This is a genomic window from Paenibacillus sp. ALJ109b (assembly GCF_010747435.1).
Lineage (GTDB): Bacteria > Bacillota > Bacilli > Paenibacillales > Paenibacillaceae > Paenibacillus > Paenibacillus taichungensis.
Window position 1 is genome coordinate 115,343 of sequence record NZ_JAAIFP010000028.1, and the last position, 57,671, is coordinate 173,013.

Annotated in this window: 59 protein-coding genes (1 of these 59 cut by a window edge); all 59 read right to left on the bottom strand. The window is 45.2% G+C overall.

The features are described from left to right. Positions 1-51: 51 nt before the first annotated feature. Positions 52-2,154 carry a polyribonucleotide nucleotidyltransferase gene (gene pnp / locus G3352_RS24665; protein ID WP_163760895.1) on the bottom strand — a complete coding sequence of 701 codons (2,103 nt, stop codon included), beginning with the start codon at positions 2,152-2,154 and terminating at the stop codon, positions 52-54. A 252-nt stretch (positions 2,155-2,406) separates the two neighbouring features. Next, positions 2,407-2,676, bottom strand: a complete 270-nt coding sequence (rpsO, locus tag G3352_RS24670) for a 30S ribosomal protein S15 (protein WP_056700672.1) — start codon at positions 2,674-2,676, stop codon at positions 2,407-2,409. Positions 2,677-2,835: 159 nt separating this feature from the next. Then, positions 2,836-3,780 carry a bifunctional riboflavin kinase/FAD synthetase gene (locus G3352_RS24675; RefSeq protein ID WP_205525044.1) on the bottom strand — a complete coding sequence of 315 codons (945 nt, stop codon included), beginning with the start codon at positions 3,778-3,780 and terminating at the stop codon, positions 2,836-2,838. 60 nt (positions 3,781-3,840) lie between these two features. Next, positions 3,841-4,764: a tRNA pseudouridine(55) synthase TruB gene (gene truB / locus G3352_RS24680; protein WP_163760899.1), complete on the bottom strand. Its 924-nt coding sequence runs from the start codon at positions 4,762-4,764 to the stop codon at positions 3,841-3,843. Next, complete coding sequence (locus G3352_RS24685) at positions 4,758-5,735, bottom strand: DHH family phosphoesterase (protein WP_163760901.1); 978 nt, start codon at positions 5,733-5,735, stop codon at positions 4,758-4,760. The genes truB and G3352_RS24685 overlap by 7 nt, the downstream gene beginning before the upstream one ends. 19 nt (positions 5,736-5,754) lie before the next feature. Continuing rightward, entirely contained in the window at positions 5,755-6,114 is a 360-nt protein-coding gene (rbfA, locus tag G3352_RS24690; protein WP_062326091.1) for a 30S ribosome-binding factor RbfA, read from the bottom strand. 25 nt (positions 6,115-6,139) lie between these two features. Next, a complete protein-coding gene (gene infB, locus G3352_RS24695; RefSeq protein WP_109999848.1) occupies positions 6,140-8,722 on the bottom strand; it encodes a translation initiation factor IF-2 in 2,583 nt (860 codons plus the stop codon). Next, positions 8,715-9,044 carry a YlxQ family RNA-binding protein gene (locus tag G3352_RS24700; RefSeq protein WP_029880929.1) on the bottom strand — a complete coding sequence of 110 codons (330 nt, stop codon included), beginning with the start codon at positions 9,042-9,044 and terminating at the stop codon, positions 8,715-8,717. The genes infB and G3352_RS24700 overlap by 8 nt, the downstream gene beginning before the upstream one ends. Next, positions 9,034-9,342 carry an RNase P modulator RnpM gene (rnpM, locus tag G3352_RS24705; RefSeq protein ID WP_053783828.1) on the bottom strand — a complete coding sequence of 103 codons (309 nt, stop codon included), beginning with the start codon at positions 9,340-9,342 and terminating at the stop codon, positions 9,034-9,036. Before rnpM ends, G3352_RS24700 begins: the two co-directional genes overlap by 11 nt. A gap of 26 nt (positions 9,343-9,368) precedes the next feature. Continuing rightward, the gene (gene nusA, locus G3352_RS24710) at positions 9,369-10,466 is read right to left on the bottom strand and encodes a transcription termination factor NusA (RefSeq protein ID WP_062326087.1); all 1,098 of its coding nucleotides are present in this window, start codon (positions 10,464-10,466) and stop codon (positions 9,369-9,371) included. A 123-nt stretch (positions 10,467-10,589) separates the two neighbouring features. Continuing rightward, entirely contained in the window at positions 10,590-11,051 is a 462-nt protein-coding gene (gene rimP, locus G3352_RS24715; protein WP_062326086.1) for a ribosome maturation factor RimP, read from the bottom strand. Positions 11,052-11,310: 259 nt separating this feature from the next. Next, positions 11,311-15,630: a PolC-type DNA polymerase III gene (locus G3352_RS24720; RefSeq protein WP_163760903.1), complete on the bottom strand. Its 4,320-nt coding sequence runs from the start codon at positions 15,628-15,630 to the stop codon at positions 11,311-11,313. 152 nt (positions 15,631-15,782) lie between these two features. Continuing rightward, complete coding sequence (proS, locus tag G3352_RS24725) at positions 15,783-17,237, bottom strand: proline--tRNA ligase (RefSeq protein ID WP_090896017.1); 1,455 nt, start codon at positions 17,235-17,237, stop codon at positions 15,783-15,785. A gap of 62 nt (positions 17,238-17,299) precedes the next feature. Beyond that, positions 17,300-18,571 carry an RIP metalloprotease RseP gene (gene rseP, locus G3352_RS24730; RefSeq protein WP_163760906.1) on the bottom strand — a complete coding sequence of 424 codons (1,272 nt, stop codon included), beginning with the start codon at positions 18,569-18,571 and terminating at the stop codon, positions 17,300-17,302. Positions 18,572-18,684: 113 nt separating this feature from the next. Next, a complete protein-coding gene (locus tag G3352_RS24735) occupies positions 18,685-19,824 on the bottom strand; it encodes a 1-deoxy-D-xylulose-5-phosphate reductoisomerase (RefSeq protein ID WP_163760908.1) in 1,140 nt (379 codons plus the stop codon). 67 nt (positions 19,825-19,891) lie between these two features. After that, a complete protein-coding gene (locus G3352_RS24740) occupies positions 19,892-20,686 on the bottom strand; it encodes a phosphatidate cytidylyltransferase (RefSeq protein ID WP_163760910.1) in 795 nt (264 codons plus the stop codon). Between the two features lie 16 nt (positions 20,687-20,702). Then, a complete protein-coding gene (locus G3352_RS24745; RefSeq protein WP_063566384.1) occupies positions 20,703-21,470 on the bottom strand; it encodes an isoprenyl transferase in 768 nt (255 codons plus the stop codon). Between the two features lie 88 nt (positions 21,471-21,558). Further along, complete coding sequence (frr, locus tag G3352_RS24750) at positions 21,559-22,113, bottom strand: ribosome recycling factor (protein ID WP_024630246.1); 555 nt, start codon at positions 22,111-22,113, stop codon at positions 21,559-21,561. Continuing rightward, on the bottom strand, positions 22,113-22,841 hold the full coding sequence (gene pyrH / locus G3352_RS24755) for a UMP kinase (protein WP_024630245.1): 729 nt from the start codon (positions 22,839-22,841) through the stop codon (positions 22,113-22,115). The genes frr and pyrH overlap by 1 nt, the downstream gene beginning before the upstream one ends. Positions 22,842-23,070: 229 nt before the next feature. Beyond that, positions 23,071-23,721, bottom strand: a complete 651-nt coding sequence (tsf, locus tag G3352_RS24760) for a translation elongation factor Ts (protein ID WP_062326078.1) — start codon at positions 23,719-23,721, stop codon at positions 23,071-23,073. A gap of 116 nt (positions 23,722-23,837) precedes the next feature. Beyond that, complete coding sequence (gene rpsB, locus G3352_RS24765) at positions 23,838-24,536, bottom strand: 30S ribosomal protein S2 (RefSeq protein WP_024630243.1); 699 nt, start codon at positions 24,534-24,536, stop codon at positions 23,838-23,840. Between the two features lie 240 nt (positions 24,537-24,776). After that, entirely contained in the window at positions 24,777-25,409 is a 633-nt protein-coding gene (locus G3352_RS24770; RefSeq protein ID WP_163760913.1) for an endolytic transglycosylase MltG, read from the bottom strand. A gap of 3 nt (positions 25,410-25,412) precedes the next feature. Next, positions 25,413-25,985, bottom strand: a complete 573-nt coding sequence (locus G3352_RS24775; protein ID WP_163760915.1) for a DUF6115 domain-containing protein — start codon at positions 25,983-25,985, stop codon at positions 25,413-25,415. Positions 25,986-26,051: 66 nt separating this feature from the next. Continuing rightward, positions 26,052-26,366: a hypothetical protein gene (locus G3352_RS24780; RefSeq protein WP_163760917.1), complete on the bottom strand. Its 315-nt coding sequence runs from the start codon at positions 26,364-26,366 to the stop codon at positions 26,052-26,054. A gap of 52 nt (positions 26,367-26,418) precedes the next feature. Continuing rightward, positions 26,419-27,828 (bottom strand): DUF342 domain-containing protein, encoded by a 1,410-nt coding sequence (locus G3352_RS24785; protein ID WP_163760919.1) that lies wholly within the window; start codon positions 27,826-27,828, stop codon positions 26,419-26,421. A gap of 75 nt (positions 27,829-27,903) precedes the next feature. Continuing rightward, positions 27,904-28,692, bottom strand: a complete 789-nt coding sequence (locus tag G3352_RS24790) for a FliA/WhiG family RNA polymerase sigma factor (protein ID WP_163760921.1) — start codon at positions 28,690-28,692, stop codon at positions 27,904-27,906. Positions 28,693-28,707: 15 nt separating this feature from the next. Continuing rightward, positions 28,708-29,151 (bottom strand): hypothetical protein, encoded by a 444-nt coding sequence (locus tag G3352_RS24795; protein ID WP_163760923.1) that lies wholly within the window; start codon positions 29,149-29,151, stop codon positions 28,708-28,710. Positions 29,152-29,154: 3 nt separating this feature from the next. After that, positions 29,155-29,652, bottom strand: a complete 498-nt coding sequence (locus G3352_RS24800; protein ID WP_063566391.1) for a chemotaxis protein CheD — start codon at positions 29,650-29,652, stop codon at positions 29,155-29,157. Further along, positions 29,645-30,238 (bottom strand): chemotaxis protein CheC, encoded by a 594-nt coding sequence (locus G3352_RS24805; protein ID WP_090807429.1) that lies wholly within the window; start codon positions 30,236-30,238, stop codon positions 29,645-29,647. Before G3352_RS24805 ends, G3352_RS24800 begins: the two co-directional genes overlap by 8 nt. A gap of 37 nt (positions 30,239-30,275) precedes the next feature. Continuing rightward, a complete protein-coding gene (locus G3352_RS24810; RefSeq protein WP_063566392.1) occupies positions 30,276-30,737 on the bottom strand; it encodes a chemotaxis protein CheW in 462 nt (153 codons plus the stop codon). A gap of 42 nt (positions 30,738-30,779) precedes the next feature. Beyond that, complete coding sequence (locus G3352_RS24815; RefSeq protein ID WP_163760925.1) at positions 30,780-32,855, bottom strand: chemotaxis protein CheA; 2,076 nt, start codon at positions 32,853-32,855, stop codon at positions 30,780-30,782. Between the two features lie 32 nt (positions 32,856-32,887). Then, entirely contained in the window at positions 32,888-34,324 is a 1,437-nt protein-coding gene (locus G3352_RS24820; protein WP_163760926.1) for a protein-glutamate methylesterase/protein-glutamine glutaminase, read from the bottom strand. A 33-nt stretch (positions 34,325-34,357) separates the two neighbouring features. Next, positions 34,358-35,245, bottom strand: a complete 888-nt coding sequence (locus G3352_RS24825; protein ID WP_163760928.1) for a MinD/ParA family protein — start codon at positions 35,243-35,245, stop codon at positions 34,358-34,360. Beyond that, on the bottom strand, positions 35,242-36,597 hold the full coding sequence (flhF, locus tag G3352_RS24830; RefSeq protein ID WP_163760930.1) for a flagellar biosynthesis GTPase FlhF: 1,356 nt from the start codon (positions 36,595-36,597) through the stop codon (positions 35,242-35,244). Before flhF ends, G3352_RS24825 begins: the two co-directional genes overlap by 4 nt. After that, entirely contained in the window at positions 36,594-38,627 is a 2,034-nt protein-coding gene (gene flhA / locus G3352_RS24835; RefSeq protein ID WP_163760931.1) for a flagellar biosynthesis protein FlhA, read from the bottom strand. Before flhA ends, flhF begins: the two co-directional genes overlap by 4 nt. 25 nt (positions 38,628-38,652) lie before the next feature. Continuing rightward, positions 38,653-39,735 (bottom strand): flagellar biosynthesis protein FlhB, encoded by a 1,083-nt coding sequence (gene flhB / locus G3352_RS24840; protein WP_163760933.1) that lies wholly within the window; start codon positions 39,733-39,735, stop codon positions 38,653-38,655. Positions 39,736-39,758: 23 nt separating this feature from the next. Further along, positions 39,759-40,547 (bottom strand): flagellar biosynthetic protein FliR, encoded by a 789-nt coding sequence (gene fliR, locus G3352_RS24845; protein ID WP_063566399.1) that lies wholly within the window; start codon positions 40,545-40,547, stop codon positions 39,759-39,761. 10 nt (positions 40,548-40,557) lie between these two features. Further along, positions 40,558-40,827 carry a flagellar biosynthesis protein FliQ gene (fliQ, locus tag G3352_RS24850; protein ID WP_163760935.1) on the bottom strand — a complete coding sequence of 90 codons (270 nt, stop codon included), beginning with the start codon at positions 40,825-40,827 and terminating at the stop codon, positions 40,558-40,560. Between the two features lie 25 nt (positions 40,828-40,852). Next, the gene (gene fliP, locus G3352_RS24855) at positions 40,853-41,608 is read right to left on the bottom strand and encodes a flagellar type III secretion system pore protein FliP (RefSeq protein WP_063566400.1); all 756 of its coding nucleotides are present in this window, start codon (positions 41,606-41,608) and stop codon (positions 40,853-40,855) included. Further along, positions 41,605-42,144 (bottom strand): flagellar biosynthetic protein FliO, encoded by a 540-nt coding sequence (locus G3352_RS24860; RefSeq protein ID WP_371121409.1) that lies wholly within the window; start codon positions 42,142-42,144, stop codon positions 41,605-41,607. The genes fliP and G3352_RS24860 overlap by 4 nt, the downstream gene beginning before the upstream one ends. A gap of 8 nt (positions 42,145-42,152) precedes the next feature. Beyond that, the gene (locus tag G3352_RS24865; RefSeq protein WP_017689175.1) at positions 42,153-42,518 is read right to left on the bottom strand and encodes a response regulator; all 366 of its coding nucleotides are present in this window, start codon (positions 42,516-42,518) and stop codon (positions 42,153-42,155) included. Positions 42,519-42,546: 28 nt separating this feature from the next. Then, positions 42,547-43,809 carry a flagellar motor switch phosphatase FliY gene (gene fliY, locus G3352_RS24870; RefSeq protein WP_163760937.1) on the bottom strand — a complete coding sequence of 421 codons (1,263 nt, stop codon included), beginning with the start codon at positions 43,807-43,809 and terminating at the stop codon, positions 42,547-42,549. Further along, positions 43,799-44,797 (bottom strand): flagellar motor switch protein FliM, encoded by a 999-nt coding sequence (gene fliM, locus G3352_RS24875; protein ID WP_024630222.1) that lies wholly within the window; start codon positions 44,795-44,797, stop codon positions 43,799-43,801. Before fliM ends, fliY begins: the two co-directional genes overlap by 11 nt. Positions 44,798-44,836: 39 nt before the next feature. Then, complete coding sequence (locus G3352_RS24880; RefSeq protein WP_099853299.1) at positions 44,837-45,295, bottom strand: flagellar basal body-associated FliL family protein; 459 nt, start codon at positions 45,293-45,295, stop codon at positions 44,837-44,839. Next, positions 45,295-45,516 (bottom strand): flagellar FlbD family protein, encoded by a 222-nt coding sequence (locus G3352_RS24885; RefSeq protein ID WP_024630220.1) that lies wholly within the window; start codon positions 45,514-45,516, stop codon positions 45,295-45,297. The genes G3352_RS24880 and G3352_RS24885 overlap by 1 nt, the downstream gene beginning before the upstream one ends. Positions 45,517-45,582: 66 nt before the next feature. After that, positions 45,583-46,398, bottom strand: a complete 816-nt coding sequence (gene flgG, locus G3352_RS24890; RefSeq protein WP_076289510.1) for a flagellar basal body rod protein FlgG — start codon at positions 46,396-46,398, stop codon at positions 45,583-45,585. 82 nt (positions 46,399-46,480) lie between these two features. Next, entirely contained in the window at positions 46,481-46,864 is a 384-nt protein-coding gene (locus G3352_RS24895) for a TIGR02530 family flagellar biosynthesis protein (RefSeq protein ID WP_163760940.1), read from the bottom strand. Beyond that, on the bottom strand, positions 46,861-47,406 hold the full coding sequence (locus G3352_RS24900) for a flagellar hook capping FlgD N-terminal domain-containing protein (protein ID WP_090895972.1): 546 nt from the start codon (positions 47,404-47,406) through the stop codon (positions 46,861-46,863). The genes G3352_RS24895 and G3352_RS24900 overlap by 4 nt, the downstream gene beginning before the upstream one ends. A 19-nt stretch (positions 47,407-47,425) precedes the next feature. Beyond that, positions 47,426-48,799 (bottom strand): flagellar hook-length control protein FliK, encoded by a 1,374-nt coding sequence (locus G3352_RS24905; protein ID WP_163760942.1) that lies wholly within the window; start codon positions 48,797-48,799, stop codon positions 47,426-47,428. Between the two features lie 42 nt (positions 48,800-48,841). After that, positions 48,842-49,777, bottom strand: a complete 936-nt coding sequence (locus G3352_RS24910) for a MotE family protein (protein WP_163760944.1) — start codon at positions 49,775-49,777, stop codon at positions 48,842-48,844. A 42-nt stretch (positions 49,778-49,819) separates the two neighbouring features. Next, positions 49,820-50,272: a flagellar export protein FliJ gene (gene fliJ, locus G3352_RS24915; protein WP_163760945.1), complete on the bottom strand. Its 453-nt coding sequence runs from the start codon at positions 50,270-50,272 to the stop codon at positions 49,820-49,822. Positions 50,273-50,283: 11 nt separating this feature from the next. Next, positions 50,284-51,603, bottom strand: coding sequence for a flagellar protein export ATPase FliI (gene fliI / locus G3352_RS24920; protein WP_163760947.1), 1,320 nt, complete (start codon positions 51,601-51,603; stop codon positions 50,284-50,286). Beyond that, positions 51,590-52,450, bottom strand: coding sequence for a FliH/SctL family protein (locus G3352_RS24925; RefSeq protein WP_163760949.1), 861 nt, complete (start codon positions 52,448-52,450; stop codon positions 51,590-51,592). The genes fliI and G3352_RS24925 overlap by 14 nt, the downstream gene beginning before the upstream one ends. Next, entirely contained in the window at positions 52,443-53,468 is a 1,026-nt protein-coding gene (fliG, locus tag G3352_RS24930; protein ID WP_373560307.1) for a flagellar motor switch protein FliG, read from the bottom strand. The genes G3352_RS24925 and fliG overlap by 8 nt, the downstream gene beginning before the upstream one ends. Before the next feature lie 2 nt (positions 53,469-53,470). Then, the gene (gene fliF, locus G3352_RS24935) at positions 53,471-55,054 is read right to left on the bottom strand and encodes a flagellar basal-body MS-ring/collar protein FliF (RefSeq protein WP_163760951.1); all 1,584 of its coding nucleotides are present in this window, start codon (positions 55,052-55,054) and stop codon (positions 53,471-53,473) included. A 137-nt stretch (positions 55,055-55,191) separates the two neighbouring features. Further along, a complete protein-coding gene (fliE, locus tag G3352_RS24940) occupies positions 55,192-55,503 on the bottom strand; it encodes a flagellar hook-basal body complex protein FliE (protein WP_024630209.1) in 312 nt (103 codons plus the stop codon). Positions 55,504-55,567: 64 nt separating this feature from the next. Further along, positions 55,568-56,020: a flagellar basal body rod protein FlgC gene (gene flgC / locus G3352_RS24945; RefSeq protein ID WP_063566414.1), complete on the bottom strand. Its 453-nt coding sequence runs from the start codon at positions 56,018-56,020 to the stop codon at positions 55,568-55,570. Between the two features lie 5 nt (positions 56,021-56,025). Next, the gene (gene flgB / locus G3352_RS24950; RefSeq protein ID WP_053783790.1) at positions 56,026-56,433 is read right to left on the bottom strand and encodes a flagellar basal body rod protein FlgB; all 408 of its coding nucleotides are present in this window, start codon (positions 56,431-56,433) and stop codon (positions 56,026-56,028) included. 986 nt (positions 56,434-57,419) lie between these two features. After that, positions 57,420-57,671 carry the 3' end of an ATP-dependent protease ATPase subunit HslU gene (gene hslU, locus G3352_RS24955; protein WP_099853318.1) on the bottom strand. The gene runs 1,149 nt beyond the window's last position, so the window shows 252 of its 1,401 coding nt (coding positions 1,150-1,401); its start codon lies beyond the right edge, outside the window — the gene reads right to left on this strand; its stop codon occupies positions 57,420-57,422.

Here is a 57,671-nt window from a genome sequence, read left to right on the forward strand (position 1 = left end):
ATTCTGTCTCTTCATTCAATCTATCTTTTCAAAAAAACGATGGCACGCAACCTATGATTGAGCTGGAGCTTCGGCAGTCAATACGGCTTTGCGGGACAAGTTGATACGGCCTTGTGGGTCAATTTCCGTTACTTTTACCGTAATGGAATCACCGATAGCAACAACATCTTCCACTTTAGCGACACGCTCTGTGGACAATTGTGAGATGTGTACCAGACCTTCTTTGTTCGGCAGCACTTCAACGAATGCACCAAACTTCTCAACACGTTTTACTTTACCTACATAAATTTCACCGACCAGTACTTCACGTACGATGCCTTCGATGATCGATTTGGCTTTATCATTCATCTCTTGGTTGGAAGAAGCGATAAAGACACGTCCATCCTGTTCAATATCAATTTTAACACCGGTTTCCTCGATGATTTTATTGATAATTTTACCACCTGCACCGATAACATCACGGATTTTGTCCGGATTGATATGCATGGTTGTAATTTTAGGGGCATATTGTGACAACTGCTCACGTGGAGTTTTCATCACTTCGGTCATTTTGCTCAAGATGTGCATACGACCTTCTTTGGCTTGAGCCAATGCTTCAGACAAAATTTGACGATCAATTCCATCAATTTTGATGTCCATTTGAATAGCTGTTACACCATCAGGTGTTCCTGCTACTTTGAAGTCCATGTCACCGAGGTGATCTTCCATACCTTGAATATCACTCAGGATGGATACCTGATCTCCGTCTTTGATCAGACCCATAGCTACACCCGCAACCGGAGCTTTGATTGGTACACCTGCATCCATCATAGCCAATGTGCTGGCACAGATACTTGCCTGTGAAGTTGAACCATTAGATTCCAATACTTCGGATACCAGACGAATCGTGTATGGGAAGTCTGTTTCGGAAGGAATTACTTTAGAAAGAGCACGTTCCCCCAGAGCACCATGTCCGATTTCGCGACGGCCTGGAGCACGCAATGGACGAGCTTCACCTACACTGAACGGTGGGAAGTTATAGTGGTGCATGAAACGTTTCGTTTCTTCAAGACTGATTCCATCCAGAATTTGAACATCACCCAGTGCACCAAGTGTACAAATGCTGAGCGCCTGTGTTTGACCACGAGTGAACAAACCTGAACCATGAGTACGTGGCAGCAGGGAAGTATCACATTCAATTGGACGGATCTCAGCGAGTCCACGTCCATCCGGACGAACTTTATCATGTGTGATAAGGCGACGCACTTCTTCTTTAACGATATCGTGCAGCACTTCTTTCACATCTTTGAGCAGTTCTGGAGTCTCAATATACTTCTCTTCGAAGTGAGCAACGGTTTCGTCATTCACAAGATCGATTGCATCCTGACGTGCATGTTTTTCAGCAATTTTAACAGCTTCAACCAGACGAGCACTGGCGAACTCACGTACACTGCTGTTAACTTCAGCATTAACGGCATGCAATTTAACAGCCATTTTTTCTTTACCGGCCACTTGTACGAGTTGTTCGATGACTGCAACAATGTTCTTGATCTCGTCATGTCCGAACATGATTGCTTCTAGCATTACTTCTTCCGGAACTTCGTTCGCTTCCGCTTCAACCATCATGATGGCATCTTTGGTTCCTGCAACAACGAGTTCTATCTCACTTACCTCAAGCTGTGCAATCGTTGGGTTGATGATGAACTCACCATTAATACGTCCAACTTTTACGCCACCAATCGGTCCGTTAAATGGAACATCCGAAATGCTTAGTGCAGCCGATGTACCGATCATGGCAGCAATTTGCGGTTCGCAGTCCTGATCCACACTCATAACGATATTCAGAACTTGTACATCATTCCGGAAACCTTCCGGGAACAAAGGACGAATCGGACGGTCTGTCAAACGGCTCGAAAGAATCGCTTTCTCACTTGGTCTGCCTTCACGTTTAATAAATCCACCTGGGATTTTACCTACGGCATACAATCTTTCTTCATAGTTTACCGTTAATGGGAAAAAGTCCAGATCTTTAGGCTCACTTGATGCTGTCACGGTACACAATACAACGGTATCCCCGTATGTTACCTTAACGGCAGCATTAGCCTGCTTGGCCAAACGCCCTGTTTCAAGCGTAAGCGTTCTTCCACCAAGCTGCATTTCAACACGCTGTTCCATGAAATCCCTCCTTTTATTCGTTCCTAACACAATGGATTCTGCATTTTCACAGTATTTCCTGCTTGTCCTGCATTCATTAACTCCACAGCAACATGCTCACTTGCAAAACAAAAGCTCCTTGCGGAGCCATCAACTACAAATATATGGCAACATGTTCATCTACAAAACAACCCGGCTGTAAGCTCCGCTTGTCCTTTTAGACAAAGGAATGACGGATAACAGCCAGGTTGATTTTGAAAACATGTACGATAATTAACGACGCAATCCGAGTTTTTCGATCAGTGCGCTGTAACGTTTAACATCTTTGTTTTTCACGTAAGCCAAAAGCTTACGACGTTGACCTACCATTTTCAAAAGTCCACGACGTGAGTGGTGGTCTTTCTTGTGCGTACGCAAGTGGTCTGTCAAACTTCTGATGTTTTCCGTAAGGATAGCAACTTGCACCTCAGGTGATCCAGTATCGGACTCATGAGTTTTGTGCTCGTCGATCAGTTGTTGTTTACGTTCTTGAGTCAATGCCATCCTATTCACCTCCTTCATTATAATCGCCATTAGCCTCGTCACCGCCGGTGAGAGCAAGTAACCAAGCCAAGGTTATGTGTTGTTTCAAACGACAACGTAGTACATTATATCATAGTTGCCCAGACAAAGTAAATGTAAACATCTATTTTGTCCTGAACCTTAAAATAACAGGCGGGCGGCGGTTAATGCATCTTCACGAATCTGACTGATCAAGGCATCAATCGAGTCAAATTTTCGCTCTGCACGAATGTAGTGAACGAGATCAACCTTTAATTCCTGGTCATATATTTGCCCATCAAAATCAAGCAAGTGCACCTCAAACGTAGGTTTCATCCCGTTTTCGTGAAAGGTAGGTTTCACACCAAGGTTCATGACGCCGCGCAGTTCCTGCTCCCCATACTGCACACGAACAGCGTATACGCCTTTCGCCGGCGTAACATAATGATCCGTAAGTTCAAGGTTAGCGGTAGGAAAACCAATGGTCCGCCCACGTTTCTCTCCATGAATTACAATTCCCCTGATGCTATAAGGTCGTCCGAGCCATTGGCTGGCTTCGTCCATTTCTCCACGCTTCAACAGGCCACGAATGAGAGAACTGCTTACCTTCTCACCGTTTAACAGGAATGGAGGTACAGTTTCCACCGTCATTTCACCTTCTCCCAATGTGCGAAGAAGCTGCTCATCCCCTGCTCCCTTGTGACCGAAGCGGAAGTCAAAACCAACTACCGCTGTTCGAGTCTGAAGCGGAAGCAGCAGATCATGTGCAAATTGCTGCGGCGTCAATCTTGAGAACTCCTCATTGAATTCGACCACGTAGAGCACGTCTACACCCATCCCTGCCAGGATGTCTTCTTTATCTCTCAAGGGAGTTAGATAACCCTCGTAATCCCCTTTGCGCATAACTTCCTTCGGATGAGGATGAAAGGTCATCACCGCTGCCTGCATGCCCGTTTCGCGTGCAATGCGGACAGCTGACAAAATGACACTTGCATGTCCGAGATGCAGCCCGTCAAATTGACCGATCGCAAGCACTTGGGGATGTGTGCCCTGAACAGCCGATTGTAACGTCTGCGGATAGGTTAGCATTACGGTTTTCACAATCATTCACCTGCATTTCACTTGATAGGCCAGGCTTGAGTACCACCACTCAAACCAGGAACCTCTTTATTCCGGTAAAAAGACTTTAACAGCTCTCACCGTTGCTTTCAATTCATCCCGCTCAAATATCCCCAGAAACGTCCCATCCTGATCATATAACCGCAGTAGACCAGGTTGCTCTGCAGGCGGTTCGAGCAAACGCGCCGATAATTTCTGGCCCTGAAGGGCTCCCTTGGCCTGATCCGCACCCACCGTATGTGCCGGAATGGAAGAGATCGCTTCATCAACCGGAATCAACACCTCGGCTAACGTTCCATCGATCATGCGTTGTTCCACTTCTTCAAAATGAAGGCAATGATCAGCAGAGATTCCAGCCGATATCGTACGCTCCAGATGTAGCATGGTGGACGGATATCCCAATTTTTTGCCGATATCCACGCATAACGTTCGAATGTAGGTTCCTTTGGAGCATAAAGCACGGAACGATATATCCGTAGTGTCGCCTTGATTCTCAATTCCTGTCAATTCCAGTTCATAGATCGTAACTTCACGACTCTTACGCTCTACTGTTTTTCCTTCACGAGCAAGCTCGTAGAGACGCTTCCCATCCACTTTGACCGCAGAATACATAGGTGGAACCTGTGAGATGGTGCCCATGAATTGCTCCAGCACCTGCTGAACCTGCTCCTGTGTCACCTCAACAGCTGTCTCCGACTGCTCAATAACTTCACCTGTCATATCCTCCGTGTCAGTAGACAGACCCAGTCTTAGCGTTGCCAAGTATTCCTTGGGAAGCTCCTGCATGTACTCCACCACACGTGTTGCCCGTCCTAGGCAAAGCGGTAGTACGCCAGTAACTTGCGGGTCCAATGTGCCTGTATGACCAATACGTTTCATTTTGAGAATACGACGCATTTTAGCCACAACATCATGAGAAGTAAATCCCGCTGGTTTATACACTGGAAGTACACCTTCAAATGGTTTTACCATTGAGCATTCACCTGCTTCAGCACTAGTTCGACGATATCTTCCAACTTGCCCTCTACGCGACATCCAGCTGCAAGTACATGTCCGCCTCCACCAAAGTTCTGTGCAAGCGAGGCAACATCAACCTTACCAGCTGACCGAAGAGATACTTTCACCGCATTGTCATTGATTACTTTAAAAAAGATGCCCACTTCCACACCTTGAATGTTACGTGGGTAATTGACTACCCCTTCAAGATCTTCATTAGCCGCTCCACAAGCAATCATGTCTTCAGGCGTAATGACCACCCAGGCAATCTTGCCATCGTCAGTCATTTGCAGGCTTGAGAGTGCCTGATTCAATATACGGACTTGTGGGAGCGTAACCTGCTCAAGCAAAATCTGTGCAAGATAAGGTCCATCCACACCATGTTCAAGCAATTTGGATGCAGTGGTCATCACATTAGGACTCGTATTCGCATAGCGGAATCCACCTGTATCTGTTAGCAATCCTGTATAGACTGCTGTAGCCACATCTTTATTCCACTTCACTGGGAAAAGATTGAGGAAATCAAACAGAATTTCAGCCGTTGCTGCTGCGTCTGGCTTAATGATGTTTACTGTTCCATACGCGTCATTGGTTGGATGATGATCAATATTTAAAATGACAGCATCTTCTTCGAAATAATGACGAGTCAGGCCTACTCTGGAAAAGTCTGCACAATCCACACAGATAATCGCTTTATATTTCCGCGCCGGTGGTTGTTCGGTCATGTTCACGATCTTGCCAGCTTCCCACAGAAAATTCATGCGTTGTGGAATTTCACCTTCATTAATCATCGTGAATGTCTTGCCCAGACATGACAGCAGCCAGCCCACCGTTACCGTCGAGCTGACTGCGTCACCGTCCGGCTGTACATGCGACACGACCAGGTAATCATCATGCTCCAGCAGAAATTGCTTTCCGTCCTGAAGCGCCTGTTCATAAGTGTGCATTGCCGTCTCCTTTATTCTGTTACTCGGATTCGTTCTTGTCGGTACCGATATCACCAAGCAGCTTCTCAATTCGGCTGCCATATGCAATAGATTCGTCAATCTTGAATATCAACTCGGGAACGTGTCGAAAACGGATACGCTTGCCCAGTTCTGAACGCAAAAATCCATTTGCTTTTGCCAGCGCTTTAAGCGAGTTATCCTTTTGTTCCTGTTCACCGAAGACACTCAGATAAACTTTGGCTTGCGACAAGTCGCCTGTCACTTCGACTCCCGTTACGGTAATAAAGCCGATACGAGGATCTTTCAGTTCAGACTGGATGAGCAGACTTAATTCTTTCTTGATCTGCTCGCCCACTCTACCTGTACGAATCTTAGCCATTGTTGTTCACCTCATGCTTCCTTGCTTATCGTTGTACTGTCTCCATAATGAAGGCTTCGATAACGTCGCCTTCTTTGAGATCATTGTATTTATCCAGCGTGATACCACACTCGTAACCTTGGGCTACTTCTTTGGCATCATCTTTGTAACGTTTCAGGGAATCCAGCTTGCCTTCGTAAAGGACGATACCATCACGAATCAGGCGTGCTTCCGCGGAACGCGTAATTTTACCCGAGGTAACCATACATCCAGCAATGGTACCGACTTTACTGATGGAGAACGTGCTCCGAACTTCAGCATGACCGATTACTTTTTCTTTGTAAATCGGATCAAGCATACCTTTCATTGCTTGTTCAATTTCTTCGATAACGCTGTAGATAACGCGATGCAGACGAATGTCTACTTGCTCTTGATCTGCAGTCGCTTTCGCCTGATTATCAGGACGAACGTTGAAACCAATCACGATGGCATTGGATGCTGCAGCCAAAATGATGTCAGACTCTGTGATTGCACCAGCGCCGCTATGAATAATCTTCACGCGTACACCTTCAACTTCGATCTTCGCAAGGGAACCTTTCAATGCTTCAACCGAACCTTGTACGTCACCTTTGATGATTACGTTCAGGTCTTTGATTTCACCGTCTTTGATGTGTTGGAACAAATCATCCAATGTCACACGTGTGTTTGTACCCAGATCGGATTCACGTTGTGTAATGGCACGTTTGTCGGCGATAGAACGCGCTTTACGCTCATCTTCAAACACCATGAACGGATCTCCCGCACCTGGAACTTCAGTCAGACCCGTAATTTCTACAGGTGTTGAAGGTCCAGCTTCTTTTAAACGGCGACCTTTGTCATTCACCATCGCACGTACACGACCGAAGCAGTTACCTGCAACAAAAGCATCTCCGACTTTCAATGTACCGTGCTGTACGAGAATACGGGCAACTGGGCCACGTCCCTTATCCAGCTCGGCTTCGATCACTGTACCACGGGCACGTTTGTCCGGGTTTGCTTTGTACTCGTTCACTTCTGCAACGAGCAGGATCATTTCAAGCAGACCTTCTAGACCAATTCTTTGTTTCGCCGAAACGTTAACAAAGATGGTGTCGCCGCCCCACTCTTCCGGAACGAGTTCATAGTTGGTCAATTCTTGTTTTACTTTATCCGCATCTGCACCCGGCTTGTCAATTTTGTTGACAGCTACGATAATTGGCAGCCCCGCAGCTTTGGCATGGTTAATCGCCTCAACCGTTTGTGGCATAACACCGTCATCTGCAGCTACAACAATAATTGTAATATCCGTAACCTGTGCTCCACGTGCACGCATAGCAGTAAACGCTTCGTGACCTGGTGTATCCAGGAACGTGATTTTTTTGTTGTTAATTTCAACTTGATAAGCACCGATATGCTGCGTGATACCGCCTGCTTCTCCACCCGTTACATTCGTTGAACGAATCGCATCAAGCAATGTTGTTTTACCATGGTCAACGTGACCCATGATTGTAACTACCGGAGGACGGGACTGCAAGTCAGCAGGATCATCATTCTCTTCAAGTGTTTCGAAGCGGTCATCTTCAAGGACAATTTTCACTTCAACCTCAACACCGAACTCTCCAGCAAGCAGCAGGATTGTTTCGATATCAAGCTCTTGGTTAATCGTTGCCATTACACCCATTGCGATGAGTTTTTTGATAACTTCAGAAGCATCTTTATGGAGCAACTTCGCTGTTTCACCAACAGTCATGTCACCACGTACGATGATTTTCTTAGGTGTGTTATCAATTTTCTCACGTTGTTGGTACTGTTGTTGATTTCTGTTGCGATTGTTCTTGCCACCACGATTACCGCGGAAGTTGCCGCCACGGTTGTCGTCATAACGACGTCCACCGCCACCGCTGTTTGAACGGTTGCCGCTATTGTTGTTATTGCCGGAATTACCTTGGCCGCCTCTGCGTTGGCCTTGTCCTGAGCTCTGTCCTTGGCCACCAGTACGGTTGCCGCCAGTGCCAGTGTTGCCACCGCTGTTCGGTCCTGCACTTCTTGTTTGACCGCCACCGCTATTCGATGGACGTTGACCCGTACTTTGCGGACGGGATGCTGTACTGCTTTGTCCACCTTGAGCTGGTCTTGGACGATTACTTGATTGTCCTCCTTGGCTTGAGCCTTGGGAAGAGTTCGTTCTGTTGCGGCTGTCTTGGCCGCTAGGTCTTTGGGAGCCATTGTTATTGTTGGAATTTGGTCTATTGTTCATACCTACCTGCTTTTCCTGTTGTATTTTTGTTTGTACGGGACTACCGGATGGGTTGCTGCTCTTCGGCGTGTTCACTCCGCCGGCCGGCTTGTTGCTGTCCACTGTTTTGTCACTGCGCACTGACGAAGTAGCAACGGATTTTGCTTCGTTACTTTGTTTGGAAGCGGCAGTGGATTTTATATCTTTAAAAAATTGTTCCACCTTACCGACTGAACCATTCTCCATGACACTCATATGATTGTTTACGGGAATATCCAGCTTTTTAAGAATGGTTATAATTTCTTTACTACTCATATTAAGGGACTTCGCATATTCATAAACTCGCAATTTATCCTTGTTTTCCTGTTTACTCAATATACTCCACCTCCGACATTATACCGACTTGCTTGGAGATCATTTTTGCAAACCCTCGATCCGTTACTGCAAGAACAACCCGCGTTTCTTTACCGATACTTGAACCCAGACTATCCCGGTCAAATCCGATCACCAGTGGAACTTTATATGTCCCGCATTTGTCGCGAAATTTCTTTTGTGTATTGGCCGAGGCGTCACCCGCAACAATAACCATTTTAGCTTCGGAAGAACGGATCGCTTTAAGTACAATTTCTTCACCTGTTACAAGTTTGCCTGCACGCATGGAGAGTCCCAGATAAGACAATGTTTTATTATTCATCATGTTCACGCTCCTGTGCTGCTATGAATTCGTCCTCTACCGCAACGAAATCAGCTGCCAATTGCTCATAAATTTCCGGTGAGACTTTGCCCTTGAGCGCCCGATCCAAAGACCGGTTTTTGAGTGCAAGCTTAAAACAGGACTCTTTGCCGCATAAATAAGCACCACGTCCGGACTTTTTGCCAGTCAAATCGATCAGCACTTCATCCTCTGGCGTTTTAACGATACGGATCAGCTGCTTTTTGGGCATCATTTCCTGACACGCCACACATTTGCGCAGCGGTACTTTTTTAGTTTTCATACGTTAGCGCCCCCCCGTGCTTTACTTTAGTCGACGGAGACGGAATCTTGGTGCATTTCCGAAGAAGAATCTTTCTCTCTGCCGAATTCCTGTTCCGCCTGGCTCTCGCTCTTAATGTCGATTTTCCAGCCGGTCAGTTTGGCTGCCAATCGGGCATTTTGGCCTTTGATCCCAATGGCGAGGGACAGCTGATAGTCAGGAACAATAACCCGAGCCATCTTTTCTTCCTCGAATACTTGAACTTCCAATACTTTGGAAGGACTAAGTGCATTTGCCACATATTCGTCTACCTGGTCGGAGAAACGAACGATGTCAATTTTTTCACCGCGCAGCTCACCCACAATGGTCTGCACGCGCATTCCCTTAGGACCTACACATGATCCAACTGGATCAACTTCCTCATTGCGGGAATGAACAGCAATCTTGGAGCGGAAGCCCGCTTCACGTGCGACGGAGCGGATCTCGACTACACCGTCAAAAATCTCAGGCACTTCCAGTTCAAAGAGACGTTTCAACAAGCCCGGATGTGTACGGGACAAAATGATTTGCGGCCCTTTGGTCGTATTCTCGACCTTGGTGATGTACGCTTTAATACGGTCACCATGAACAAACTTCTCGTTCGGCATCAATTCGGTCAGCGGCAATGCCGCTTCGATTTTGCCCAGATCGATGTAGATATTGCGCAAATCCTGACGCTGCACCACTCCCGTAACGATATCTTCTTCCTTATCAACGAAAGCGTTGTAGATCAGGCCGCGTTCGGCTTCACGAATCCGCTGGGTCACTACCTGTTTGGCAGTTTGTGCGGCGATACGTCCGAAATCACGCGGCGTAACTTCAATCTCCGCAATATCTTCCAGCTGGAAATGTGGGTTGATCTCTCGTGCAGCAGGCAATGAAATTTCGGTACGTGAATCCAGGACTTCTTCCACGATCAATTTGCGGGCATACACCCGGATAACACCCGTATTACGGTTCATGTCAACACGCACATTCTGGGCGGTGTTGAAATTACGCTTGTAGCTGGAGATGAGTGCTGCCTCGATCGCTTCAAACAGCACATCCTTGCTGATCCCTTTTTCCCGCTCCAATTCATTCATTGCTTCAATAAAATCCATACTCATGAATGTTGATCCCCCTTTCAAACATGGCATCTCATACGTAAAACGGCGAAAGGCTCTAAACTCATGAGCACCTTGCCGTTATCGTGAGATGTGTCTTTTTTCATTAATAAGTGAACAAGGCACTTAAAACAGAATGGCCAGGCGCGCACTCGCAACCTTGTCATAAAGAATGGCATGCTGTTTCTTGCCTGCTTCGATCACAAGTTCCCCGTCATCAAAGGAAAGCAGCTTGCCTTCAAATTCCTTTATACCATTTACCGGCTCGTAGGTTGTAACAAATACGTTTTTACCTACGGATTTGGCAACGTCCTCCGGTTTTTTCAGTGGACGCTCCGCACCGGGAGAAGACACTTCAAGGAAATAGATGGTCGGAATCGGATCGTTCTCATCCAGCTTGGCGCTTAGCTTTTCGCTGATCAAGACACAATCATCGATGTCGATGCCACCCTCTTTGTCGACATACACCCGTAAAAACCAGTTGCTGCCTTCTTTGACGTATTCGATGTCAACCAGCTCGAAGCCTTGTTCGTTCAAGTAGGGTTGGATCATTTCTTCCACGGTAGATTTAATGTTCGTTGTGCTCAAAACCGATAACCTCCAACTTAGGTTACACCAGCAAATAATGGCTGGCAATTTCTTCATTACCCAAGATTCTTGTATACCAAAGACTAAAGAGTGGGTTTCCCCACTCTTTAGAAATTCGTACTATCTCGTTCACTTCAAAAATTATAACATAGTCTGGTAATAGTGACAAGTAAGCGATCACTCAGCCATTTTAACCACTAATGAAGAAAAATTTACGTAATCACATTACAGACCATAAATAGATACTCAAAATGCCATTTTAGAACAAGGATAATTGATTGCTTTCCGGCAAACCGCGGAAGCATCCCATGCCCGTCAGCAATTCAACAATTGTTTTACTTGCTTTGGACTTCTGCTGGAAATCTTCAATCGAAAGGAATTCTCCATGCTCTCTTGCCGCAGCGATATTGCGTGCAGCATTATCCCCGATTCCCCCCAGTGCCGAAAACGGAGGAATAAGTGAATTTCCGTCAACGATAAACTTCGTCGCTTCCGAACGATACAGATCAATCGGCTTGAGTGAGAAACCGCGTGCTGCCATTTCCAATGCCATCTCAAGGACAGGAAGCATATTTTTTTCTTTTGGCGGTGCCTGGAAACCTAATTGTTCAATTTCTACGATCTTCCGATAGATGGGCTCATAGCCCTGACATACCAGTTCGATGTCAAATTCATCCGCACGAACTGTGAAGTATGTCGCGTAGTATTCAATTGGGTGATACAGCTTAAAGAAAGCTGTACGTACTGCCGAGATAACATAAGCGGCCGCATGGGCCTTTGGAAACATGTACTGGATTTTAAGACAGGAATCAATGTACCATTGCGGTACCTTGCAATTTTTCATCTCATCAATCCACTCTTGCGGCAAACCACGTCCCTTACGCACACTCTCCGTAATTTTAAAGGCAAGACTGGCGTCCATGCCCGCCTTATAAATCAGGAACAACATGATATCATCCCGGCAACCAATCACCGTTTTGATGTTACAAGTTCCATTTTTAATTAGATCTTGTGCATTACCAAGCCATACCCCCGTACCATGAGACAATCCGGAGATCTGGAGTAGATCGGCAAAAGACGAAGGCTGGGATTCAATAAGCATCTGACGTACAAACTTCGTCCCCATCTCTGGTACACCAAAAGTGGCAACTGGTGAACGAATCTGCTCTGGCGTAACGCCGAGTGCCTCGGTAGAGTTGAACATGCTCATGACCTTAGGATCATTCATCGGAATGGTCGTTGGATCAATACCCGTCAAATCCTGCAGCATCCGCATCATAGTTGGATCATCGTGCCCCAGAATATCGAGTTTTAGCAAGTTCTCTTCGAAGGCGTGATAGTCAAAGTGTGTTGTTTTCCACTCCGCATTAACGTCATCCGCCGGGAATTGTACAGGCGTTACATCTTCCACTTCAATATAATCAGGTACAACAACAATACCACCGGGATGCTGTCCTGTACTACGTTTAACCCCGGTACAACCGGAGGCCAAACGGTTCAGTTCTGCTCCGCGCCATTTTTTATGATGTTCTTCCTCATATTTCTTGGCAAAACCAAACGCCGTTTTCTCAGCTACCGTACCAATTGTGCCTGCACGGAACACACTCTTTTCGCTGAAAAGCACCTTCGTATAGTTATGGGCATGCGGCTGATAATCACCCGAGAAGTTCAAGTCAATATCGGGAACCTTGTCCCCTTTAAAACCAAGGAACGTCTCAAACGGAATATCCTGCCCTTCGCCTTTTAATCGGCCTCCACAATCAGGGCATTCTTTCTCAGGAAGGTCAAATCCACTCGGCACACTTCCGTCAAGGAACCACTCACTGTGCTTACACTCCGGATTCACACAAATATAGTGTGCTGGCAACGGATTAACCTCGGAAATCCCCAGGAAAGTAGCAACTACAGAAGAACCAACTGATCCCCGTGATCCGACAAGGTATCCGTCCTGATTCGATTTTTTAACCAAACGTTCCGAGATCAGATAGTTAGCAGAAAAACCGTATTTGATAATTGGATTTAATTCTTTCTCCAGTCGTGCCACAATGACTTCTGGCAGTTCCTCACCATAAATCGACTTGGCGGTATTATAACAGGTATTACGGATTTCATCGTCTGCGCCTTCCAAAATCGGAGTGAACAGCTTGTCCGGGAACAGCTTGATTTCCTCGAACCGATCCGCCAATTCAACCGTATTCGTAACAACGACTTCGTAGGCTTTATCTTGGCCCAGGTACTGGAACTCTTCCAGCATTTCATCCGTCGTTCTTAGATGAGCATCCGGTTTACGTTGATCTTTGAGCGGGCTGAATCCTGTAATTCCGTGAATCGTGATATCCCGATATAGCTTGTCGCGCGGCTCGAGATAATGCACGTTACCTGTGGCTATTACCGGTTTCCCCAATTTTTGACCAATGTCAACAACTTTACGAACAGCGAGCTTCAATTCCTCTGGCGTAGCCACGAGCCCTTTGTCCACCAAATGCATATACATTGTCAAAGGCTGGATCTCCAGAATGTCATAGAAATGCGCTATCTCTTCCGCCTCTTCAAGCGATTTGTTTAGCACAGCCTCGAAAAACTCACCTTTTTCACAACCTGATAAAATAATGAGACCTTCACGCAAATTGATCAGCTTCGATTTTGGAATACAAGGCACCCGTTTGAAATGCTCCGTATGGGAAAGTGATACCAGTTTATAGAGATTCTTTTTGCCGACATCATTCAAAGCATAGATACCGCAATGGAATGGACGCGTATTTGAAAGATCAACTCCGACATAATCATTAAGCCGATCAAGCATGGTCAGGCCTTTCATCTGGGCGGCATCATTAACCAATCCATTCAGTATACCAGCGAGCGCAATCGTATCATCAATCGCCCGGTGATGACTTTCCAGTGCTACTTTATATTTATCCGCCAACGTATTCAGACGGTGGTTCTTCATTTTTGGATATAACAACCGTGCCAGTTCCAACGTATCGAGTACAGGGTTCTGAAGCTCAGGCATGCCAAGCTGTTTCAGCGAAGCCTGAATAAAGCCCATATCGAATCGCGCATTATGCGCAACCAGTACGCCATCTCCGGCAAACTTCACAAAATCATGAATAACCGGTTCTAGCTCAGGTGCATCCTTCACCATTTCATCGTTAATATTAGTCAACTGCTGAATGTTATATGGGATGCGCTCATGCGGATTTACAAACGTAGCAAAGCGGTCAATTTCTTTACCGTCCTCTACCTTCACTGCCGCAATTTCGATGATCTTGTTCTGGGTTACAGACAGACCTGTGGTCTCAATATCAAAGACGATATATGTCGCTGATTTGAGTTCCAACGGCTGTGGTGCCATAACTACAGCAACCGAATCGTTTACCACATTGGCCTCAAGGCCGTAGATCATTTTAATTCCGTTTTTCTTGGCCGCTTTGGACGCCTCCGGATACACCTGCACACCGCCATGATCACTTACGGCGATTGCCTTATGTCCCCATTCCGCTGCAGTCTTTACGTATTTGTCGATCGAAGTTACAGCATCCATTGTACTCATCGTGGAGTGCAGATGGAACTCAACCCGTTTCTCAGCTGCTTTATCTTTACGGGATGGTGGTGCCTTTACTTCAACCAAATCTGAAGGAATCATGGCAAGTTCCGGAATTTGCATAAACCGGTCGTATTCTACACGACCACGGACTTTTACCCATTTCCCATTGGCCAGCAAGCTCAGGATTTTGACATCCTCTTTTGTTTTGGCAAACATCTTCATTTGCATGGAATCCGTGAAATCCGTCAGATAAAAAGTAAACAGGGTATTTCCGTTACGCAATTCCTTGCGATCCAGACCGAAGACCGTTCCCTGTAACGTAACCTTTTTCTCTTCATCCTGAATTTCCTGCATAGGTACAGGTGGTTCCTTGATATCATATCCCATCTGTAAACGAACATCGCCCTGTTCTTCCTCTTCAGGCATTTCCGAGTCCACTTCACTCATCATCTGCTCAATAACTTGAAGCTCTTCTTCCCGCTTCTTGAGCTGGAATTGTTCCATCGCCTCTTTGTTGCTTTCAACCTCACCAACCAGCAATTTAACCCGCAAGGGCAGCTGAAAATACTTATCATAAAAAGTAGTTATAGCTTGATCGATCTGTTTCTTCTTCGCAAGCTCCATCGACATGGCATCACTCATGGTCAATTGCAGCAGATCTGCTTCACATTCAAACTTGGTGCGGTTCATCCAACCATTAACGGATGGAATTTCCCTTGTAACCCATTCAAGGAACAAGTTCCAATACTCACTGACAATATCACCAATCTCGACCTGATCACTATATTTGAAACCAAACGTGATCTTTGAAATGTGATTCATTTTCTCCTGGATGTGCAGGCAAAATGTTCGATAGATTGGAGCAGGAACCAAGGTATCTTTTGCAATCACAATAGTCCAGTCGCGATTGCTACGGCTTGTCTCCACCCGTTCAATCCATCCATCCAAAAAGTAGGGCTCTATTAGGCCAGCCGGAAGCTCCGTCTGTTTCATCAACAACTCAAACCGTTTTCTCTTCTCCTCGAATCCACTCATCGTGTTCCTCCTTGTACCCCCTTAAAACAGGAAAAGCCTCTGCATTCAAAAATGTCCCCGATCCGAACCCGCACCGACTCATTTTATCCGACAGAAGCTCTCCATTCCTTACTCTTACGGTGAATAAGTGCTGTTAGTCAGGTTATCCTGACTTAGTACGCTCTTGCAAACACTACCGTGTGTTTCGCTTGTTCACCACAAGCCAGGCACGTATGCTTTTCTTCCGCAGGCTGGAACGGAATGTTCCGGCTTGTTGCACCTGTTACTTCTCTTACTTTATCTTCGCAAGCTTCTGAACCGCACCATCCAGCCAGTGTGAACCCGCGTTTGTTTTCCATCAATTCCTTCATCTCATCGAGCGTATCTACAGAGTAGAAGTTGTCCGACATAAACGTGCGAGCACGTTGCAGCATATCGGCTTGCACTTGAGTCAGCATAGTCTGGATTTCTTCCACCAGATTTGCTTGTTCAACGACTTTCTTCTCTCCCGTAATCCGGGAAACGAGAACACACACACCGTTCTCCATATCGCGCGGACCAATTTCGAGACGAATTGGAACACCACGCATCTCATATTCGTTGAATTTCCAGCCTGGACGAACATCACTGCGATCATCCATTTTCACACGAATTCCCGCTTGTTTCAGTTCAGCGAACAACTCGTCCGCACGGCCTACAACGGCATCGCGTGTTTTTGGCGGTCCAATTGGAATCATGACCACTTGTGTTGGTGCAACTTTAGGAGGAAGAACCAGGCCACGGTCATCTCCGTGAACCATAATTAACGCACCGATTAAACGTGTGCTTACCCCCCATGAAGTGGTGTAAGCCAGCTCCAGCACATTATTCCGGCTAAGATACTGAATTTCAAATGCTTTTGCAAAGTTCGTTCCCATGTAGTGTGATGTACCTGCTTGTACAGCACGTCCATCCTTCATCATGGCTTCGATCGAGTACGTATCCACCGCACCCGCAAACTTCTCGGATTTGGTTTTCTGACCCACAATTACCGGAATAGCCAAATACTCTTCAACCACTTCACGATAAATCTGAAGCATTTTCATCGTTTCTTCACGTGCTTCTTCTTCGGTCTCATGCGCAGTGTGACCTTCCTGCCACAGGAACTCACTTGTGCGAAGGAAAGGCAACGTTCTTTTTTCCCAACGGACTACGTTAGCCCACTGGTTGATCAATACCGGAAGATCCCGATAAGACTGAATCCACTTGGAGTACATGTGACCAATAATCGTTTCGGATGTAGGACGGATTGCCAGACGTTCTTCCAGCTTCTCTCCCCCAGCTTCCGTAACCCAAGGCAATTCGGGATTGAAGCCTTCAACATGTTCTTTTTCTTTTTGGAAAAAGCTCTCAGGAATGAACATCGGGAAGTAAGCATTGCGATGGCCCGTTTCACGGAAACGACGATCCAACTCATCCTTAATATGTTCCCAGATCTCAAATCCGTCTGGTTTGAAAACAATACAACCGCGTACGGGTGCATAGTCCATGAGATCAGCTTTTTTAATAACATCAATGTACCAGCGTGAGAAATCCTCGCCCTGAGGTGTAATTTCAGTCACGAACTGTTTATCATTTTCCTTTGACATAAGACTCCAGCGTCCTCCCATTACGACTATCTCTGAATAGACAGAGCGTAGTCAAACCATAATTATCCGTTAATTAATCGTAATATATCATTATATGTTACTGCCAGCATCAGTACAAACAACATCGCGAAGCCAACAAAATGAACCATACCTTCTCGGTTCGGGTCAACAGGTCTGCCACGAAGCGCCTCAACCCCCAGGAAAACCAAACGGCTTCCGTCAAGCGCAGGGATCGGTAGCAGGTTGAAGATACCAAGATAAAGGCTCAAAATGGCAGCCCATCTGGTTAATTGCTCAATACCCTGTTTTGCAATCTGGCCTGTAACCTCAAACGTACGCACCGGACCACCTATATCGTCCATGTTAAATTGATTAATAAGATGTCTGAAGCCTTCAAAGATTACTCTGGTTGTATCAACCATCGCTATCCCTGACACTTTAAAGGTTTCAACAAATCCAACAGATCTGGTTGGCAGCGTTGGTACAATTCCGACCTTACCGCCTTCTTGACCTTCTACTGCACGAGGCGTAATCGTTATATTAAACGTTTCATCCCCCCGACGCAGTGTCCATTCCATCGGTTTGTCTTTGGAATCGGCAATCATCGTCACCATTTTTTGCGAGTCCGTACCAATAGCAGTACCATTGATTGTCTCAATGATATCTCCCTTTTGCAGGTTCGCTTGGTAGGCAGCTCCACCTTCAAGCACTTCACCAATCTCCAGATTTTTCGGATTCTCAACTGGAACCCCAGCCATCTGTGCATAGACTGCAAATAAGACAAATGCCAAAATGAAATTCATGAGTGGACCAGCAAAAATCGCCATTGCCCGCTGCCCCACCGTTTTACTACCAAATTGGCGATCTTTCGGTGCAATCTGGGTTTGTTTCCCACGACTTACCAACATCGCTTGCGGATGTATCCGGTACTGCTGAATTTCGCCATCCACATCGAGTTGCAATTTCAGTGCATTCTCCATATCAATGGAGATGACTTCACCACGAATTACATTTTTGCGATTATCCAATTGATCGAGGTAGATCATTTTGACTTGGTCATCAGCCGACCTTACCGCAATGGTCTGACCTTCTTGAATTTCTACCAGTTCCGGATCTTCCCCAGCCATACGTGCATACCCGCCAAAAGGCAGCAGACGTAGTGTGAACTGGGTCTCGTTTCTTTTATATGAGAACAATTTGGGACCAAAACCGATCGCAAATTCCCGTACAAGAATACCGGCGCGTTTGGCAAAATAATAATGTCCCCATTCATGAACCGTCACGATGACAAAGAACATGAGCACCGTTAGAAATACCACTTGTATGGTTTCCAATCCCTATCCATCCTCCTTCACGGCACGAACCGCAGTCTGTCCCTTTAGATTATCATTATTCTCTGATGCCGCACAAGAGAATCACTTCTTCCATTTTATCTTGAAAAAAGAGATTACAGACTGAACGCAAGTTGACGGCTCTCCTGATCACATTTTGCGATTTCCTCCAGATCAGGCTCGTCCACATTGCGGTGTGCTTCTAGCACAGAAGCAATAATATCCTCTATTTTAAGGAACGAAATCTCTTTACGCAAGAAACGTGCTACGGCAACCTCGTTGGCTGCATTAAACGCCGTTGTTGCGGTCCCCCCCATTTTACCACATTCATATGCCATTCTTAAACAAGGGAACCGTTCCATATCCATCTCACGGAAATGCAGTTTGCCCACTTGCGATAGGGATAGACGTTGTGAAGGCGATGGTAAGCGGTCAGGATAGGTCAGTGCATACTGAATGGGAACACGCATGTCCGGATTGCCAAGCTGGGCGATAATGCTTGTATCATTAAACTCCACGTAGGAATGAATGATGCTCTCCGGGTGAAGCAACACATCAATCTGATCATAACTTAGTCCAAACAGCCAATGCGCTTCAATAACTTCCAGACCTTTATTCACCATCGTCGCCGAGTCTATCGTAATCTTCGACCCCATCGACCAGTTCGGATGTTTGAGTGCATCTTCTACGGTAACTTCCTTGAGCTGTTCACGAGTCAAATCACGGAACGATCCTCCAGAAGCCGTAAGTGTAATTCCCATCACGCGTTCACGAGGTTCTCCATTCAAGCATTGGAAGATAGCCGAGTGCTCACTATCCACAGGCAGAATCGGTACCCCTTTCGCAGCCGCTCTGGCAGTAACAATATGTCCCGCTGTAATTAGCGTCTCTTTGTTAGCCAGCCCAATCTGTTTTCCTGCATCAATAGCAGCCAAGGTAGACTCAAGCCCAACACTCCCCATTACAGCAGTGACAACCGTATCTGCATCCGTTCCAGCAGCAACTTCCACTAGTCCTTCTTTGCCATAAAAAAGCTGTGTTTCGATAGGTAAGTGCGGTGCCACGGTCTCTGCTAGCTCCTTTGAGCCAACTGATACCTTTTTGGGTCGATAACGCTTCGCTTGCTCAATCAGCAGCTCTATATTGCTCCCAGCAGCCAGTCCCTCTACTTGAAAGCGTTCGGGATGCATATCGACTACATCCAGTGTCTGAGTTCCAATGGAACCGGTTGACCCGAGAATCGCAATTTTTTTCATGCTGCACCTCATCTTTATTTATCCAATGCCTATGACGAATAGTTTGTCATATGGCTTGTGCTCATTTTTAATAGGGCAGAAGCATTAGTATATGTACGAATGGAAAAACGACAATCCAGCTGTCGCATCGATCCAGAATACCGCCATGCCCCGGGAGCAAAGTGCCGGAATCTTTGATGTTATACACACGTTTGTAAGCAGATTGAATCAGATCTCCCATTTGTCCTACAACCGCGCATGCAATCCCAATCCATACCGCTCTTTGCCAAGACAACAAGCCGTCTGACACCAATGCAAAAACAACAGAAGTGACTACCGCGATCACAATACCACCCAGTGCACCTTCCACCGTTTTATTAGGACTGATCGACGGCCAAAGTTTGTTCTTTCCGATAAGTTTTCCTACAAAATAGGCACCTGCATCACTTGCCCATATGGAGCCCAGAAGCAGAAACGTCCAGAACAACCCATGATGCAAATGTCTCGATTCCGCGATGTAATAAAAACCGATTCCAATATACATTACTCCCAGAAAGAGCATGGCAACAGTGTTTACAGGAATCTTGTTTTTAGTTACCACAGATGCCGTCATTAATACAAGCATCACAAGCCATCCGATCTGGAATAACGTTAGTGGTCTGGCCTCCCAAACCATTTCCCAAGGAAACACAATCGCAAAGATACCTGCATAACCAATTAGGGCTACACCCGAAAAAGGCTGTACCCCGGTCATTTTAACAAATTCATAATAACCGATGAGAGCCATAAGCAATACCAAGCCATGGTACCAGGGTCCGCCCAGCATGCAAAAACCCAAAAATAACACACCTGCTATGATTCCTGTCGTTAATCGCTGTTTCAACGGCTTCATCCTCCATCTATTTCAAACCGCCGTAACGCCTTGTTCTGCGCTGATATTCGGCTACTGCTTCAAGCAAATGCTTTTTGCCAAATTCGGGCCAGTATATATCCGTAAACCATAATTCGCTATATGCAAGCTGCCAAAGCATGAAATTGCTTAATCTCAACTCTCCGCTCGTCCGGATCAGCAAATCCGGATCAGGCATATCTCCAGTGAGCATATGTCTGTCAATGAGTTCAGGCGTAATGTCGTCTGCCGATAGTTCCCCCGACTTTACCTGCAGAGCGATCTGTTTGACACAGTCCGTCATTTCGCGACGACTTCCGTAGTTCATTGCAAAATTCAAAACAAGCCCTGTGTTATGTTCCGTAAGACGAATAGCCTCACGCAAAGCATTAATGGTATGGGAAGGCAAATGCTCCTCCTGGCCCATCATACGGATGCGTACATTTTTTTCTATAAGCTCATCCAGCTCTATCGCCAAAAATTCTTGCGGAAGCCGCATCAGAAAATCCACTTCTTCTTTTGGACGCGTCCAGTTTTCTGTCGAAAAAGCGTACATCGTCAGATATTTGATGCCCAGTTCATCCGCCGCGATGGTCGCACGTTTGACCGCCTTCATCCCATTCTGGTGGCCAGCTATTCGTGGGAGACCCAAACGTTTCGCCCATCGTCCATTGCCGTCCATAATGATGGCGACGTGCTGCGGGATATTATCCTCGGATATAGTCAGCGTTTCCTGCTTGTCAGCCCCATTCCACCACGACCGAACCCGTTTGATCATTCCTGTTCCTCCAAAATCCCTGAAGTTTCTTCACCTGAAGCTTGGAAAAGAGACAAAACCCCACCGTATTGGAGGGGCTGCGCTTGTCTTACACTTCCATGATTTCTTTTTCTTTGGCAGCGAGTACCTTATCGACTTCAGCAATAAACTTATCAGTCGATTTTTGGATGTCGTCTTGATGTCTCCGGGACTCGTCCTCGGAAATGTCTGACTTCTCCATTTTTTTAATATCATCATTCGCATCACGGCGAATATTACGAATGGCTACTTTGCCTTCTTCACCGAACTTTTTCGTCAACTTCACAAGTTCTTGTCTGCGTTCTTCCGTAAGTGCCGGAATGGACAGACGAATCATAGTTCCGTCGTTCGCTGGCGTAAGGCCAAGATCGGATTTCATAATTGCACGCTCAATATCCCCCATGGAGGATTTATCCCACGGCTGGATCATCAATGTCCGGGAATCCGGTGTACTGATATTAGCCAATTGGTTGAGTGGAGTCATTGCACCGTAATACTCTACTTGAATCCGGTCGAGAAGAGCCGGAGTTGCACGACCTGCACGCAAAGTGGCAAGATCACGTCGTAACGCTTGAATCGCTTTATCCATACGTTCTTCGGCATGTTTTTTAACCGCTTGTGGCATTAATCTACACTCCCTTTAACGATTGTCCCGATGCGTTCACCGAGAACAACACGTTTGATGTTACCTTGTTCCGTAATGGCAAATACGATCAACGGAATGTTGTTGTCCTTACACAGCGAGGACGCCGTTGAGTCCATTACACCAAGATCTTTGTTAAGTATATCCATGTAAGTCAACTGATCAAACTTGACAGCTGTGCTGTCTTTAAACGGATCCGCTGAGTATACACCATCAACTTTATTTTTGGCCATTAAGATGACTTCTGCTTCGATCTCTGCTGCGCGCAGTGCTGCTGTTGTATCGGTGGAGAAGAACGGGTTACCTGTACCTGCTGCAAAAATAACGACCCGGCCTTTCTCCAGATGACGAATAGCTCTACGACGAATATAAGGCTCTGCAATTTGTTGCATGGCAATCGATGTCTGTACGCGAGTAGGCACTTCAATCTGTTCCAGTGCATCTTGCAGGGCGAGCGAGTTCATAACCGTCGCCAGCATCCCCATATAATCGGCAGTTGCTCTATCGATGCCGTTTTCGCTACCGGCAATTCCGCGCCAGATGTTTCCACCGCCGCATACGATAGCAACCTGAACACCTAGTTCAACTACTTCTTTTACTTGCTGGGCAATCGACGAGATCGTCTCTGCATCAATACCGTAGCCATTTTGACCGGAAAGAGACTCTCCGCTGACCTTTAAGACAACACGTTTAAATACTGGCTGTTCCAATTATTCACCCTCCACTTTGAATTGAACACCCTCGGCGTTCAACCAACAAAACTTCTCGCGCATGGCCTCCTGCTTAAAAAGAAAGGAACACAGTTGTGTTCCGCTCTTTTAGGAAAAACGTTCAACCGGTAAGGCATTGTTTTCCTGGGATATAAGGGAGTAGCGCTTCGAAGTTTCATCATTCTTATATCTTCGAAAATCATTCCTGCTTGCCGGTTTGAAAACCGTCTTATTTGTTTACTTGGGACATAACTTCTTCTACGAAGTTGTCTACTTTTTTCTCAAGACCTTCACCCAGTTCATAACGAACGAAACGACGGATGGAGATATTTTCACCGATTTGGCTGATTTTTTCGTTCAGCAGTTGGGAGATCGTTTTGTCAGGATCTTTAACAAAGGTTTGCTCCAACAGGCAGAATTCTTCGTAATATTTACCGATACGGCCTTCAACCATTTTCTCAACGATTTTTTCTGGTTTGCCTTCGTTCAGAGCTTGAGCTTTCAGAATTTCTTTCTCTTTTTCCAGCTCTTCTGTAGGAACTTCTTCACGAGTAACAAATTTCGGGCTCGCTGCTGCGATTTGCATAGCGATGTCTTTAACGAAATCTTTGAATTGATCTGTTTTACCAACGAAGTCAGTTTCACAGTTAACTTCTACCAGTACACCAATACGTCCACCTGCGTGGATGTAAGACTCTACAACGCCTTCAGTTGCCGCACGGCCAGCTTTGCTAGCTGCTGCTGACAGACCTTTTTCGCGCAGCAATTCAGCTGCTTTCGTGATGTCACCGTTTGCTTCTTCCAGTGCTTTTTTGCAATCGAGCATACCTGCGCCCGTTTTTTCACGGAGTTCTTTTACTGCACTCGCATTAACTGCCATTATTAATTCCCTCCAAAAATAAGTAATTGTACGTACACTCTAAAAAAAGGGCAGTGAGAGGTTATCCACCTACCAACCACCCTTTTCATTTAATTCATTAGATATGTTCGAATCTATTAAGCGGAAGTTTCTTCGCCTTGGTTAGCTTCGATAACGGCATCAGCCATTTTACCTGTCAACAGCTTAACGGCACGGATTGCGTCGTCGTTACCCGGGATAACATAATCGATCTCGTCCGGATCGCAGTTAGTATCAACGATACCTACAATTGGGATACCCAATTTGCGAGCTTCCGCAACAGCGATACGCTCTTTGCGTGGATCGATGATGAACAGGGCGCTTGGCAGGCCTTTCATATTTTTAATACCGCCGAGGAATTTCTCCAGGCGATCTTTCTCTTTGCGAAGCAAGATTACTTCTTTTTTAGGCAATACAGCGAAAGTACCGTCTTCTTCCCAAGCTTCCAACTGTTTCAAACGATCAATACGTTTTTGAATAGTTGAGAAGTTAGTCAGGGTACCGCCGAGCCAACGTTGGTTAATGTAGAATTGACCAGCGCGTTCAGCTTCTTCTTTAACGGAATCTTGAGCTTGTTTCTTAGTACCCACGAAAAGAATTGTACCATTCTCTCCTGCGATTCCTTTAACGAAGTTGTAAGCCTCTTCGACTTTTTTCACTGTCTTTTGCAAGTCAATGATATAAATTCCGTTTCTTTCAGTGAAGATATAACGATCCATTTTTGGGTTCCAACGACGAGTTTGGTGACCGAAGTGTACCCCAGCTTCGAGAAGCTGCTTCATGGAGATTACTGCCATCTTCACACACCTCCTAATATGGTTTTATTGTGTCCTCCGCCGGCATCATTTTTCGCCAAGACTCTCCATCAGGAAAGCACCCTCAACAAAATTAGCACATGCGTGTGTTTTAACACCGTTATCTAATATAGCATAACTGATTGCCTGATGCAACAGTCTTTCAATGCAAATTTCCGTTCCTTCATAGCGATACAGAACTTGTCATTATTTATACAAAAAAACCGCCCTGCCTGAGCGCACTCAGTTTGACGGTTCTTTTGTAATCTTGGCAATAATGGATTTGAAACTTTCGCCTTTTTCCAAGTCATAGGTACCGACTTGTATTTTGGTATTAATTCGCTCTGCTCTGCCCGCCTTTACGAAAGCTTCTGCACTATCGACAATCCCGGCTTTCTCCAGATTCCCGGCCACGATGGCCAGACTGTTGCCTGAACGTACTTTGAACGATACAGTAGCCGCAGCTTCGGGACTGTTAGGAGTTGACGGTTCGGTCGTCTTTGGCTGATCGACTTCGTCCTGTTTGTCACTTTCATTAGTGACAGGTTGCTTTGGATCGTCAGGTTGCTCCGGTTTCACAGCCGATTCTGCCGCTTCAGGTGCCGTTGCCGTTTTCCCCTGTAGTTCGCTGCCTTCTTGTTTCTTCTTCGCTACCCACTCAGCTTCTGTATACAGCTCTTCATCAGAAGCTACAAGCTTCATGTCCATGCTCTTTGCAGCTGCTTCAAGCTGTTCCATTGTCAGATTGGCTGTAGCCAACTCAGGGTCGAGATTACTCTCAAACAATGCGTTTTGTCCAACCGTTGCAAGCTGCAGCAATACCGCACCAACAATCATGCCACTTCCAAGTCCAATCCATAAGGAGCGCTTGTCCATCTGTTAGCTCTCCTCCCGTTCTGCCAACTGTAAAATCAGCTGTACTTCTCCACGTTGTATGCCCGTCTGCTTGGCAATGGCATCCACTGACTTTCCTTCAGCATATAGATTAAACAGCTCAGCATATCGGTCCTTAATGGATTCACGTACAGGCTCAGATTCTTGTACAGCGGCCTGCTGTTCTGCTTCTGACACCTGTTGGGCCGAATCTGCTCGCACACTGTCTACAAGCGCCTGTGCTTGCAATCCGCTTGTGCTATGTACCGGAATTATATTGGAGGGTATGTCTGTTTCTTTCGTTTTACTTTCTTCCAGTTGATCCAACCTCCGCTGTAATTCCTGAAGCTGTGATTGCATACGCTGATCTGCAGCCGTCGCCTCACCCTTCATTTCAGCAACACGCTGAATGAGAGCATCATTATCGTTCTCTATCTCAGCCATATAATGTTCAAGCGTAGATTCCATCTCTTGCACCAGGTGATGCCCAGGCTCCTGCACTTTGTTTTTCTTGGGCATGATAAGCGCATATGCAATTGCGCAGGCTCCTAATATGACAATAATGATCCATGGTGACAAATCGGGTTCTCTCCTTTTAATGCAGCCATCGGTGTTTAAGACTACATGTGAGTCACATGTCATCCATTACAACGACAGGTCAATATGTTTTCCTTTGTAGGGATGCTCAGCAGGTTTGACAGTTTCCAGCGTTGAAGTAACTTCAGATTCGTTGGAGCCGCTCTGCTGCTCTTTGTTTCTAGATTGACCATCGCGTACATCTGTGTGCGCTGTTTCATCCAGCGCCTCGCTTCGTTGCCTTGCTTCATTTGCTTCTTTGGCCGTTTGTTCCGCTAGCAGGTTCTGGTCAATGACCGGTCTCTGCTGGGCTTCATTCTGATAACGCCCCGCCTCACTTGTTCTAGGTACGGCAATCTGCAACTCAACCGCTTTGAAACTCATACGCTCACCTCACGGTATCGAATGGATTTCTTCATGTGCTTGAATGCTGTACTTAAACGAATGGAACCATCGTTATATCCCCATCATGATAATAAAAAGATATTCGACTTACCGGATCTTTAATAAATTTGGTGTATCTGCCGATAACTATTCTAGAGCCTCCATAAATCATCTTATGAATATCGACGCGAGCCCTACTTGTATCTTCAAGAACCTTCTCAATTTCAAAGATACGTGTTTTCGTTTCCTCGCTAAGACGAAGGGCAGATTTTTGAGTCGCACTCAGTTTGATTCGCATGGACATTCTATCCGGGGTCAGTTGGCCTGCAGCAGCTAACTGATCCAATAATGTCAAAGCTTTTTTCGTTTTATCCAAAGCATCCATCTGCTCTTTGACTTCCTTACGTAAGTCACTCAACTCATTACGGAGCTTAGGCAGTACCCCTACTTCAATGGATGTCACAGTAGACATACTGTTGCCGACGACGCGTGCTGAGACCTTTTCTCCAGCCTGGATCGACCCGCCAACGATAAGTCCTTTGGTACCTTCACAGATTACCGCATGACCTGCACGAATCGTGGAATGCATAATACTTTGGGATACCAGAACATTTTCAGCCGCATCGACGTTGCCTTCTTGAATAAAGGTACATTTCACGTTATGCCCTGCTTGTATAAGCCCTTTGTTATAACCAATAATACCGCCGGTAATTTCGACAGAGCCACCTGCTTCCAACTCCGCCCCCTCGACACCTCCGACGACACGTATATCCCCCGCAGCTTTTACTTTAAATCCGGTAAGCACATTGCCGCGGATGACAACTGTACCCACAAAATCGATGTTACCAGTGTTATAATCCACATCGCCATTGATCTCGTATACCGGAAACACATTCAATTTGTTGCCTTCTGTTTTGGTAACCAATCCATCCAGAGCGGCATACATCGCGGATCCATCAGGGTTAACGACAACATTTTTCCCCACTTTGAAGCGTGCTTCTTTCCCTGGACGAAACGGTATTTCTTCACCAGTTACAGCCCTTCCCATCGTGCCATCCACAGGAGGAATTCGTTCGGCAATGATTTGACCTGTTCGAACATTGTTTAAGCGAGTCACTTCTTTGTAATCGACTGTTCCGTTCTCTGCTTCCAAAGGTCGCCGTTCATTGGAATCGTCCATGCCCACCAGCACTTTAATAAAGCCATTAGTTCCAGGTACTGGTTTAATACCTTCGGCAATCTTGTATCGATCCTTCACGTACATCTCAGGATGACTCACAAAAACAAGCAACGCTTCGCGCAGCACACCATACTTAATACCCTGACTCGCTATAAATTTTTCGAGCTCATCCGGTGTACAGGCAAAACCTTCTTCCTGTTTGGAAAATTCAAGGTAGGCCGTACTTTTATCATCTGATAAAACAATGCTCAAACACTGTTCCAAAACAGTCTGCTGTGTCAATGCATTTCTTCCCCCTTTTAGACTTTCCACTCCCCAATATCCATTGTTAATGCTCTCTATTCATATATTACTATATTAATCTTTACGCATAAGCAAGTCTTTCTGTTTATCCAGTGTTCCACGTAACCTTAAAATGGCCTTTGAGTGCAATTGCGAGATACGTGACGGAGAAAGAGACATTACTTCAGCAATTTCACTAAGAGAGAGATCTTCATAATATAAAAGTGAAACAACCGTTCTCTCTTTGACCGTCAATTTTTCAAGCCCTTGCACTAAAGCTTCTTTTAAGTAGAATTCATTTACTTTGTAATCCGGGTTTTTTGCTTTTTCATCGACCATTAATGAAAGTCGAGTCTCGGACTCTTCTTCCCGGATTGGATCTTCCAGAGAGCAAAGCGACATAACTGCCACTTCTTGAAGCATATGTTGAAAGTCTTTCGTAGACACGTCGAGATACTGGCTCATTTCTTCGTCACTAACAGAACGCAAGTATGTCTGCTCTAGCTGCTGGTAAGCATCTTCAATCCGCTTTGCTTTCTCCCGTACGGAACGAGGCACCCAATCACCCTGACGCAAACCATCAAGGATGGCACCACGCACCCGCCAGGAGGCGTACGTTTCAAATTGCAGACCACGTTCATAGTCAAATTTCTCCAACGCATCAATTAATCCCATAACTCCATTGCTCTCCAGATCATCTTTCGGGACATTTTTGGGCAGACCAACAGCCAAACGCCCGGATACATAGTTTACAATATGAAGATACTTTCCGATCAAACTTTTCTTGGCTTCAAGATCGCCTTGTTCTTTCCACTTTTCCCACAAGTCAGCGTGGTTCAAATGTGAAGCTTTACGCTCGTTCAATTGCTTTCACCCTCCTTATTTGTCTGTCAGGTGACGAACGGCCTGCGCCAACTCCTCCGGATCTTTGGTCCGGACAAGTTTAGGCGGATCCAAAGGGGCAAATCCCGTTGGAGCTTTCGTCTCAGATGGTGGAAGGTTCTCCCCAGAGGAGGCGTTCTGTCCATGTTTGAGCAAGTCGTTCAGCTCTTGTCCATCGTCTTCGAGTTTAATGTCCACCTGTGAACCTCTTAGTTCTTGATCGCCTGGTGAATCATAACCATACCCATTCCCCTCTGATGAAGGGTTCAGCAGCAATCCCAGTCCCCAGCGTAAACCATAAGCAAGGACAAACCAGGCTACAAAGCCGATCAACCCGCGTATTAAGCTGGTCATCAACACATTGCTGCTGTATGCTACAAAAAAAGTCAGAATAAATCCGACTATGCCTGCTCCAAGATTAATACGGTAGTTTCCTATCATGTCTTATAGTTCCTTTACACCCATTTGGACACTTCGAATAGTCAAAAGTCCAGTTTCACAGTCCATTTCAATCGTTCGTCCGTAATTCCCACCGGTGTCTTCGGCAAGAAGTGGAATCCCAAGCTTTTCTAACCATTCCCGACAAGAATCCGCATTCCTCGGTCCGATACGCATCGTATCCCCTGCTCCCGCGAAGGCAAACATCTGAGACCCTCCAGCCATTTTGGACACAATACGTGAACGAGATGCACCGAGTTGTATCATTCTTTGTAACAATTCCGGCAATGCCGTATCCGCATATTTGGCTTTGTTCAAAGTTCCTTCACGAGCAATCTCTGAAGTGGGGAGCATGACATGCGCCATTCCGGCAAGCTTCAAATGCGGATCATACATTGTTAATCCAACACAAGAGCCCAAGCCAGTCGTACGGATTACGCCGGGAAGATGAGCAATGTTCAAATCCGCCATACCGACTTTAACGACGCTTTTGTCCTCAATCATGATCCAGTGGCACCCCTAGAGATTCAAATATCTTAGCAAATGATGGCGGATCCGGAATCAGGAAAAATTGACCCTCTACCTGATCTTCGCCTTCAAAGAAAGAAGTGTCAATCAATAATGCATCGTCGCCCATTTCACCAAACTGCAACAAACCATAACTCAAAATGGCTCCTGCCATATCAATAGCAAGTCCAGGAACAGTCGGATACATAGATAGTTTCGTGAAATCTGCCAATGAAGAAAGGTATGAACCTGCCAAAATATTTCCGATTTCGGATAGAGCCGATTGTTCCATTTCCGTGAATGCAAGACCTTCCTTCAGATCAAAACCAGCAAGACGGTTCAACAGCATTTTGGCAGCCTCAGGTGCCATCATAAAGAACAGATTGCCTGGTGCTTCGCCTTCAACACGAAGAAATACAGTAACAACAATACGTTCATCCCCGCCCACTTTTTCAGCAACTTCTTCAAAAGGAAGCATCTGCACTGTAGGTACACCCATGTCAATCGGTCTATTAAGAAGCTGAGACAACGCCGTTGCGGCGTTGCCTGCTCCAATGTTACCGACCTCTTTGAGCACATCCATTTGGAATCCCTCAAATCGGTTGAACAGTTCCACGGTGTTAGCCCTCAATACTTTCCAGCTGTACAACCTCGCTTTTATTTAATACTTCGTTCAGGTTAAGCATAATCAACAAGCGAGCATCCTCCAATTTGGCTACACCACGCAAGTATCTTGCTTTAACTCCACCAACCACTTCAGGCGGACTATCGATAGCATCACGCTTGATGTCAATAACATCATTGGCAGAGTCAACGATAAAGCCGACTTGCATGTCGTCTACACCTACAATGACAATACGTGTTTGATCGGTATATTCTGTTTCCGGCAAAGAGAATCGACCACGCAGATCAATGACGGGAATAACAACACCGCGTAAGTTAATAACTCCTTTCACAAAAGAGAAGGTCTTCGGAACACGGGTAATAGGCATCATACGCTCTATCGTCTGAACCTTGTCTACCTCAATACCATACTCTTCGGATCCTAATTTAAAGACAATGACTTTCAACTCTTCTTCCATGGAAAAAACCTCCCTATTAAATGTAAGACTTATCTTGTGTGCTTATTTAATAAATGCATTAGGGTCAAGAATCAGAGCTACTTGTCCGTCTCCCAGAATCGTTGCACCAGAGATTCCTTCAATGGCAGGAAGATAAGTACCCATCGATTTAAGAACAATCTCACTCTGTCCAATAAATTCTTCAACGGCTACAGCTGCAAGACGTTCACCTTTGCGAATGACCACGATTTCAGTTTCTTGTTCGTCCGCATCATTGAAATCAGGCACTCCAAAAACTTCGCTCAACGACAGGTACGGAATTAGAGACTCACGGAATGTGATCATTTTATTACCATGAATGTTGCGAACCTGTTCACGCTGTACAATGGCTGTCTCCACAATGGAAGACAAAGGAACGGCATATTTCTCGGATCCCAGTCGAACAAGCATCGCAGCGATAATAGACAAGGTCAATGGTAACTGAACAGAGAAGTTGGTCCCTTTACCCGGTGTAGAATGAATGGTTACATTACCACCAAGAGAAGTGATTTTGGATTTTACAACATCCAAACCTACTCCACGGCCGGAGATATCCGAGATTTTATCAGCGGTACTGAACCCTGGTGCAAACAACAGCTGGTTCACTTCATCATCGCTCATCTTGGCACCTTGTTCTTCGGTAACAACTCCACGCTTGACTGCTGTTCTCAAAAGATTATCCCGGTAAATGCCTTTACCATCATCTTCGATCTCAATAAATACATGATTTCCGCTGTGGAAGGCCCGAAGGTTAACTGTTCCCAATTCAGGTTTACCTGCTGCTACACGCTCTGCGATCGATTCAACACCATGGTCAACTGCGTTACGCAGCAAATGTACCAACGGATCGCCGATCTCATCGATTACCGTCCGATCAAGTTCCGTTTCGGCACCCGTAATGACCAGATCGATTTTTTTGTCCAGTGTTTTAGCAAGGTCACGAATCATACGCGGGAAACGGTTAAATACCGTATCTACTGGAACCATCCGCAATTTCAGTACAATATTTTGCAAATCTGTACTGACTCTGCTCAGATGAGCTACCGTATCCGATAAATCATTATTACCCGTCTCACTGGCCAACTGCTCCAGGCGTGAACGGTCAATCAATAACTCGCTGAACAAGTTCATCAGTACATCCAGACGTTCTATATCCACACGGATGGTACGTGAAGGTGCAGCGGCTTGTTTAGGTGCAGCTGTTTTGGTGACTACCGGCTTCTTTGGTTCTTCTTTCGATGAAGAATTTGGTTCCGGGGATGCATCTACTGGAGCAGGAACAGGTGCAGCTTCCACTTCAGCTGTTGCCGCTGCCTGATTGGTCATCTGCTGAAGAGTCTCTTGATCCAGCTGAATGACCTTGGCACTCTCAATTTCAGAGATGCTCATAATGCCTTTTTCAAGTTCCTGCGCCTCTTTGGTCGTTATGTAATACAACGAAAAACTGCGCTCAAACTTCTCTTGCTCAATATCCTGAACGGTTGGGAACGATTTAACAATTTCACCCGAACGTTCTAACAGATCGAAGACCATATATGCACGTACGCCCTTCAGCTGGCTCTGTTCGCTGACAAGAACTTCAATATAGAGCACACGGTGACCTTCAGCTATGGACTGATCCAATACGGAGTACTGGAATTCGTCCAGTTCAACCGCACTTGGTGTTACTGTACTTGATGATTGATTTGCTTCGGCTACTGGAGCAGTACCTCCCGTCCATTCACCACTCTCAATTGCTTGGAGAGAAGCTACGATGGAAGAGACATCCGCTTTACCCTCTCCACCTCCGGTAATATCCTGAACCATATTCTCCAAAGCATCCAAACTCTTGAACAGGGTATCAAAAATGAAATCCTGCATTTTCAACTTTTCGTTACGCACCAGATCCAGCACATTTTCCATTTTGTGCGTCAATGATGCCAAATCCTCAAATCCCATTGTAGCAGCCATACCCTTCAACGTATGAGCAGAGCGGAATATGACCTGAACAATTCCCAGATCCTCCGGACTGCCTTCGAGTTGAAGCATATTTTCGTTAAGGGACTGCAGATGATCATTAGACTCATCAATAAACATAGATAAATATTGATTCATGTCCATTGTGAGGCACCTCCTCCATGAGTTAACTCCATTTATTTCACAGCTTGAACAAGTTTAGGCGCAATCTCCTGCAATGGTAGAAGATGACGCACGCATTGTAGCTCTACAGCAGAACGCGGCATACCATAAACAACACAAGTTTCTTCATTCTCTGCAAATGTTGATGTGACACCCGCTTCATACAATTTTTTCATCATACGAGCGCCATCACTGCCCATCCCTGTCAGCAAAACCAAATGTCGTTGCAATGACGTGTACGGCAGCAGCGACTCAAACATCGTATCTACTGACGGCCGGTGTCCATTGACTGGTTCTTCCTCTGTCAGCTTTACGGTGAACCTTCCATCAGCAGTTTTGCTGACTTTGACATGAAAGCCGCCAGGAGCAATATAGGCCGTGCCTTTTCGTAGAACCATGCCTTCCTCAGCTTCAACCACATGCAGTTCACTGAACGTATTCAATCGCTGTGCAAGGGATCGAGTAAAGTTAGGTGGCATATGCTGTACAATAATGACTGGAGCAGGTAAATCACCTGGCAGTTGCTCCAGCAAAGTCTTGAGGGCTCTTGGTCCACCAGTTGAACAACCAATAGCCACAAGTTTGTTAAATGATCCTTCCGGTCCTGCTCCCTTATGAGAAGGAATTACCTTCACACTATCTTTGGATGGCTCAGCTGAAGCTGCAGCAGTTTCCTGTTCTGCCAATCGAGATATATTGGACAAGCGGTTTTCCTTTGGAGATTTCGTTAGCTTATTTGGCTTTGCTAATTTGTCATTGCTGGCATCCGAAGCTCGATTTGAATCTCGCAATGACTCCAGCTTTTTGTCCAGGCGTCCCGTATTCTGCTTCGTCAATGGAATAGTGGGATGCTTCGGTTTTGCTCGTAAGGATTCAGTTTGTCCGCTGCCAAGTCGTGTCCCTTGCTGGGCAGATTCTATCTTTTTCTTCAAAAGACCTTTACGATCTGGTAAAGAAGAATCAACCTGAACTCGCTGAGACTGTTGCAGTAGTTTGCTCTGTGCCTCATCCCGTTTCTTCATGGATGCTTCACGATCGGCTTTTCGCTTGATTTCATCCATAGCTGCTCGCATCCGCTCAATCAGTGCTTTACCTACTTGGGCAATATCCTGATCATGCACAATCGATGGCTTACGAATGAAGTCAAACGCACCGGCCTCGAGCGCCATGATGGTCTCTTTCATGCCTTGTTCATTGATACCCGAAAGCATAATCACCGGGACGAAAGATTGCTTCATGATCGATTTTAAAGCGTCCAACCCATTCATTTCAGGCATCTCAACGTCCATTGTGATGACATCGGGCTTCAAATCTTTTGCTTTTTGAATAGCTTCCTTACCATTTGATGCTGTTGCCGTAACCTTAAACTCCGAATCTGCTTCAATTAAATCTGAAACAATTTTACGCATAAAAGCGGAATCATCGACAACCAATACTTGATACACCGCCATGTTGTTTCCACCCCTGTTTCCTTTATTCAGAAATCATGTTGTCCGCTTTAGCCACTTTTTCATAAATCCTCTGATTCCTGTCAAGGTTTCGGATCCCGGAGCAGCAGGTACAGCCAAATAGTGATGTGCGAGTTTCAATATATCCCTTGAAGCTTTTGCATTCGGATATGCCAGACTGTATGGCACTTGCCTTTTAACTGCCTTTACAACCTGGGCATCTTCGGAAATATATCCAAGCAGGGGGATATCGATCTGTAAAAACCTCTTTGCCACTCCAGCTATTTTATCCGCCACCCGTTCCGCCTCTTGCTGGTCTTCAACCCGGTTAACGATCATCCGAAAGGGTGTGGCATTTTCCTGGCCATGCATCACTTTAACTAATGCATAAGCATCGGTTATCGAAGTCGGTTCAGGTGTGGTGATGATCAGGCATTCATCGGCTGCACCGATAAATTTCATGTTTTCTCTGGAAAGTCCTGCCCCGGTATCAAAAATGACATAGTCCATCTCCTGTGCAATCTCTTCAACTTGTCCAGCAAAAAACTCCAGATCTCGATCTGACAATGAGAACAATTCTTTCATCCCCGAACCCCCGGCGATATAAGGCAACCCGCTTGCACCAAGCTGTATGATTTCCTGTATGGATTTCTGTCGGTATAACAGATGGTACAGATTATAGGGAGATGAGGTTCCCATTAGGACATCGATATTAGCCATCCCTATATCTGCATCAAACACCAATACCTTCTGCCCCATTGCCTGTAAGCTCAGTGCAAAATTAAGTGTGAAGTTGGATTTACCAACCCCTCCTTTTCCACTGGCAACGGTTATGATTTTGGAGGAGCGTGAATCACGATCTCTTCCCTCCACTCCGTTAGGCATGGAGACCATACTTCTGAGTGAGGCTGCCTGGTCCTTCATCGTACAAGCTCTCCTAACAATTGTTTGGTCAGAGAATCCGCATCAGGTTTGAGTAGATCATCAGGCACATTTTGTCCGTTCGCCACATAAGCAAGTTTAAGTGGAAAACGATGCAGCAGGTTAAACATAGGGCCGTAGCTTCCGGTCTCATCCATCTTCGTAAAAATAACCTTATCCAGCCCATATTTACTGAAATGCTCCGTTATTTGAACCATATCGGCACTTTTGGAAGTCATGCTCAAAACCAAAAAAGTTTCACTATTTTCCACAGGCGCGAGTAAGCTTTGCAGTTCTGAAACAAGCAATTCATTTCTGTAGTTTCTTCCGGCTGTATCCATGAAGATCAGATCACATCCCTCAAGACGAGAGATCGCACGTTGTGTATCACCTGGGGATTGTACGACCTCAAGCGGGACATTTAAAATGGATGCGTACGTTCTAAGTTGTTCTACCGCTGAGATACGATAGGTATCCGAAGTAATGAACCCTACCTTTCGCTGTTTGTTGAACATCTGTTCAGCAGCCAGCTTGGCAATGGTCGTTGTTTTACCAACGCCAGTTGGCCCAGCTACATACACAATGCGTGTGGTTGGCAAAATGCCCACGTCGATACGTTTCTCCAAAAAATGTGATATTTCCAATTGAACTGCTTGAACGGCTTCTACTTCATCTAATTCTTTTTCAGAGAGATTCGTCTGAACAACCTCAAACCAAGATTCCCATACTTCTGGCCAAATGTCTTGCTCCATCAACCTTTCTCGAAGAGCATGAAACTCCTCTGATAACGGATCTGCCGTTGCTCCTTGCTTAGACAACTTGGTCATCATCAGTTTGAGCTCCTGCAATTCAGACATTAGTTGGCCCTGCTGCGGATCGTTCACCTGCTCCTGCTGCCCAGTGGCGGATGTTAAACCCGAAAAATCCGCCCCTTGCGGTCGCGGTTTATGCTCGATACTCAAAGAAGATCTGCCGTTGCTCATGTCTGAACCGAGTTTACTCGATTCAGACACAGCTGTGGCATCCGTAGTTTTCTCTTGCACATTTTTTTCAGCGATACTCGCAGCTGATTCATCAGAAGCAACGACAAACGGACGAGCCGTTTGTCGATATGCTTCAGGTACAAATGCACGAGGTACGGGTGGAAATTGGTTTTGCACTTGAGTTGTAGCCTGTTTTTTTTCTTCCTTATCTACAGCAGCTACAACTTCGATCCTTTTCTTACGGAACATCCCCAGCACCCCCCCCACCTTGATTTCCTTGGTGGACAGAATGACAGCATCACTTCCCAGGTCTTTACGAATTTGAAGCATAGCTTCGGGCATGGTCTCAACGACGTATTGTTTTACTCTCATAAGTTCACCACCCCGACACTTTGAATTTCAACATTCGGCTCCAACTCACTATAGGAAAGCACTGGTATATCCTGCATGGTACGTTCAATCACCTGACGCAGATACATACGAATGGTTGGAGAAGTTAATACAACAGGCTGCTGGCCCGACTGGATCAATCGATTGACTTGTTCAGTCAACTTTTGATATACACTTTGTGTTGAAACCGGATCCAATGCAAGATAACTGCCTTGATCAGATTGCTGTACACTCTCGGCAATTTTCTTCTCCAGACCAGGTCCAACAGTGATGACTCTAAGCGTCTCTCCTTTTTGGGAGAATTGCTGGGTAATCTGACGAGAAAGGGATTGTCTCACATATTCCGTCAGCACATCCGGGTCTTTGGTGTACGTTCCGTAGTCCGCCAGTGTCTCGAAGATTGTAACCATATCACGAATGGAAACTTTCTCACGCAACAACTTGGCGAGCACTTTCTGTACATCTCCGATGGACAGGACGGATGGGATGAGTTCATCCACTAGCGCAGCATAATTCTCTCTGAGATTATCCACGAGTGCTTTCGTTTCTTGTCTGCCAAGTAACTCATGCGCATGCTTCTTAATCAATTCAGTCAGATGTGTGGCTACAACTGAAGGAGGATCTACAACCGTATATCCTGCAAGTTCAGCTCTGTCTTTGGTTACTTCATCAATCCATAACGCTGGCAGACCAAAAGCTGGCTCTGTCGTTTCGATCCCTGTAACAGATTCTTCTTCATAACCCGGACTCATGGCCAGATAATGATTCAACAACAGTTCTCCGCCGCCAACAACATTACCCTTAATTTTGATGACATATTCATTCGGTCTTAATTGGATATTATCCCGAATCCGGATAACCGGAACGACTAACCCCAGTTCAAGAGCACATTGCCTACGAATCATAATGATCCGATCCAATAAGTCTCCACCCTGCTGATTGTCAGCCAGAGGAATCAAACCGTAACCAAATTCAAACTCAATTGGGTCAACCTGAAGAAGGTTGATTACACTCTCCGGACTTCTAACTTCTTCAATCTGCTGCTCCTCTTCCATTTGCTCCTCTGCCTCTTGCTTCTGATTCAGATTATTCTGCATCCTCCATCCGGCAAAAGCCAGCAAACCTGCAAGTGGCAACGTTGTAATAATATGAATCGGTGTGAAAAAACCGAGCATCGCTATTACAAAAGCTACAATATAAAGGAGCGTCGGGTATGTAAACAATTGTCCCGTAATGTCATCGGCCAAATTCCCTTCCGATGATGCTCTTGTTACGATAAGACCTGCTGCTGTAGATATCAGGAGTGCAGGAATCTGGCTTACCAGTCCATCCCCGATCGTTAACACAGAATAGGTAGACAGCGATTCTGCAAAATCGAGACCATGAACCGTCATTCCGATGATAAATCCACCAATGAGATTAATCAGGAGAATAATGATACTCGCAATAGCGTCTCCTTTTACAAATTTACTCGCTCCATCCATGGCTCCGTAGAAGTCAGCTTCGCGTTCAATTTTGGAACGACGTTCACGTGCTTGCTGCTCGTTGATCAGACCAGCATTCAAATCTGCGTCGATACTCATCTGTTTACCAGGCATCGCATCGAGGGTAAATCGTGCTGCGACTTCAGCTACACGCTCCGACCCCTTCGTAATAACGATAAATTGAACAACGACGAGAATCAGAAACACAATGAATCCAATTGCAATCTGTCCACCTGCTATCCAGCTACCAAAGGTAGCAACTACCGAACCTGCGTCTCCTTCTCCCAGAATCAGTTTCGTTGTCGATATATTGAGTGCTAATCGAAACAACGTCGTGATTAGCAACAATGCAGGAAAGATAGAAAATTGCAGTGCCTCTTTGCTGTTCATTGCAACAAGCAGTATCATCAGTGCAATTGAGATATTGATGACAAGCAACATGTCCAACAACCAGGTTGGGATCGGGAGAATCATCATCAACACGATGCCGATGATACCCGCAAGGACAGCTATATCTTTTGTTTTCAATGAATGTACGGCCTCCGATCCCTTGTTATTTCGTTCTGCCCTTTAATTTATATACATAAGCCAGCACTTCGGCTACCGCTTGAAACAAATCAGCCGGTATGGCGTCACCAATCTCGGCTCTCTGGAACAATGCCCGTGCCAGCGGCTTGTTTTCCATTGTAATGACACCGTGCTCTTTGGCAATTTCCTTAATACGCAAGGCGACGTAATCCTGACCTTTGGCTATTATCTGCGGCGCTTCCATCTCCGAGCCTTCATACTTAAGCGCAACGGCAAAGTGAGTCGGGTTGGTGATAATTACATCCGCTTTGGGAACTTCCTGCATCATGCGCTGAACAGCCATACGACGCTGACGCTCCCTGATTTTCCCCTTGATCAGTGGGTCACCTTCCATTTTTTTGTATTCGTCCTTGATGTCTTGCTTGGACATACGTATGTTCTTCTCATAATCGTACTTCTGATACATGTAATCGAATACTGCAAGTACCAGGAGCGCTACGGCAATTTTAATTCCCAAGCTTAAGGTAATCGAAGCAGCAAAATGAAGAATCGCATCCAGTGAAAAATGTGACAGTGAAGCAATGTCTGATTGGTAACTTGTGATTGTACTGTAAACGAGAAAACCGATAATTGACATTTTCAGAATCGATTTAGCGAATTCCACCAAAGAACGAAGAGAAAAAATATTTTTGAACCCTTTTATCGGATCCAACTTCTCAAGTTTTGGCTTCAAACCTTCCCCTACAAGAAGAAAACCAACCTGCATGTAATTAACGATTAACGCAACAAGTACCGCACCTAGCAAAGCAGGAGCAAGCAACAGCATTACCTCGATACCATATCGCATCATCAGAGCGACAACATTCTCCCCGGTGATCTCCATACTCAGTCGATTTATGAAGATGTCCGTAAACAGTCGAACTATTCGTTCTTTATAAAAGTTACTGAACATCATCATAATCAAAAACGTGAATAGGAGAATGGATGCGCCGGACAGCTCCATACTTTTGACAACCTGTCCTTTTTTTCGCGTATCCTGTCTTTTTTTCGGGGTAGCCTTCTCTGTTTTTTCCCCCGCAAACATCTGGAGGTCGAGTTGATATTTCATTCGAATCTTGTCCTCCGTTTCACTCAGCCCGGCCTCTGTCCAATGGTCCCAAGCAAGTTTTCCATGGATCTGAACATTACTTCGAACAATTGACTAAACACAAAGGCAAAGCTGGGAACCAGCAAAAGCAAAATAGCAAGCCCTACGAGTACCTTAAGTGGCATTCCGACGGCAAATACGTTGAATTGAGGAGCCGTCTTCGCTAAGAATCCCAATCCTACATCTGTCAAAAATAGAGCAACTACAATCGGCGCAGACATCTGAAAAGCTAACATAAATGATTGACCTAAGGTACGCACCAAAAATTCAGCAATACTTCCATCTGCCAATCGTAGAAAGAATACATTCGACAACGGAATCCAGCGATAACTGTATACAATGGCATCGAGCAGATAATGATGTCCATTCATTGTCAGAAAGAGCAATACCGCAAAAGCATATTTGAAGTTACCTGTAAGCGGTGCAGAAGCACCTGTCATTGGATCATATACGTTGGCCATACCAAAACCAATCTGAAGATCAATAAATGTTCCTGCGGTCTGTATAGCCGTCATTAACAGATAAGCAACAAAGCCTAAGAGCAAGCCAATCAATATCTCTCGGATAACCAGCAGGATATAACTCAGATCTGTAGGTACAACCTGGTCTATGCCGTATACCATATACACAGTAAAGGTTACAAATGCCGATAAGCCAATTTTAAGAGAATTCGGCACATTCCGAGCCGAGAAGACCGGCGCAGTTACAAAAAATGATGCTATTCGACAAAACATAAGCAGAGCGACAGGAAAACTTTGCAACAATGTCTCCATCTGCAGCAGCCTACCCTATGTATCTGTATAAATTATCGAGAATGTTAAACGTGAAATCGACCAGTATATTCAATATCCAAGGACCAAACAAAAGTACTGCCAGAAGTACGGCAATGATTTTAGGCACAAAGGCCAGGGTTTGCTCCTGAATTTGAGTGGTTGCCTGAAACACACTGATAATGAGTCCTACAACCAGAGCTAGAATAAGCATGGGTGCGCTGGCCAGCAGTGAAGTATAGACCGCTTTCCCGGCCAGACCGATAATAAACTCCGAAGTCATGACCGTCCTCCTTTAATATGCCGGCTCAAGTGTTAAAACTCAGCAACAGTGACTTCACGACCAGATACCAGCCATCGACAAGTACAAATAGCAGAATTTTGAAAGGTAATGAGATCATGACAGGTGGAAGCATCATCATCCCCATAGCCATGAGTGTACTCGCAACTACAATGTCTATAACCAAGAAGGGAATAAAGATCATGAATCCCATCTGGAATGCTGTCTTCAACTCACTGATTGCATATGCCGGTACCATCACAGTAATCGGAATATCCTGGTATGTGCTGGGCTTTTCGGTTTGATTGTACTTCATAAACAGCAATAGGTCTTTCTCCCTAGTGTGGGAGAACATAAACTTCTTCATGGGATCCGCAGCTTTTTCCAACGCTTCGGTTTGTGTGATGTCTCCCTTGAGATAGGGCTGGAGCGCTACCTGATTGATGGACGACAACGTTGGTGACATGATGAAAAGTGTTAGAAAAAGTGCCAAACCGACCAGCACCTGATTGGGTGGCATTTGCTGCGTACCCAAGGATGTCCGCACAAAACCGAGAACGATAACAATCCGGGTAAAGCTGGTCATCAGTACCAGCAAGGCTGGTGCGATACTAAGTACCGTGATCAGCAGGATAATGGACAGTGAACTCGTGCTTGGTGTGCCCCCATCCCCGTTTCCAATTTGAATATCAATATTCGGAATTGGTTCTGCAAAAGCAACAGTGACGGATGCTAGACTGATGAGTCCTATGAAAAAACACGCTAACCAAATCTTTTTCTTCATGAATCCCTCGACCGATCTGTAGTATTGTCTTCTTCCAGAACCTTCTCCATCTTCTCTTTACGGTTAGGCATCTGCCGAAGTTTAGATTCAAACAGTTCGTGAAAAGAGGTTGTATCCTCGAGTTCCATCTCCCGCGGCGGTTCATCTTTGCGCAATCGGGCTGCCAGTTTTGCAATGAGAGGCGAAAGGCTCCCCTGTTGTGCTGAAGCATCCCGTTCAAATGAATCAATGATACGCTGTGCCTCTTCAAGATCCGAAACCTTATCCACCAGCTGTATGTCATCACCCACACCGAGTAGATAAACGCTACCGCCAATTTCTATAATTTGCAGCGACTTGTTTGGTCCCAGTCCGACTCCACCCAGAATACGAATTGTGCCGTTCCGGAACCATCGCTGATTCCGTTTGTTTAGAAAACGAATCAGATAGACTATAAGAACCAGAATGACGGCCAGGACAACAATCACCCATACAAGCTGAAAATAATAATTGACTCCCGTGCCAACATCATCTGGAATCTTATCCTGAGCCATCATCATGTCTCTTAAACGCCCAGCGTTTTGCTGATTGCTTCGATAACCCGGTCAGATTGGAACGGCTTCACAATGAAATCTTTAGCTCCAGCTTGGATTGCATCAATAACCATCGCTTGTTGACCCATCGCAGAGCACATAATCACTTTTGCGTTAGCATCAATTTTTTTGATTTCTTTCAAAGCTGCAATACCATCCATCTCAGGCATGGTAATATCCATTGTGATCAGATCAGGACGAAGCTCCTTAAACTTCTCAATTGCTTGTGATCCATCCTGTGCTTCGCCAACGACCTCGTATCCGTTTTTGGACAAAATGTCCCGGATCATCATTCTCATAAATGCAGCGTCGTCCACGACTAAAATTCGGTTTGCCATCTTGATTCAAGTCCTCCCTAAATTGTGCTTATTGTAATTTCTGAATTCGGTCCCATTGGCTTACGATATCTATAACACGAACACCAAAGTTTTCGTCGATTACGACAACCTCACCTTTGGCAATCAACTTGTTATTCACCAAAATATCGACAGGTTCACCGGCCAGTTTATCCAGCTCGACAATTGAACCTTGTGACAGTTCTAAAATATCCTTAATTTGCTTCTGGGTCCTTCCTAATTCTACGGTGACTTTAAGGGGAATGTCCATCAATAAATTCAAATTGTTTTCGTCTACCTGGCCGAACGCCCCATTTTGCAAATTGGCGAATTGAACCGGTTGTACGTTTACATTCCTATTCGGCACACCGCCGTAATGCTGCGGTACACCATAAGGTTGCTGCGGAGGCATGCCATAAGGCTGCTGTGGCGGCATTCCTTGCGGCATCCCCATCGGAGCCTGTCCATAGCCATTATAATCTTGAACAGGCGGCTGTTGTGCCTGTGGCGGTATCTGTTGCTGAACCGGAGGTTGCTCAGGGGCAACAGGTACTGCTGCCGGTACTGGCTCTGGTGTAGACGCAACTGGTGCACTAGCAGTAGACTCTTGGGCTCCTCCAATCAACATCTCTACCATTTCTTTGGCAAAGTGGACTGGAAGCAGCTGCATGAGATTGGAATCAATCAGATCGCCAATCAACAGACGGAACGATACTTGGATCAACGTCTCATCTTCTGGAAGATTGCTGACTCCCTCGCCACTTTCCATATTAAGAATATCAATTCCAGGAGGAGAAATATTCACGAAACGGTTAAAGATTGTGGACATGGAAGTAGCAGACGAACCCATCATCTGATTCATCGCTTCTTGTACTGCACTGATATGGATTTCATTCAGTTCTTCATCAATCGGATTTCCTTCGCCACCAAGCATCAAATCGGCTATGACTTGAGCATCCCGTTTTTTGATGACTAGCGAGTTGATCCCTTCAAATCCATCCACATAATTCACATGGACTGCAACGTGGGGCTTAGGAAATGCTTCATCAAACTGTGTCCGACTGATGATGGATACCTTAGGTGTTGTAATATCTACTTTTAGACCTAATAGCGTGGACAAAGCTGTCGCCGCGCTACCAAATGTAATGTTACCAATCTCCCCCAAGGCATCCTGTTCCAGCTCGGTCAAAAAATCATCAACTGTTTTCACAGCCGGTTCCGAACTGTTCATCGATTCCGATTGTCTGAGCAAAGCATCGATTTCTTCTTGGGATAAATAATCCTTACTCGTCAAATTCTTCAACTCCTTCGGTGACAATCTTGTCTATTTGCACAGCCACACGATCCTTGATCGTTCCCGGGCTACCCATATACTTCAGCCTGTCTCCAACTTTAATGGACAGTCCCTCATCAACGGGTTTGTTCAACGTAATGACATCGCCAACAGACAGACCCAAAAATTCAGCAATTGAAATTCTGGATTCTCCCAACTCCGCAACGACGGGCAATTTGGCTTTGTTCACACGCTCTTTGAGAGCATCATATTCTTCAGGAGCTCTCGTCTTTTTCTCCGAAACAAACCACTGATGAGTCGACAACCGGGACATAATTGGTTCAAGAACGACATGCGGGATACACAAATTGATCATGCCTGTGGTGTCACCGATTTTGGTACTCAGTGAGATCAAAGCAATGGTCTCATTGGGGGATACAATCTGCATAAATTGCGGATTGGTCTCCAGTGCTTCCATCCTTGGAGAAATATCCAACACAGTCTTCCATGCTTCCTGCAAACTCTCAAACGCACGGCTGAAAATCCGCTCCATAATCGTCGTCTCAATTTCCGTCATCGATGCGATCTTTGTCGGTGCATTTCCTGTTCCGCCAAGCAGACGATCCAGCATTGCATAACCCACGTTGGGATGAACCTCCATCACCATCCGTCCCTGTAATGGCTCCGCCTCAAATATGTTCAATATCGTCATCTTCGGAATAGAACGGATAAACTCGTCATAAGGCAGCTGTTCAACCTGAACGACATTGATCTGAACGAACGTCCGCAGTTGGGCTGAAAAATAAGTGGTGAGAAAGCGTGCAAAGTTTTCGTGAATACGGGTCAAGCTTCGAATATGATCTTTGGAAAAACGAACCGCCCGCTTAAAATCGTACGATCTAATTTTCTTTTGAGTTTCTTCCTTTTTCAATTCCTCGGCATCCATCTCACCAGAGGAAAGGGCAGCTAATAGGGCGTCAATCTCATTTTGTGATAATACATCCACCATGTTCTCACCCCCTTACAGATTTACAGCGTGTTCTGTTCATTATATTGGTGCTGTCAAAAAAGAAGAAAAACTAGTGCTGGTCAGCTTACCTTCTGGTAAAGCTTCATTAATAAGCTCAGTCAATTTTTTATTAAATTGAATGCGACCTTTCGCTGTAGCTAGTTCATCAGACTTGGTATCCGCAAAAGTCTGGATGATAATAGGCTTCACCGTGATTTCCTTGATTTTCTCAAAATCTTCTTTAGCCTTTTTGTCGGACAATTTGAAAGAAAAACTTACAACTACAATATGGTCTATATCAGCCAAATTGGTTTTAATTTCTCCAAGCTCTGAGGAAACTGCAACAATCTCATCCGCAGTCATCTTCTTCTCTGCCGCGGCTGCCGTATGTGTATCAATCTTATTCCCGTTCTGTCCTTGCATAAATACAAACACAACCACCACAATAAGTGTTATAGCTAGCAAGCTTGTTGCAAGCCAAGGCAACATCTTTTTCATCAGGACTCCTCCGTTTGCTGCACTTTAATAGTGGCTGCCTGAACCCCGATTTCACGGTTGTAATCTTTAATTTTGGAAATAACCTCATCGGCTTTCTCAAGCACAATAAGTCTCTTTCCGGTTACCAGAGTAATATACGTGTCTGGTGTCTCTTCCACAATTTCAACCATCAGCGCATTTAACCACATGGGAGAACCGTTTAACCGCGTAACCGAAATCATGCTAAGCCCCCTCGATCAGAGTGGAGGAGCAGGCTCCCCCACGCATTAAAAATTACTAATCAGTTATTAACGTTTCAGGTTAACAACTTCTTGAAGCACTTCATCGGACGTTGTAATAATCCGTGAATTCGCCTGGAATCCACGCTGAGCCACGATCATCTCTGTGAATTCTCCAGTTAGATCCACGTTGGACATTTCAAGTTGTCCTGCAATAACGGATCCTGTACCAAATTCAGTACTATTGGCAGTGACAATTTCAAATTCCCCATCAGCATTGGCATTTGCAGTAATGCGATACAAGTTGCCACCGATTTTTTCCAGACCTTCCGGATTTGTTACTTTCCCTATGCCGAGTTGTGCTCCAGCTTCAGTTGTTCCATCATCCATCGTCTGGTTGATAATTCCATCTTGACCAATCGTGAAAGAAACGACTGTTTCGTCCAATGTGATAGGTTCTCCACCACTATCAACAACGAACAGACCATCGGATGTCACGAGGTTACGGTTAGCATCCACATGGAAATCTCCTGCACGGGTTAAAAAAGGAACTTCTTGTTCCCCACCAAGGGTAACTAGGAAGAAACCATCACCATTTAGACGCAGGTCGGTTGGATTATTAGTTGTCATTGGGCTGCCTGCGAGATGCAGCGTATCAATCGATCCCACCGATACACCCAAACCAATCTGCTTTGCATTTACACCACCGTTTTCATCTCCTGGCGCTGTTACCCCCGCCGTTGTTTGGCTCATAATATCTTTGAACATGACACGGCTACCTTTAAAACCAACCGTATTCACGTTCGCAATATTATTACCGATAACATCAAGTTTCGTTTGAAAACCCCGCATCCCGGAAACGCCTGAGTACATTGATTTCAACATTTTTTAAAAATCCTCCCAGCCTTAGTTTGGTTACCGCGTCAGTCGGTCAGCGGCATTCCGGCTCCCGAGAAGGGCCAGCCGGTCAAGAAATGATTACAGCACTATCAATCTGGGTGAATACATTATCCTTCATGCTTTCACTATCCATGGCTGTAACAACAGTACGATTTTTGACATTAACGATAAAAGCCATATCTTTCATCAAAATCAAGGATTCCTTGGCTCCTTTGGCAGCAGCCTTATCCAGTGCAGTTCCAATCTGCTGCATCTGCTCAGTCTTGAGTTCAATACCGCGCTGTTCCAACCTTTTGGCAGCATGATTACTCAATTTCAGGAGGTTGTCTTCCAACACCTGTGCAAAAGGGCGTTCAGGTACATTGGATGCTTCTCCCGCTTTGGAGCGGTTAAGCAAATTGGGTGTAATTGGACCTGTGTACAGTTGGCCTACTGTTATGCGGTCACTCATAACATGTTTCCATTGTCTTCAGGCTGTGCTGATGGTTCTGGTTCCTTGGTTTCGTTCGTTACAGTTGAATCTGCAGCGTCCTGAACTGGAGTTTCATTTTCCTCAGCCTGTGTTGGATTAGTTACTTGAATAATTTCATCCAACTTGATTTCGTCATTGCCCACTTTTGCGTACTGAACACCATCTCTTACGATAATGGAATCCACAATACCCTGACGGAGGGTTCCGTTATCCTCTTTATTAGAAGAAAGCCAACTGATCTCGCGGCCAATCATGCCCGAAACTGTCCCAAGAGACTGATTCAAAGTCTTTAGCTGAGAAGAGATATTCACCAGTTGTTCTACCGAACTGAACTGAGCCATCTGAGCGATAAATTCCTTATCTTCCATTGGCTGCATCGGATCCTGATTTTGTAGCTGAGTGATCAATATTTTAAGAAACTGATCCTTGCCCAGCTCTTTTGTTGCAGCGCTTGTTGTGGCTTTATTCGCTGCCGAATAGTTAGGCCAGGTGTTATTGGTAGAAATCGCTTCATTAGCCATATTTTCACCTCATTTCTGTTTAAGCTTCAGCTGTAAACGTGTCTCTCCGCAGGTCGTTGCCTTCCTCATGTTCACTGCGCCAGTTGCGCAATTCTTCCTGGAGAGTTGCTGTAGTTACAGCATCATCCGATTGTTCTTCACGTTCACGTGAGCGACGTTGCTGCTGAGAATTGCTTCCAGGCTGGCGTCCCCCATCCTGGTACATTTGTGAACCAAGTGAGCTGTTCTGAGTAACTTCAAGTCGTTCCACTTGAATGCCTTGAGCTTGGAGAGAGCTACGCAGTTGCATCATTTGCTGTTCCAACATGTCTTTCGCCATCGTATGCTCGGTCATAAAACGTGCAACCAATTGTCCGTTTTGCAAAGTAATCTGCACATCCAGCTTACCCAGATGTTCTGGACGTAGTGAGATAGTCGCTTCCGAAAACCCCTTTTGTTGCACAATATCCAATTTATTCACAACAAACTGTGTCATCTCTTTTGCAAACTGGGAGGCTTGCATGACAGGTTCAGCTGGTTTACCTGCTGATGTACCTGATGAACGTAAGGACAACTCTCCTGCCGTAATGATACTTGAATGGTCCACTTCTCCTACTTCATTCGTTGTTGGTACTGAATCCGTTTCAACTGAAACTTTAGGTCCAGTATTTGAAGCGGCCGCAACAAGAACTTGTGATGCCACTGAGTCTTGCTTGGACGTTTGATTTGTTGGAGTCACTTGCACAGCCTGATCCTTAGCCACTGCTAATGTATCCAGAATGGATTTAAGTTCAGTCCACCCTTTGTTAAGACTGGTGTCAACGCCAGCATCTTGCAACTGACTTTGAAGAGATTGAAGCAAATGCTTGAATTCTGGAGCGTTCTTGACAACAGTACTATCAGGCTCATTCATACCCGCAATTAACTGTGTAAGCACATCCTGTAATACGAAGCGCACTGCTGCTGGATGTTCCGCCAGATCAATTGCTGATGCTGCATTTCCCGCTTCAATTGCAGGCTCATCAGAACCTTCGGCTTGAATACCAGGATTAGCATCTAATTGAGCGTACATCTGCTGAATCAGACTTTGTAAATCAGCAAGTAGTGACGGATCATTTTCCAAAGCTTCATCTAGCGAATCCAAATCTGCGAATAACGAACTTAAAATATCGGTGATCGATGTTTGTTCCCCTTCTTCACTAGATGCAAAGGTAAACACTAGTGAATTCGCTGTTAAGCTCCCTGCTGCAGCCGAGCTGTTCTCCGCCGTTGCACCACCATTTAATGATTGGGCAAGAGTTTGCAGAAAATCACCGCTTCCAGCAGTTGCCCCTTTGGATCCAGTTCCAGCTGTCGGAGCTGCTCCTGTTGTCTTGGCGGATGATGTGGATGTCATTTGATATACAATCGACATTTGTTTTCACCTCCTCTCCGTAGTAAACAGACGCTACTAATCTTACTTGTTACCCATTAATTTATTTAATATTTTTGCAGTTTCAACCGAATTTTCAGTCGACATATTTTCCAGCAATTGAGATCGTGTAGCATCGTCGACAGAATTCAAAATGGTCAAGGTTTTGTCCGGACTCAGCTTGTATGTTTCGAGCAACAGCTTGGCTCCACTAGAAGCTGACATGGAAGCAAACGTTTGACTAAGCTGATTTTTATCCAAGTTTTTGGAATTGGTTGTAGACGCCGTTGATGTCGTTGCAGTCTCTTTCTTTAAGCGGGATTGCAGCGCATCCAGGGCCAGATCACCCGATGGTTTTGCATCCTTCATCATCATCGTGACATCAGCCGCTATTTTCGGGTCCATCTTCTCCAATACCTTGGTTCGTGCAGCCGATTGCATCACACTAAGAAGCAACACCATCTCTTCATTCGTCATATTTTGCAAAATCGGTGCGGCCTTACTGGGACTCATGTCCGCATACATCTTCGCCAAATCTTTAATTTGTTTCTGATAATCAGACTCGGTCTCTGGATTCTGCGCAGCGGTTTCAGCCGCTTTTTCCGCATCATCTAATTTCTTTTGTAAATCGCTTGCTTTCTTCGCCTCTGTGGTCGTGGCATCCTTCGCTGCTTTGAGTTCTGTTTCTTTCTCGCTTACTTGTGCCTTCAGCTTATCTATTGTCGCTTCTGCACTCTCGACCTGCTGCTCACTCTTCTCCAGTTTCTTTTTCTCTGGATCTAGCACAGGATCAGGTACCCAGTCCTTCACGACAGGTATTTTGTTAGCTACATCAAGCAGGTTGTTGCGAATATCTACATTAAATAGAGTAAGCAATACACCTAACAAAACCACAGTGAACACAATTGGGATTGAAATCATCAGAAACTTTTCCCAACCACCGCTCGACTCTTTTTCCATATCTGTGTCTTTAACAGCCATTGTTCTTTCCTCCTTCACGAGACAACTTCGCGTCCGGCCACATCAATTCGCGCGTCCGGCTTTGGCAGCGAAGCGTACAGTAGCCATCTCGTCCAGATCGTTCTGTTCCCGGAGGAGCATCTCCTGCTGAAATTTGATTTTGGCCTTGTCTCTCGCCCCAAGCCATACTTTTTCGTCCATCATTTTGCCGTTCAGAAACGTCTGATTCCGTTGCACATTGACCTCAGCATGTCTGACATCACTACTTTTGCGTGAAATGCACTCGTCAAGGTGATGGACATACCGCTGCATCTCTTGCAAGCTGGATACGGAAGCCGTACTTTCCGTAGCGGATTGAATGACAGCTATCAGTTCCTTTTTATCATTCAATAGTTGTAAAAGATGCTCTTCCTCAGTCTGAAGTTTCCCGATGGCTGTGGATAACATCCACTCCGCTTGCGTTTTTTCATTGCTTTTCAGGTCAACAACCTTCTGGAAATGATATCGAAATTTCATCGTCTACCCATTCATCTCCTTGCAAATTCAAGAATCAAACGTTCCTGCACTTCACTTAGCGTTACTTTTTCATCGACTTTCTGCCTGGTAAAGTCCCAGATGCTATCAATCTGGTCTATGGATTCATCAATGGCAGCATTTGAACCTCTTTGATAAGCCCCAATGTTGATTAAATCCTCTGATTCCTTGTACACAGCCATCAGTCTCTTCATATTATTAACGGCTTCCAGCTGCTCTTCAGGAGCAATATCCTTCATAACCCGACTTATGCTCGCAAGCACATCAATGGCAGGGAAATGACCTTTGTTTGCTATGGACCGATTCAGTACAATATGACCATCCAATATACCTCTCACCGCATCTGCAATCGGTTCGTTCATATCATCCCCGTCGACAAGGACGGTGTAAAAAGCAGTAATCGAACCTGTGGGTCCAGTCCCCGCTCGCTCAAGCAACTTGGGTAAACTCGCAAAAACAGAAGGAGTGTATCCTCTCATTGCAGGAGGTTCTCCCACGGCAAGTCCCACTTCCCTCTGTGCCATGGCATAACGTGTAACGGAGTCCATCATCAACATGACATTCATACCTCTGTCTCTGAAATACTCCGCAATCGTAGTTGCGATGACTGCGCCTTTGATTCGAATCAGAGCAGGTTGATCAGAGGTAGCGACAATAACGACGGATCGTTCCAATCCTTCGGGACCCAGATCCCGTTCAATAAAGTCACGAACCTCACGGCCCCGCTCCCCTACCAAAGCAATTACATTGACGTCTGCTGCTGTATTGCGCGCGATCATACCCATCAGGGTACTTTTACCAACACCCGATCCAGCAAATATGCCAACCCTCTGTCCTTTGCCAACCGTCAACAGACCGTCAATGGCTCTTACACCTACACCCATCGTTTCGAGTACCCGTGGACGGTCCATCGGATTCACTGGCGTATTAGATGTGGAGTACATCGGCATTCTGGAGGGCAACAAGGAACCGTCCAAAGGTTGTCCCAATCCATCTAACACCTTACCAAGCAATTCTGATCCAACCTGAACCCCAAGTGGTTTACCCGTTCCGACCACATCACATCCAGGACCAATGGATTGAAGTTCACCGAGTGGCATGAGCAATACTTTGTTATCCCGAAACCCGACAACCTCTGCCTGAAGTGGCTTGGCAGATTTTCCGGGGTAGATGTAACACACATCACCAATGCTAGCATCTGGACCTTCCGACTCAACCATAAGACCAATGACCTGAGTGACCTTACCGTTAATACGAACCGGATCAAATTGCTTAAGATGTTCCATGTATCGCTGTGAGCTAAGAATCTTCATGTTGATTTTTTCGCCCCTCATCCTCAAGTGCTATGCGGATCAGTTCTTTTTTAATTTCAGCGAGCTGGGTATCAATTCTGGCATCTACGCTTCCAAACGACGACCGTATAACACATCCCTTGTCTTTTACCGTAGCATCAGGCAAAATCTGCAATTCTGCCTGAGAGTCAATTGCCATAGCCAACTCTTCACGTGCGGCCTGCACAAAAGCAAATTGATCAGGTGCCACACATAAGGTGATCATCCCCTGTTCACGTTTGCGAGACAAACTCTGACGAATCAATTCAAGTGTGTGTTCTGGTTCAACAGAGAGTTGTTTGTCAATTACCTTCTCAGCGATACCACAGGCGAGATCCACAAGAAAAGGCTCTGCTTCCTGAATAATCTGATCTTTGGCAACGTAAGCTTCTTCAAGGACCCCGCGTGCTTCCTTCATCATCTCTTCGATCTTCACCTGGAGATCCAGTTCAGCCTGTACTTTGCCTTCTTCAAAACCCTGCTGGAAACCTTGTGAACGAAGCGCTTCAGTAAGATGTTCATCCTGCTGACGCTGTTCCTGCCACCAGCTATCAATCTGTTCACGGGCTTCTTGAAGCAATCGCTCCGCTTCCTCTGAAGCATCACGTACCTGCTTTTCTGCAAACTCCTTGGCATCCTCCAGCATCTCCGCGGTAAGACGTTGTGTTTCTTCGTCCACGCGTGCCTGAAGCATCTCAGCTTCAGAACCTTCAGCACGTTCACCATCTAACTCCGCATTAGACTCCAGTCCACCATAATGATGATGATTTTCGAGTCGTTTGCGGTCATCGACCGGTACATACTGGAAAGATTTAATCAAATTAGACAATGATATCATCTCCTCCACCGCGAGCGATAATGATCTCACCAGCTTCTTCCAATCTGCGGATCGTTCCTACGATACGAGTCTGAGCTTCCTCAACATCACGCAACCGAACGGGTCCCATGAATTCCATTTCTTCCTTGAATGTCTCGGACATCCGTTTCGACATATTCCGGAATATAGCATCCCGTACTTCTTCGCTTGCCACTTTGAGTGCCAACTGCAAATCTGCGTTGTCGATATCCCGGATAATTCGCTGGATCGAACGGTCGTCCACATTGACGATATCTTCGAATACAAACATGCGTTTTTTGATTTCTTCTGCAAGTTCCGGATCTTGAATTTCCAACGAGTCGAGAATAGTACGTTCCGTACCACGGTCGACGCCGTTCAAGATCTGAACGATGGATTCGATACCACCCGCATTTGTATAATCCTGTGTAACAGTAGAAGATAATTTCTGTTCGAGCACCCGCTCCACTTGAGAAATGACTTCTGGAGACGTACTGTCCATCACAGCAACTCTACGTGCTACATCGGCTTGCTTCTCTTGTGGTAACGAGGACAAGATTGCTGCTGCCTGCTCAAATTGCAGATACGATAATACCAGAGCAATCGTTTGCGGGCTTTCGTTCTGAATGAAGTTCAATATTTGATTCGGATCCGCCTTACGCGCAAAGTCAAATGGTCTAACTTGCAGCGTAGCTGTCAAACGGTTAATAACTTCAAGTGCTTTTTGCGACCCGAGTGCTTTCTCCAGAATTTCTCTCGCGTACGTAATACCGCCCTGAGAGATGTACTCCTGTGCGAGACAGATCTGGTGAAACTCAGACATTATCATATCTTTTTCGGAAGCATCCACTTTACGAACATTGGCAATTTCCAACGTTAGTTGTTCAATCTCCTCATCACGCAAATGTTTGAAGATTTGCGCGGATACTTCCGGACCTAATGTAATCAACAAAATTGCTGCTTTTTGTCTTCCAGTCAGACCTTGACTGCTTGCCTTCGCCAATGCGTTCACCTCTATTCGTCAGCCAGCCACGTACGCAGCAGATTGACGAATTCGTCTGGCTTTTTCTTAGCCAAACTCTCCAATTGTTTGCGCACTTGACTTTCGTTCGTTACACTGTCCAACGTAATGGACGGAAACTCTGTTGCTACCGGAAGAGGAATATCCTCTTCTTCTATTTCGTTTTGTTTGCGACGACGGCGCACTAACAAAATAACAACTGTTGCAATCAATGCTGCCACCAATGCTCCTATGCCCCACATCATTCCGGTGGAAAGCTGGAACCCTGTATTTGTTGCCGCAGCAGTCTGGAAACCTTGAGACATTACCGAAACTTTTTTGGCCAAGTCTGCGTCACTTATTACAGTGCCTGAGTCCGCCAATGATGCACGGACAATGTTAACCAAAATATTTTCAATCGCATCTTGAACCGGTGCTTGTAATTCTGTTTGTCCTGCAGGTGGTTCAACCGCGACGTTAATGGTTAAATCTTTTACAGTATACGGACTAGAAACGATATCTTTAACAATTCGGTTGACATCGTAGTTTTTGGTGCTGGATGTTTCCTCCGAGGTTGAATTGCCTGATGCATCCGATGATGGATAACCCGGAACTTCCTCTTGACCCGTGCCAGCAACACCGCCTGTCGGATTACTTGCCCCAGTATAACTCTTCTGAATCTCTTGCACGCTGATTTCGATGCCTTTCATATTATCTACATCGACCGGCGTGACTAGGTTTTCTTTCCGTGTTTCCTTGTCAAAATTAAGCTTGGAAGCAACCAGAACATTGACGTTCTCGTCACCAACAATCTGGGAAAGAAATTGTTTCACATTATTGCGAACATCATTTTCGAACTTCTTCTGTAACGCCATATTTTCTTGGACTTCAGAAGATAATCCCCCGCTACCACCTCGGGCGGTCGGAATTAGTTCCGCTTCATCTGTGTTCGTAATCGTTATGTTTTCAATAGGTAGATTGGGAATGGCTGTTTTGACCAAATTAAAATATCCATCTACCGCAGCCTGATTGGGGTGATAACCCGGTTTAAACTGTAGGGCCACTGATGCTGATGCTTTATCCTGCTCTTCTAGGCCAGCAAAGATATTATCTTTTGGCATATTGACCAATACTTTAGCATCCTGTATGCCTTGCATTCGTTGAAGCAACTGCTCCACTTCTCCGTTCAATGCGTTGTTATACTTCACATCGAACTCTTTATCCGTCATCCCGATTGGAGATGATGACTCCTCAAATGACTTATACCCTAATGAACCATTCTGAATAATTCCTTGTGATCCGATATTTACTTTTGCAATAGCTACATCCGTGCTCGGTACAGATATGGTCTTGCCATCTGCACTTAATTTGTATGGAATACTCGATGAATCCAGATAATTAATGACGCCTGCCGAGTCACTTGCATTCAAATCCGTGAAAGCAACTTCATATTCCGTCTTTGACAATTGCATGGTTAGTACAACTGCAGCCAAAATTAAAAACAGGAAGGTGGAAATAAATAATACTTTTTGCTTTTTGCTAAAACTATTCCAATACTGGGATGCCTTATCCCTGTATTGGGCAATTCTCTCATTCACTCTGTCACCCCATCCGAAACTTTGCTTGGTCTGTCCTTCCGCAATCTCTATAGGTTCTAAAGTTTAACGGTCAGGAGCAGCATCGCAGCTGCTTGTTGTAATAATCAGCGCTGTTGTCGAAGCGCATTTAAGCCATTTTATAATTGCGTACGCATAATCTCCTGATATGCTTCGACTACTTTATTTCGGACTTGAGTCGTAAGTTGCAGACTCAACAGGGCCTGTTCAGAAGCGATCATCACCTGATCAACGTTCACTTTTCCAACCAGGAATTGGTTTGACATTTCATGTGCCTGGGTCTCCTGTGCAGCTACAGACCCTAGCGCATCCTGTAGGTATGTACCGAAGCTCTGGATGGTTTCGGCTGGTGTAGATGGTTTACTTTGTGCCGTACTTTGCATCTGAAGCGGTTGAATCCCCTGTGTGCTAAACATGTTGTTCTGAATCATTAATGTCCCTCCCTTTCATTTCTGTTCTTTGGTTTTATGGATATTTCCACCTTTAAGCCATTAACTAGGCTCTTCCAATCTCCAATGCCTTGGATATCATTGCTTTGGTTGAGTTCAAAGCTGTGACGTTTGCTTCATATGAGCGTGAAGCCGAGATCATGTCCACCATTTCTTTCGCGATATCCACATTAGGCATGTACACATATCCCTCAGCGTTGGCATCCGGATGTGTAGGGTCGTAGACCGGCTTCAGAGGTGACTGATCTTCACGAATCTCCGATACTCTTACTCCCTCTCCAGACCCACTGCTTTTCATCTGATTTTGAAGCAAGCTGTTGAAGGAAGTTTTGTTGGGTTCAAGCACAACCATCTTGCGCTTGTAAGGAACCGCCTCGCCGTTGGTCACACTCGCGCGCGTCGTCTCCGCGTTGGCAATGTTGGATGATATAACATCCATCCGCAAACGCTGAGCTGTTAGAGCCGATGCACTGATACTGAAACTGTTACTGATGTTCACCTAAGTTATCTCCCTTCGACTCCAACACGCATCATTTTGATCTGTTCATTCACTTGCTGAATATAAGCGTTGTAACGCAGCTGATTCTCCGCCAGAAGACTCATTTCTTTGTCTACATCGACGTTGTTCTGGTTGTTATTCATGGATGTTGACTGGTCCATATTAACTACAGGTGTAGGTATGGAAGAGGAAGGACCTATGACAAAATGCCTTGAATCCGTTACTTTTCCTTTAAGAACAGGCATATCTCCATTCATTTGTTCCTGTAGCATTTCTTCAAAAGCAACGTCCGAACGCTTGAAATACGGGGTGTCCGCATTCGCAATGTTGTCAGCAATTGTTCGTTGTCTAATGTTGGAGGCATCGAGTGCACCTTGCAGCCTTTGAAAACTAATATCATTCAAAAGATTCATAATCGCCCTCCTCTCTTTAGAAATTATGGAAATAGATTCAATCTTTCCCCTCAGGATGCTTATGTTTTTTCGACAAAAAACATTCACTTTCACACGGTTTTCTAGGACTTAAGTAGAATTAACTCTGATGTTGTCGTATAACATAAGTTTCTTCGAGATTGGGATATATTACAATAAGAAAAAAGCCCTATCTTTTCTGAAAGACAGAGCTTTTTGTGTATTTTCTGCAAATTATGAATTTTTTCGTAAATGTTGGGGCCCAAAACAAAAATAAGCTTAAGTGCTCGAATTGAGCTCTTAAACATTCTTAAAATTTATACTATGCATCAACTCGTTTGAGCACATCATAATAATACAAACAAGGAATCTATCGAAAAGCTTCAAACGATTTCTCATTAGAAATATTTACCGATATAATAGGCTTTCTTATAATGTTTCATTGAATCTTCTCTATACAATGAAATTGCTAATTGACAAAATATCCATTTCGGATTACTTGTTTCAGCTTAATATCTAAAACACTTTTTTAACATTTAAACTGAGCAAGCTCATTTATATTCCACAAAAATAATTTGTCACATCCCCAATACCACCTTATTCATTTTTTTGCGCATTTATGCAAATCTTTCTCGAGCTTCTGATTAAACCGATAACCAGACTTGGAAAAACAAAATCCTATTATTGGAATTTATAGAAGTATCACATATGAGTTATAAACACATCTTTAGGGTCTAAATGCATTATATCTGCGGCACAAGTCCTAGACTATCTTTCGTCTTATACAACTCCATCTCTTTTATCGGTTACAATACGGCATTATATTAGGTAAAACAAAAATAAACGGCATACAGATGGATTGAATAAAGTCTACTACAGTCAGAACCAGGACCGAATATCCTATTTCCGTGTAGTCGTTTGATCTTTAATCATCCATTGTATACCGTCATTTATACTTCAATCGCTCTGAACAGAGCATTACACCTATGTTACAAGATATATTGACTTAAATCACGATCAAGTGCAATGTCATTCAATTTCTCACGTACATATTCCGGAGTGATTACCATACGCTCCAGCGTAAGTTCTGGTGCTTCAAAAGACAGATCCTCAAGTAGTTTCTCCAGAATAGTATGCAGACGTCGTGCGCCGATATTTTCGGTATTCTGATTCACGGACTCAGCCAGCTTGGCAATCTCACGAATGGCATCATCCGAGAACTCAATCTCAATATTCTCCGT

Excerpts from the sequence above, each read along its gene's own strand:
- fliE (WP_024630209.1), bottom strand. The coding sequence starts at position 55,503 with ATGATTCAGAACAACATGTTTAGCACACAGGGGATTCAACCGCTTCAG.
- rpsB (WP_024630243.1), bottom strand. The coding sequence starts at position 24,536 with ATGGCAGTAATCTCCATGAAGCAGCTTCTCGAAGCTGGGGTACACTTC.
- fliP (WP_063566400.1), bottom strand. The coding sequence starts at position 41,608 with ATGAAGAAAAAGATTTGGTTAGCGTGTTTTTTCATAGGACTCATCAGT.
- G3352_RS24795 (WP_163760923.1), bottom strand. The coding sequence starts at position 29,151 with ATGATAGGAAACTACCGTATTAATCTTGGAGCAGGCATAGTCGGATTT.
- G3352_RS24820 (WP_163760926.1), bottom strand. The coding sequence starts at position 34,324 with ATGGCGGTGTATCAAGTATTGGTTGTCGATGATTCCGCTTTTATGCGT.
- flgG (WP_076289510.1), bottom strand. The coding sequence starts at position 46,398 with ATGTTGAAATCAATGTACTCAGGCGTTTCCGGGATGCGGGGTTTTCAA.
- G3352_RS24895 (WP_163760940.1), bottom strand. The coding sequence starts at position 46,864 with ATGAGTGACCGCATAACAGTAGGCCAACTGTACACAGGTCCAATTACA.
- G3352_RS24800 (WP_063566391.1), bottom strand. The coding sequence starts at position 29,652 with ATGATTGAGGACAAAAGCGTCGTTAAAGTCGGTATGGCGGATTTGAAC.
- fliI (WP_163760947.1), bottom strand. The coding sequence starts at position 51,603 with ATGAAGATTCTTAGCTCACAGCGATACATGGAACATCTTAAGCAATTT.
- flgB (WP_053783790.1), bottom strand. The coding sequence starts at position 56,433 with ATGAATCTTTTGAATGATATTAGTTTTCAAAGGCTGCAAGGTGCACTC.
- G3352_RS24700 (WP_029880929.1), bottom strand. The coding sequence starts at position 9,044 with ATGATGAATAATAAAACATTGTCTTATCTGGGACTCTCCATGCGTGCA.
- G3352_RS24780 (WP_163760917.1), bottom strand. The coding sequence starts at position 26,366 with ATGAGTTTCAAAGCGGTTGAGTTGCAGATTGCCGTACCTAGAACAAGT.
- fliM (WP_024630222.1), bottom strand. The coding sequence starts at position 44,797 with ATGGTGGATGTATTATCACAAAATGAGATTGACGCCCTATTAGCTGCC.
- G3352_RS24865 (WP_017689175.1), bottom strand. The coding sequence starts at position 42,518 with ATGGCAAACCGAATTTTAGTCGTGGACGACGCTGCATTTATGAGAATG.
- pnp (WP_163760895.1), bottom strand. The coding sequence starts at position 2,154 with ATGGAACAGCGTGTTGAAATGCAGCTTGGTGGAAGAACGCTTACGCTT.
- nusA (WP_062326087.1), bottom strand. The coding sequence starts at position 10,466 with ATGAGTATGGATTTTATTGAAGCAATGAATGAATTGGAGCGGGAAAAA.
- flhF (WP_163760930.1), bottom strand. The coding sequence starts at position 36,597 with ATGAGAGTAAAACAATACGTCGTTGAGACCATGCCCGAAGCTATGCTT.
- G3352_RS24720 (WP_163760903.1), bottom strand. The coding sequence starts at position 15,630 with ATGAGTGGATTCGAGGAGAAGAGAAAACGGTTTGAGTTGTTGATGAAA.
- G3352_RS24770 (WP_163760913.1), bottom strand. The coding sequence starts at position 25,409 with ATGGACAAGCGCTCCTTATGGATTGGACTTGGAAGTGGCATGATTGTT.
- fliJ (WP_163760945.1), bottom strand. The coding sequence starts at position 50,272 with ATGAAATTTCGATATCATTTCCAGAAGGTTGTTGACCTGAAAAGCAAT.
- G3352_RS24880 (WP_099853299.1), bottom strand. The coding sequence starts at position 45,295 with ATGAAAAAGATGTTGCCTTGGCTTGCAACAAGCTTGCTAGCTATAACA.
- G3352_RS24675 (WP_205525044.1), bottom strand. The coding sequence starts at position 3,780 with ATGATTGTGAAAACCGTAATGCTAACCTATCCGCAGACGTTACAATCG.
- frr (WP_024630246.1), bottom strand. The coding sequence starts at position 22,113 with ATGCCACAAGCGGTTAAAAAACATGCCGAAGAACGTATGGATAAAGCG.
- proS (WP_090896017.1), bottom strand. The coding sequence starts at position 17,237 with ATGTCAAAGGAAAATGATAAACAGTTCGTGACTGAAATTACACCTCAG.
- G3352_RS24815 (WP_163760925.1), bottom strand. The coding sequence starts at position 32,855 with ATGGACATGAATCAATATTTATCTATGTTTATTGATGAGTCTAATGAT.
- rbfA (WP_062326091.1), bottom strand. The coding sequence starts at position 6,114 with ATGGCTAAGATTCGTACAGGTAGAGTGGGCGAGCAGATCAAGAAAGAA.
- truB (WP_163760899.1), bottom strand. The coding sequence starts at position 4,764 with ATGGTAAAACCATTTGAAGGTGTACTTCCAGTGTATAAACCAGCGGGA.
- G3352_RS24685 (WP_163760901.1), bottom strand. The coding sequence starts at position 5,735 with ATGCACACTTATGAACAGGCGCTTCAGGACGGAAAGCAATTTCTGCTG.
- G3352_RS24810 (WP_063566392.1), bottom strand. The coding sequence starts at position 30,737 with ATGGAAGAAGAGTTGAAAGTCATTGTCTTTAAATTAGGATCCGAAGAG.
- G3352_RS24905 (WP_163760942.1), bottom strand. The coding sequence starts at position 48,799 with ATGTCGATTGTATATCAAATGACATCCACATCATCCGCCAAGACAACA.
- G3352_RS24885 (WP_024630220.1), bottom strand. The coding sequence starts at position 45,516 with ATGATTTCGGTTACGCGGTTAAACGGTTCTCCCATGTGGTTAAATGCG.
- G3352_RS24910 (WP_163760944.1), bottom strand. The coding sequence starts at position 49,777 with ATGGCTGTTAAAGACACAGATATGGAAAAAGAGTCGAGCGGTGGTTGG.
- G3352_RS24825 (WP_163760928.1), bottom strand. The coding sequence starts at position 35,245 with ATGAAGGACCAGGCAGCCTCACTCAGAAGTATGGTCTCCATGCCTAAC.
- G3352_RS24860 (WP_371121409.1), bottom strand. The coding sequence starts at position 42,144 with ATGATGGCTCAGGATAAGATTCCAGATGATGTTGGCACGGGAGTCAAT.
- fliR (WP_063566399.1), bottom strand. The coding sequence starts at position 40,547 with ATGGAGACATTGTTGCAAAGTTTTCCTGTCGCTCTGCTTATGTTTTGT.
- G3352_RS24745 (WP_063566384.1), bottom strand. The coding sequence starts at position 21,470 with ATGATCAAACGGGTTCGGTCGTGGTGGAATGGGGCTGACAAGCAGGAA.
- G3352_RS24735 (WP_163760908.1), bottom strand. The coding sequence starts at position 19,824 with ATGAAAAAAATTGCGATTCTCGGGTCAACCGGTTCCATTGGAACTCAG.
- G3352_RS24900 (WP_090895972.1), bottom strand. The coding sequence starts at position 47,406 with ATGGCTAATGAAGCGATTTCTACCAATAACACCTGGCCTAACTATTCG.
- fliQ (WP_163760935.1), bottom strand. The coding sequence starts at position 40,827 with ATGACTTCGGAGTTTATTATCGGTCTGGCCGGGAAAGCGGTCTATACT.
- rpsO (WP_056700672.1), bottom strand. The coding sequence starts at position 2,676 with ATGGCATTGACTCAAGAACGTAAACAACAACTGATCGACGAGCACAAA.
- flhB (WP_163760933.1), bottom strand. The coding sequence starts at position 39,735 with ATGAAATATCAACTCGACCTCCAGATGTTTGCGGGGGAAAAAACAGAG.
- G3352_RS24805 (WP_090807429.1), bottom strand. The coding sequence starts at position 30,238 with ATGGATGTGCTCAAAGAGGTCGGTAACATTGGAGCAGGCAACGCCGCA.
- rnpM (WP_053783828.1), bottom strand. The coding sequence starts at position 9,342 with ATGAAAACTAAAAAAGTACCGCTGCGCAAATGTGTGGCGTGTCAGGAA.
- tsf (WP_062326078.1), bottom strand. The coding sequence starts at position 23,721 with ATGGCAGTTAATGCGAGTGCAGTAAAAGAACTCCGTGAAAAAACGGGC.